General features: G+C 67.9%; 57 protein-coding genes and 2 tRNA genes (1 of these 59 running past the window's edge). 22 read left to right on the top strand and 37 right to left on the bottom strand.

Features of this window, described 5'->3' with window-relative positions:
* The 11 genes from ACXN5S_RS17865 to ACXN5S_RS17815 all read right to left on the bottom strand — a co-directional run.
* Window positions 1-235: hypothetical protein (locus ACXN5S_RS17865; RefSeq protein WP_458606830.1), on the bottom strand; the 235-nt coding region annotated here is incomplete at its 3' end.
* Window positions 213-1415, bottom strand: a complete 1203-nt coding sequence (locus ACXN5S_RS17860) for a phage portal protein (RefSeq protein WP_458606829.1) — start codon at window positions 1413-1415, stop codon at window positions 213-215. The genes ACXN5S_RS17865 and ACXN5S_RS17860, both read right to left, overlap by 23 nt.
* Window positions 1416-1491: 76 nt before the next feature.
* The gene (locus ACXN5S_RS17855; RefSeq protein WP_458606828.1) at window positions 1492-3231 is read right to left on the bottom strand and encodes a terminase large subunit; all 1740 of its coding nucleotides are present in this window, start codon (window positions 3229-3231) and stop codon (window positions 1492-1494) included.
* Window positions 3231-3740, bottom strand: a complete 510-nt coding sequence (locus tag ACXN5S_RS17850) for a hypothetical protein (RefSeq protein ID WP_458606827.1) — start codon at window positions 3738-3740, stop codon at window positions 3231-3233. The genes ACXN5S_RS17855 and ACXN5S_RS17850 overlap by 1 nt, the downstream gene beginning before the upstream one ends.
* A gap of 82 nt (window positions 3741-3822) precedes the next feature.
* Window positions 3823-4161, bottom strand: a complete 339-nt coding sequence (locus ACXN5S_RS17845) for an HNH endonuclease (RefSeq protein WP_458606826.1) — start codon at window positions 4159-4161, stop codon at window positions 3823-3825.
* Window positions 4162-4308: 147 nt separating this feature from the next.
* Window positions 4309-4842 carry a transcription termination/antitermination NusG family protein gene (locus ACXN5S_RS17840; protein WP_458606825.1) on the bottom strand — a complete coding sequence of 178 codons (534 nt, stop codon included), beginning with the start codon at window positions 4840-4842 and terminating at the stop codon, window positions 4309-4311.
* A complete protein-coding gene (locus tag ACXN5S_RS17835) occupies window positions 4839-5417 on the bottom strand; it encodes a hypothetical protein (RefSeq protein WP_458606824.1) in 579 nt (192 codons plus the stop codon). Before ACXN5S_RS17835 ends, ACXN5S_RS17840 begins: the two co-directional genes overlap by 4 nt.
* Before the next feature lie 14 nt (window positions 5418-5431).
* Complete coding sequence (locus ACXN5S_RS17830) at window positions 5432-6151, bottom strand: helix-turn-helix domain-containing protein (RefSeq protein WP_458606823.1); 720 nt, start codon at window positions 6149-6151, stop codon at window positions 5432-5434.
* Window positions 6148-6510 carry a hypothetical protein gene (locus tag ACXN5S_RS17825; RefSeq protein ID WP_458606822.1) on the bottom strand — a complete coding sequence of 121 codons (363 nt, stop codon included), beginning with the start codon at window positions 6508-6510 and terminating at the stop codon, window positions 6148-6150. The genes ACXN5S_RS17830 and ACXN5S_RS17825 overlap by 4 nt, the downstream gene beginning before the upstream one ends.
* Window positions 6510-6830, bottom strand: a complete 321-nt coding sequence (locus tag ACXN5S_RS17820; protein ID WP_458606821.1) for a hypothetical protein — start codon at window positions 6828-6830, stop codon at window positions 6510-6512. Before ACXN5S_RS17820 ends, ACXN5S_RS17825 begins: the two co-directional genes overlap by 1 nt.
* Window positions 6827-7285: a hypothetical protein gene (locus ACXN5S_RS17815; RefSeq protein WP_458606820.1), complete on the bottom strand. Its 459-nt coding sequence runs from the start codon at window positions 7283-7285 to the stop codon at window positions 6827-6829. The genes ACXN5S_RS17820 and ACXN5S_RS17815 overlap by 4 nt, the downstream gene beginning before the upstream one ends.
* 98 nt (window positions 7286-7383) lie before the next feature.
* Between ACXN5S_RS17815 and ACXN5S_RS17810 the strand changes: the two genes are divergently transcribed.
* The 11 genes from ACXN5S_RS17810 (at window position 7384) to ACXN5S_RS17760 (ending at window position 12152) form a co-directional block, all read left to right on the top strand.
* Complete coding sequence (locus tag ACXN5S_RS17810; RefSeq protein WP_458606819.1) at window positions 7384-7641, top strand: hypothetical protein; 258 nt, start codon at window positions 7384-7386, stop codon at window positions 7639-7641.
* A gap of 498 nt (window positions 7642-8139) precedes the next feature.
* The gene (locus ACXN5S_RS17805) at window positions 8140-8478 is read left to right on the top strand and encodes a helix-turn-helix domain-containing protein (RefSeq protein WP_458606818.1); all 339 of its coding nucleotides are present in this window, start codon (window positions 8140-8142) and stop codon (window positions 8476-8478) included.
* 214 nt (window positions 8479-8692) lie between these two features.
* On the top strand, window positions 8693-8941 hold the full coding sequence (locus ACXN5S_RS17800; protein WP_458606817.1) for a hypothetical protein: 249 nt from the start codon (window positions 8693-8695) through the stop codon (window positions 8939-8941).
* Window positions 8938-9114: a hypothetical protein gene (locus ACXN5S_RS17795; protein ID WP_458606816.1), complete on the top strand. Its 177-nt coding sequence runs from the start codon at window positions 8938-8940 to the stop codon at window positions 9112-9114. The genes ACXN5S_RS17800 and ACXN5S_RS17795 overlap by 4 nt, the downstream gene beginning before the upstream one ends.
* Window positions 9111-9446, top strand: coding sequence for a hypothetical protein (locus tag ACXN5S_RS17790; protein ID WP_458606815.1), 336 nt, complete (start codon window positions 9111-9113; stop codon window positions 9444-9446). The genes ACXN5S_RS17795 and ACXN5S_RS17790 overlap by 4 nt, the downstream gene beginning before the upstream one ends.
* Window positions 9443-9778 carry a DUF6378 domain-containing protein gene (locus ACXN5S_RS17785; protein WP_458606814.1) on the top strand — a complete coding sequence of 112 codons (336 nt, stop codon included), beginning with the start codon at window positions 9443-9445 and terminating at the stop codon, window positions 9776-9778. Before ACXN5S_RS17790 ends, ACXN5S_RS17785 begins: the two co-directional genes overlap by 4 nt.
* Window positions 9779-9833: 55 nt before the next feature.
* Window positions 9834-10106 (top strand): DUF2312 domain-containing protein, encoded by a 273-nt coding sequence (locus ACXN5S_RS17780; RefSeq protein ID WP_458606838.1) that lies wholly within the window; start codon window positions 9834-9836, stop codon window positions 10104-10106.
* Between the two features lie 96 nt (window positions 10107-10202).
* Window positions 10203-10421: a hypothetical protein gene (locus tag ACXN5S_RS17775; protein WP_458606813.1), complete on the top strand. Its 219-nt coding sequence runs from the start codon at window positions 10203-10205 to the stop codon at window positions 10419-10421.
* Entirely contained in the window at window positions 10421-10873 is a 453-nt protein-coding gene (locus tag ACXN5S_RS17770) for a hypothetical protein (protein ID WP_458606812.1), read from the top strand. The genes ACXN5S_RS17775 and ACXN5S_RS17770 overlap by 1 nt, the downstream gene beginning before the upstream one ends.
* Window positions 10870-11139: a helix-turn-helix domain-containing protein gene (locus ACXN5S_RS17765; RefSeq protein ID WP_458606811.1), complete on the top strand. Its 270-nt coding sequence runs from the start codon at window positions 10870-10872 to the stop codon at window positions 11137-11139. The genes ACXN5S_RS17770 and ACXN5S_RS17765 overlap by 4 nt, the downstream gene beginning before the upstream one ends.
* On the top strand, window positions 11109-12152 hold the full coding sequence (locus ACXN5S_RS17760) for a tyrosine-type recombinase/integrase (RefSeq protein ID WP_458606810.1): 1044 nt from the start codon (window positions 11109-11111) through the stop codon (window positions 12150-12152). The genes ACXN5S_RS17765 and ACXN5S_RS17760 overlap by 31 nt, the downstream gene beginning before the upstream one ends.
* A 65-nt stretch (window positions 12153-12217) precedes the next feature.
* Here ACXN5S_RS17760 and ACXN5S_RS17755 read toward each other — a convergent pair.
* The 4 genes from ACXN5S_RS17755 to ACXN5S_RS17740 all read right to left on the bottom strand — a co-directional run bounded on the left by ACXN5S_RS17755 (window position 12218) and on the right by ACXN5S_RS17740 (window position 14759).
* Window positions 12218-12294 (bottom strand) — tRNA-Arg (locus ACXN5S_RS17755).
* Between the two features lie 55 nt (window positions 12295-12349).
* Window positions 12350-12520: a hypothetical protein gene (locus ACXN5S_RS17750; RefSeq protein ID WP_458606809.1), complete on the bottom strand. Its 171-nt coding sequence runs from the start codon at window positions 12518-12520 to the stop codon at window positions 12350-12352.
* A gap of 229 nt (window positions 12521-12749) precedes the next feature.
* Window positions 12750-13061, bottom strand: coding sequence for an ETC complex I subunit (locus ACXN5S_RS17745; RefSeq protein ID WP_458606808.1), 312 nt, complete (start codon window positions 13059-13061; stop codon window positions 12750-12752).
* 78 nt (window positions 13062-13139) lie between these two features.
* Window positions 13140-14759, bottom strand: a complete 1620-nt coding sequence (locus ACXN5S_RS17740) for a SulP family inorganic anion transporter (RefSeq protein ID WP_458606807.1) — start codon at window positions 14757-14759, stop codon at window positions 13140-13142.
* A 365-nt stretch (window positions 14760-15124) separates the two neighbouring features.
* Here ACXN5S_RS17740 and ACXN5S_RS17735 point away from each other — a divergent pair, with 365 nt between their 5' ends.
* The 3 genes from ACXN5S_RS17735 to ACXN5S_RS17725 all read left to right on the top strand — a co-directional run bounded on the left by ACXN5S_RS17735 (window position 15125) and on the right by ACXN5S_RS17725 (window position 18443).
* Window positions 15125-15820 carry a CPBP family glutamic-type intramembrane protease gene (locus ACXN5S_RS17735; protein ID WP_458606806.1) on the top strand — a complete coding sequence of 232 codons (696 nt, stop codon included), beginning with the start codon at window positions 15125-15127 and terminating at the stop codon, window positions 15818-15820.
* Between the two features lie 105 nt (window positions 15821-15925).
* Window positions 15926-18112: an excinuclease ABC subunit UvrB gene (uvrB, locus tag ACXN5S_RS17730; RefSeq protein ID WP_458606805.1), complete on the top strand. Its 2187-nt coding sequence runs from the start codon at window positions 15926-15928 to the stop codon at window positions 18110-18112.
* Window positions 18113-18185: 73 nt separating this feature from the next.
* A complete protein-coding gene (locus ACXN5S_RS17725; RefSeq protein ID WP_458606804.1) occupies window positions 18186-18443 on the top strand; it encodes a hypothetical protein in 258 nt (85 codons plus the stop codon).
* A gap of 106 nt (window positions 18444-18549) precedes the next feature.
* Here the strand turns inward: ACXN5S_RS17725 and ACXN5S_RS17720 are convergent, their stop codons facing one another.
* The gene (locus tag ACXN5S_RS17720) at window positions 18550-18837 is read right to left on the bottom strand and encodes a GlsB/YeaQ/YmgE family stress response membrane protein (protein ID WP_458606803.1); all 288 of its coding nucleotides are present in this window, start codon (window positions 18835-18837) and stop codon (window positions 18550-18552) included.
* 89 nt (window positions 18838-18926) lie between these two features.
* On the opposite strand from ACXN5S_RS17720, the gene ACXN5S_RS17715 reads away from it, so the two are divergent.
* From ACXN5S_RS17715 to ACXN5S_RS17705, 3 genes are all read left to right on the top strand, one after another.
* Complete coding sequence (locus ACXN5S_RS17715) at window positions 18927-19415, top strand: YdcF family protein (RefSeq protein ID WP_458606802.1); 489 nt, start codon at window positions 18927-18929, stop codon at window positions 19413-19415.
* Between the two features lie 463 nt (window positions 19416-19878).
* Window positions 19879-20862 carry a hypothetical protein gene (locus ACXN5S_RS17710; RefSeq protein WP_458606801.1) on the top strand — a complete coding sequence of 328 codons (984 nt, stop codon included), beginning with the start codon at window positions 19879-19881 and terminating at the stop codon, window positions 20860-20862.
* Between the two features lie 123 nt (window positions 20863-20985).
* Window positions 20986-21061, top strand: a tRNA-Ala gene (locus ACXN5S_RS17705).
* Between the two features lie 55 nt (window positions 21062-21116).
* Here the strand turns inward: ACXN5S_RS17705 and ACXN5S_RS17700 are convergent.
* Entirely contained in the window at window positions 21117-21821 is a 705-nt protein-coding gene (locus ACXN5S_RS17700; protein ID WP_458606800.1) for a Crp/Fnr family transcriptional regulator, read from the bottom strand.
* Between the two features lie 357 nt (window positions 21822-22178).
* Between ACXN5S_RS17700 and ACXN5S_RS17695 the strand changes: the two genes are divergently transcribed.
* On the top strand, window positions 22179-23627 hold the full coding sequence (locus ACXN5S_RS17695; RefSeq protein WP_458606799.1) for a sensor domain-containing diguanylate cyclase: 1449 nt from the start codon (window positions 22179-22181) through the stop codon (window positions 23625-23627).
* Between the two features lie 201 nt (window positions 23628-23828).
* Here ACXN5S_RS17695 and ACXN5S_RS17690 read toward each other — a convergent pair whose 3' ends face one another.
* From ACXN5S_RS17690 to putA, 3 genes are all read right to left on the bottom strand, one after another.
* Complete coding sequence (locus ACXN5S_RS17690; RefSeq protein ID WP_458606798.1) at window positions 23829-25295, bottom strand: tannase/feruloyl esterase family alpha/beta hydrolase; 1467 nt, start codon at window positions 25293-25295, stop codon at window positions 23829-23831.
* A 187-nt stretch (window positions 25296-25482) separates the two neighbouring features.
* Complete coding sequence (locus ACXN5S_RS17685; RefSeq protein WP_458606797.1) at window positions 25483-25938, bottom strand: N-acetyltransferase family protein; 456 nt, start codon at window positions 25936-25938, stop codon at window positions 25483-25485.
* The gene (putA, locus tag ACXN5S_RS17680) at window positions 25935-29366 is read right to left on the bottom strand and encodes a bifunctional proline dehydrogenase/L-glutamate gamma-semialdehyde dehydrogenase PutA (protein ID WP_458606837.1); all 3432 of its coding nucleotides are present in this window, start codon (window positions 29364-29366) and stop codon (window positions 25935-25937) included. Before putA ends, ACXN5S_RS17685 begins: the two co-directional genes overlap by 4 nt.
* 363 nt (window positions 29367-29729) lie before the next feature.
* Between putA and ACXN5S_RS17675 the strand changes: the two genes are divergently transcribed.
* The gene (locus ACXN5S_RS17675; protein WP_458606796.1) at window positions 29730-29897 is read left to right on the top strand and encodes a hypothetical protein; all 168 of its coding nucleotides are present in this window, start codon (window positions 29730-29732) and stop codon (window positions 29895-29897) included.
* Window positions 29898-30072: 175 nt separating this feature from the next.
* Here the strand turns inward: ACXN5S_RS17675 and ureG are convergent, their stop codons facing one another.
* The 14 genes from ureG to ACXN5S_RS17605 form a co-directional block, all read right to left on the bottom strand.
* A complete protein-coding gene (gene ureG / locus ACXN5S_RS17670) occupies window positions 30073-30684 on the bottom strand; it encodes an urease accessory protein UreG (RefSeq protein WP_458606795.1) in 612 nt (203 codons plus the stop codon).
* Between the two features lie 88 nt (window positions 30685-30772).
* On the bottom strand, window positions 30773-31426 hold the full coding sequence (locus ACXN5S_RS17665) for an urease accessory protein UreF (RefSeq protein WP_458606794.1): 654 nt from the start codon (window positions 31424-31426) through the stop codon (window positions 30773-30775).
* Complete coding sequence (locus ACXN5S_RS17660) at window positions 31398-31934, bottom strand: urease accessory protein UreE (protein WP_458606793.1); 537 nt, start codon at window positions 31932-31934, stop codon at window positions 31398-31400. The genes ACXN5S_RS17665 and ACXN5S_RS17660 overlap by 29 nt, the downstream gene beginning before the upstream one ends.
* 79 nt (window positions 31935-32013) lie before the next feature.
* Window positions 32014-32628 carry a hypothetical protein gene (locus tag ACXN5S_RS17655; protein ID WP_458606792.1) on the bottom strand — a complete coding sequence of 205 codons (615 nt, stop codon included), beginning with the start codon at window positions 32626-32628 and terminating at the stop codon, window positions 32014-32016.
* Window positions 32629-32678: 50 nt separating this feature from the next.
* Complete coding sequence (gene ureC / locus ACXN5S_RS17650) at window positions 32679-34439, bottom strand: urease subunit alpha (RefSeq protein ID WP_458606791.1); 1761 nt, start codon at window positions 34437-34439, stop codon at window positions 32679-32681.
* Window positions 34440-34490: 51 nt separating this feature from the next.
* Window positions 34491-34862, bottom strand: a complete 372-nt coding sequence (locus ACXN5S_RS17645) for a lysozyme inhibitor LprI family protein (RefSeq protein ID WP_458606790.1) — start codon at window positions 34860-34862, stop codon at window positions 34491-34493.
* Complete coding sequence (locus ACXN5S_RS17640; RefSeq protein ID WP_458606789.1) at window positions 34859-35164, bottom strand: urease subunit beta; 306 nt, start codon at window positions 35162-35164, stop codon at window positions 34859-34861. Before ACXN5S_RS17640 ends, ACXN5S_RS17645 begins: the two co-directional genes overlap by 4 nt.
* Before the next feature lies 1 nt (window position 35165).
* Entirely contained in the window at window positions 35166-35708 is a 543-nt protein-coding gene (locus tag ACXN5S_RS17635) for an HD domain-containing protein (RefSeq protein ID WP_458606788.1), read from the bottom strand.
* Window positions 35705-36007, bottom strand: coding sequence for an urease subunit gamma (locus ACXN5S_RS17630; protein ID WP_458606787.1), 303 nt, complete (start codon window positions 36005-36007; stop codon window positions 35705-35707). Before ACXN5S_RS17630 ends, ACXN5S_RS17635 begins: the two co-directional genes overlap by 4 nt.
* Window positions 36008-36010: 3 nt before the next feature.
* Window positions 36011-36781 carry an urease accessory protein UreD gene (locus ACXN5S_RS17625; RefSeq protein ID WP_458606786.1) on the bottom strand — a complete coding sequence of 257 codons (771 nt, stop codon included), beginning with the start codon at window positions 36779-36781 and terminating at the stop codon, window positions 36011-36013.
* Between the two features lie 214 nt (window positions 36782-36995).
* Window positions 36996-37127, bottom strand: a complete 132-nt coding sequence (locus ACXN5S_RS17620) for a hypothetical protein (protein ID WP_458606785.1) — start codon at window positions 37125-37127, stop codon at window positions 36996-36998.
* Window positions 37128-37370: 243 nt separating this feature from the next.
* Entirely contained in the window at window positions 37371-39656 is a 2286-nt protein-coding gene (locus ACXN5S_RS17615) for a glycosyl hydrolase family 28-related protein (protein WP_458606784.1), read from the bottom strand.
* Between the two features lie 232 nt (window positions 39657-39888).
* A complete protein-coding gene (locus ACXN5S_RS17610) occupies window positions 39889-40386 on the bottom strand; it encodes a gluconokinase (protein ID WP_458606783.1) in 498 nt (165 codons plus the stop codon).
* On the bottom strand, window positions 40386-41135 hold the full coding sequence (locus ACXN5S_RS17605) for a glucose 1-dehydrogenase (RefSeq protein WP_458606782.1): 750 nt from the start codon (window positions 41133-41135) through the stop codon (window positions 40386-40388). The genes ACXN5S_RS17610 and ACXN5S_RS17605 overlap by 1 nt, the downstream gene beginning before the upstream one ends.
* A 165-nt stretch (window positions 41136-41300) precedes the next feature.
* On the opposite strand from ACXN5S_RS17605, the gene gndA reads away from it, so the two are divergent.
* Window positions 41301-42743 carry an NADP-dependent phosphogluconate dehydrogenase gene (gndA, locus tag ACXN5S_RS17600; protein ID WP_458606781.1) on the top strand — a complete coding sequence of 481 codons (1443 nt, stop codon included), beginning with the start codon at window positions 41301-41303 and terminating at the stop codon, window positions 42741-42743.
* A gap of 163 nt (window positions 42744-42906) precedes the next feature.
* On the opposite strand, the gene ACXN5S_RS17595 is transcribed toward gndA, so the two are convergent.
* The 3 genes from ACXN5S_RS17595 to ACXN5S_RS17585 all read right to left on the bottom strand — a co-directional run bounded on the left by ACXN5S_RS17595 (window position 42907) and on the right by ACXN5S_RS17585 (window position 45971).
* Complete coding sequence (locus tag ACXN5S_RS17595) at window positions 42907-44139, bottom strand: lytic murein transglycosylase (RefSeq protein WP_458606780.1); 1233 nt, start codon at window positions 44137-44139, stop codon at window positions 42907-42909.
* Window positions 44140-44316: 177 nt separating this feature from the next.
* A complete protein-coding gene (locus tag ACXN5S_RS17590) occupies window positions 44317-44979 on the bottom strand; it encodes an OmpA family protein (protein ID WP_458606779.1) in 663 nt (220 codons plus the stop codon).
* Between the two features lie 68 nt (window positions 44980-45047).
* Window positions 45048-45971, bottom strand: a complete 924-nt coding sequence (locus ACXN5S_RS17585; RefSeq protein WP_458606778.1) for a methylated-DNA--[protein]-cysteine S-methyltransferase — start codon at window positions 45969-45971, stop codon at window positions 45048-45050.
* Window positions 45972-46234: 263 nt separating this feature from the next.
* Between ACXN5S_RS17585 and nth the strand changes: the two genes are divergently transcribed.
* Complete coding sequence (gene nth, locus ACXN5S_RS17580) at window positions 46235-46879, top strand: endonuclease III (protein WP_458606777.1); 645 nt, start codon at window positions 46235-46237, stop codon at window positions 46877-46879.
* Window positions 46876-47549 carry the 5' portion of an adenosine kinase gene (locus ACXN5S_RS17575; RefSeq protein WP_458606776.1) on the top strand. 310 nt of this gene lie beyond the right edge of the window, so the window shows 674 of its 984 coding nt (coding positions 1-674); it begins with the start codon at window positions 46876-46878; its stop codon lies beyond the right edge, outside the window. Before nth ends, ACXN5S_RS17575 begins: the two co-directional genes overlap by 4 nt.

Genomic DNA, 47549 nt, shown 5'->3' with positions numbered 1-47549 from the left:
TAATGTCGCGCTTGCCGATGGACCGCAGTGCGGCACTGATCCGGCGCTCCGTGTTGTCGGTCGCGGTCATCGGGTCCAGACCGATCTGACCGTAGATCGAGATCTCCGCGTCATCGCCCTGGGCGGCTGCGACGACGGTCGGATCGAACGCATCCACCGTGTCCTCTGGGGCCTCGAACACCAGCGCCTCGGATTTCTGGAACGCCTTGATCTCAGGCAGCTTGCGGAGGCTCATCGTCATTTCCTTTCGGAAGGGTGGCCGCGCTGAGGCGGGGCGGCAGGTTGTCGCTATGCGGCAGATCCAGCCAGCCGCGCACCTCGTCGACCTCGAGGAAGGGTTGATGTCCGCCGGCCCCAAGACCCTTGGCAAAGAAATCGGCCTGGTCCTTCATCGAGCCGCGCAGAAGCGCCCCGGCGTTGAACTTGGCCTCGTAGAGGTCCTGCTCTTCCTCGGTCAGCAGGTCGCGCTCGATGGCCTGCTGCCAGGCCTCGAACCAGGGCGAGAGGCCGTAGCGTACGAAGAACTGGCCGAGCACATCGATGCCCGAGCCCCAGGAGGTGTCATCGACGGCCAGCAGCGGACGCGGCACGCCGAAGGGGCGGGCGATCTCTTCGATCTGCAGCTTGCGCTGCGCGGTCGCCTCGCTGTCCCGGCCGGACATGCCGCCCCCGTCGAGCTCCATCCCCTCCTCGAGGATCTTGGTGCGGTGGGCGTTGGACGCCCCCTCGTGCTCCGCCATGCTGTCGCGGAGCCGTTCGAAGGCTTCGGGCGAGAGCTTGCCCGGGTGCCGGAGCACCTGCCCCGCAATCACCCCCTGCCGGAAGAGCCGCGCCGAGGCCCGCTCGGCTTGCAGCGCCAGCCCGATCGCTTCGGCCGCCTGGCGCACGAGCGACAGGCCGGTGATGCCATCCTCGCTCATGCCGTAGCGCAGGTGGAAGATCTCCGAGCTGGTATAGATGGCTTCCGGGTGGCCATCCCGACGCACGCGGTACTCGAGGCTCCAGTCGGCCCGCTGCTTGACCGTCACGCGGGCATTGGCGATCGGCACCAACTGGATCACGCGGCGCCCGCTCATCACCTTCAGCGCGAAGGCGTCGCCGTCGATGAGGGCGCGCTGCTGCATGAGCGAGCGGAACTCGAAGGCAGTCTGCCAGGCATTGGGCCGGCGGTGCAGGAGGCGGAAGAGCGGATGGTCCGACGCCTTCTCGGCATCCGCCTTCCGATGCAGGTGAAGCGGCAGCATGCCGACCGCAAAACTGATCAGCGAGACGCAGCGCAGGACGGTGGTATTGCGCAGCGCCGTCTTCGCGTTGACCGAGGCCCCGGATTGGGTCTGGGTCCCTGCCCCGCCGCGGATGAACTCCAGCAGCCGCGGATCGTCGAGGCCGAGGAACTCGGCCCCCTCGCCGGCCATGGCACGCGGGCCGGCACCGGGCGCTGCGGCTGTTGGAGCGGGCGCAGACTTGAAGAGACCTAGGAAGCCCACGTCGTCAGACCACCAGGATGCCACGGGAGTCGTAGACGGACGGACCCTTCCCCACCGGATTGCGGGCCATGAGCTGGAAGGCGTTGAAGCCCGCAACGAGCGGGTCGATCTTGGCCTTGCCGGCCGCTTCCTTGGTCACCACGACGGCCGACCCCCTTTGCTCTGTCTTGGCATTGCCGAGAACCCAGTCCATCAGAGGCTGCCCGTAATGCCGGACCTTCCTGGCCTTCAGGGCCCGCTCCATTCCCCAGATCGCAGGCGAGAGCCGGTAGCCCTGCCCGATCGCCACCATCTGGCCGTCAGCAATGCCGAGCGCGTCGAGCTCATCGACGATGGCCGAGACGCCCGCCGGGTCGAGCCCGATCGCCGCCTTCTCGGGCAGGAGGTCCGCATCCAGCAGCCGGCCAACGATCTCGGCGATCTCCTCGATGTCGCCGGCGGGATTGTCCGGCCCGAGGAGGACGAGATCGCCGTCCTTCTCGAAGTCGAGCAGCCGGGCGGAGATCTCCTTGCGGCGCTCGAACACATCGGACTGTGCCCAGGCCCGGAACCACGCGATCCATTCGCTGGTCTCGCGATCCCGCCCGAAGACGGAGAGGCCGAGGAGGTCATCGAGACCGCCGCCATCGATGCCGACCACGGCCACCTCGACGCGGGCGATGAGCGCTTCGAGGGCGGCGAGCCCACAGGGAGCGTCTTCCTCGCGGCTGCGGCCCGTGCCGCAGAAGCTCGCGCCGGCCCAGTACTCGGCCCCGATCCAGCTGTCGCCCTTCAGGCCGACGCCCACCTCGACATTAAAATGCTGCGAGGCGAGCAGCGCCAGCGCAGCGGGGCCGTCTTCGGTCGCGGCGCGGAGCTGATCGGCCAGGAAGGTCCCATCGACCGAGACGCCGAGGTTGGGGTTCACGAGCCCCCAGGTCTCAGGATTGCGCCACTCCTCGGCGAGGTCGGGCGGCAGCTCGTAGAGCACCGGCAGGATCGGCAGCTCGATCTTGCCGTCGCGCACCGCCCGGGCTCGCGTCAGCTCGGCCTTGAAGACCCCCGCCGGCGGCTCCTTCGACTGCGTCGTGATCTGCATCAGGAAGCCATCGGGCCGCGAGGCCAGGGCGCCCCGGATCTCGATGAACACATCCGCCGCCTTCGACTTCTTGGCGAACTCATGCGTCTCGTCGATCAGCGTGTAGGTCGCCTTGCCGCCGGTGATAGCGTCGGTGTCCGCCGCCTTGATGGCGATCTCGGCTCGGCTCACCAGGTGGGTGATCGTCCGCATGTGCTCGCGGACGTGGAACAGCTTCTCCAGTTCGGCATCGGCCCGGATGATGCCCCAGGCCTGCTTGAAGGCAATTTTGGCGATCGTCATCGTCGGCGCGATCAGGAGGAGCTCCGCCTCGGGCCGCTCGTTGAGGATGGCCGCGGTGACAATAATTGCCGCCGCCATGGCGCTCTTGGCGTTCTTCTTTGGCACGAGCAAAAAAATCTCGCGCAGCATGCGCCGCTTGGTCTCGCGGTCGTAGGAGCCGAAGATGGCCCGCACCAGATCGAAGACCCAAGGCTCGCAAGCTTCCCCGTTGGTCGGCATGCCCGGCACGTCGGGGATGCGCAGCCGCTTGAAGATGCGCACGGCCCTCTCGGCCTCGGCCTCGAAGAGCGGCAGCGCCGGCATCGGCGTGCGCCGGTCCCGGATCATGTCTTGCCAGGCCGGGACGGCGGTACCCCAGGCGGCGGAGCGGACAGGCGCGCCCATCAGTGCGGCTTCGCCTGGGGCCCGAGATGCCCGAGGAGATCGTCGCCCCAGGCATCGCCGCCGGCGGACTTGGCCTCTGCCAGGCGCGCCGCCTTTTTGCCCGGCGCCACCGGCGCTTCCTCTTCGTCCTCGGCCCGGCGCTCGGCGATGTTGCGGTCGGCGGCGAGGCGGGCGTCGCGGTCGAGCATGTCGCGCAGCTGGCGCATGTGCGAGGCGCTGCCCTCTTCGATCGCGGCCCGCGCCGTCGTCGCGAAGATCGCCAGCTCCATCCGGTCGCGGGCCGTGTCGCGATCTTTCAGGGTGGCTCTAAAATACCGCTTCAGCGAGGCGTCGGAGATCCCGACGGATTTCGCGATGCGGGCGTTGCTCCAGCCGCGCACACAAGCAGCTTCGACCATGTCGCGGTCCTCCGAGGTCAGCTCCAGAGCCGGCCGCCCACGCTTGCCGTGGCGCTCCCTGACGGGATTGCCGAAGAGGTCGGTCTCGCGATCGTCCGAAAACTTCGTCATGGTGTGAAAAAAATTCTCCGCGTGGGGGAATGGTGCCGGTCTAGGCCGGATGGCCTCCCGGACTTTTGGGCCCCCCTCCCCCTCAGCGGCGGGCGGCGGCCTCTTCCCTCTGCTTTGCCCCGTCGTGGCAGGTCGTGCAGAGGCATTGCAGGTTGTCCTCATCCCAGAACAGCGCCTCATCGCCGCGATGCGGAATGACGTGGTCGGCGACGAGGAGCGAGGTGTCCGCCTCCAGCCTGTGGCACCGGCGGCAGGTGAAGAGATCGCGGGTCAGCACTTTCCAGCGAAGGCGCTGCCAGCGGCCCGTCTTGTAGAGGTGGCGCAGCGGGTTCGACCGCCGCTCCTCGACATCTCTCGGCAGAAAGCCCAGGCGCGCCGGCGCGCGGCGCAGATCGGGCTTGAGCGTCTTGAGCCGACCCATCAGGTCAGCGCGCGGTTCGGAATGTCAGGACATAGCTTACGCACTGGCGCTGCCGAGACCCGATCGGGGGAAGGCAGGCTGCGGACCGACCGGAGATATCCTGGTGCGATCTCTGCTCCTAGTGCTTTCATAGGTCGAAGCATCCAGTCAAGCCCTCACGCGCCGGGCATTCAGCGGATCAATGCGAACCTCGTGCACCCGTCCCAGCAAAGGGACCTCGGCCATCAACTGCGGGAGACCGTCCTCTGCTCGCTCGACGAGCCTACGATAGGTGGCAAACGTGCCAGCGAACGCGCCGCCGATTACCTCGACCACATCGCCAGCCACGTACTCTTCCACCCGCTCGCCAGCCTGGATCGCCTCCAGGCGCGCTGCGAAGTCGCGTTCGATCCCGGCGAGAGTGGGCGCGATCCCTTTCACCCAAGCTGACCGAGGCACCATCAGAAGTGTCTGGGCCACGTGCCGATGTTCGGTCACCACACCCCATTGCTCATCGGCGAGGTCCGGGAAGAACAGGTAGTTGGGCCAGAGCGGCGTGATAACCGGATCTGGCCACCGACGCTTCCCCTGGCGGATGGGCACCACCTGAAGCGCCAGTCTCACGGCGATCCCGGCCTCGCGAAGGTCGTCGGCAACCTCTTGCTCCCGGCCGGTCCGCGCATATCCGATCCATGCAGTCACGCCGCAGTCCCCTTCTCTCTCGCCAGCTCGTCGATCAGGGCTTCCGCCCAGGCGCGTTGCGCCTTGTAGGCGCGGGCCCATGCGACGTCGTCATCTGTCAGCGACCAGCCGCCCGCCTTGCGCTCTTCGATCAGGGCGAGGCGCCGGCCATTCTCCTGCGCCCGCTCCAGGATCAGCTGCCGATCGCCCGGCTTGTAGGGCGGAACCCGCTTGCGCTCGAAGAACTGCGCCGTCTCGACGAGCGTGCCCGCCGCCCGGGCGCGCGGCCCCTCGACCGAGGCGAACCAGCTGCGCAGTGCCGGTAGCTCGGCCAGCGGCCTAGGGCGGACGATTTGCGCCAGGCCCCGGAAGGTGGCCATCGAGGGCCAGATGTCGCGCTTGGCCCCATCCCCATGCACTTCGACCATGCGGCGCAGCGTCTTCAGATCGTCATCGCTCAGATAGGCCAGGTCGTCGGCCAGCCCGTCGAGCAGGCGGCCATGCGCCTCGGCATCCTCGCCGCGCTTCGTCCGGAAGCCGAGCGGCGCGTAGAGCAGACGCCGCACCCGGTCGCGGTTGGTCTCGGTCTCAGCCATGTCTTGCCCCTTTCTCAGCTTTTCGACGGCAGACGCGGGACGACACCGAGCCGCTCGAGCGCGGTGCGCTCGACGAGCTTCAGGGCCAGCATCCGATCGACGATCGTGTTGGTGAGGGCACTGACGGGAACGTACCGTTCCGCGGTGATCTGCTCGGCCCAGAAGCGGGCGCTGCCGTCGGCGTCGCCCTTATGGTTAGAATATGGTTTATCCTTATAGGGGGGTGTGGGGGGAAAAGCAGAACTGCCCCCTTTTCCCGGCAAAACTGCCCCCTTTTCGGACTCGCCAAAACGGGGCACCTCTGCCCCCTTTTCGCGTCCAGAAAACCCGGCAGAGCTGCCCCCTTTTATAGGCCGATTTAAGGGGGCAACTTTGCCCCCTTTTCCACTCCTCGGAAGCTCAACGATCCGCGCCCGGGAGAGGAAGTCGATACTGCCGAGATTGCCGCGCCCAGCCCCACTTCGACGGGTCCAGACGATCCATCCGGCCGCCTCCAGGTCTCCAAGGGATCGCTTCACGGAATCTGGCGACCGCCCCATGAGCTTGGCGATTGCGGCGGGCCCCGCGAAACACTCCCCAGTCCGGTGGTTTGCGAAGTCGAGCGCGAGCACCTGCGCCACCCGCGCAGCCCGGTCGGAGAGCTCAGAGTCGAGCCTCACCGCCTCCATCCACTGGAAACGCCGCGAGGGCCATTCCTCAGGCGTGATGGCGCGCAGAGCCGCGTCGCCGGTCATGCGGTCCTCCGATCCTGCGGTTCCTGCAGCACATCGAGGAGGGCCGCAGCCGCGCCGGGACAGGCGAGTTGCACCTTGAGCCGTCCGGCCAGCGCCTTGCCGTCGAGGCCGGCCAGCGAGGCGACCAGGTGGAAATCGCGGCTCCCGATCCAGGACGGGCTGACCCGGTCGATTCCGAGCGCGTGGGCCCGGGTGGTCATCTTTCGCCCAGCGGCGCGGTAGGCCACCGCGGCAATGCAGGCGCGCAAGACTGCGATCCAGAGCCGGCGGCAGGCTTCGGGATCCAGATCCGCCGCCGGAATGACAGGGTGGTCCGACTCGGGATCGGATTGAGCGTGGGGAAGGACGGAGGCCGTCATCAATGATACCTCGCACCCCGAGGAACAAGCTCGGCCAGCGCCGCCCGCACCTGCTCCGGTGAGGCGAGCAGATTCCGCAGGCGCGCCATCAGCGCCGGGCCGTCCAGCCCGGCCAAAGATGCAACCATGTGGAAGTCGCGCGAGCCGAGCCACCCCGAAGCTCCTACATGGCCGTCACCCAGCTCGCAGCGAAACGCGTCGGCGATGCCCGCGCGCAGGACCTCCAGCCAGAGCGCGCGAAGAGGATCGCGGCGTTCGGGTGCCGCGCCGGCCACCTGGAGCGCCGTCTCGCGAAGAACCACGTTGCGCCCATGGATCATTCGCCCGCCTCCACCATCGCCACCGCGCGGCTGGCGCAATCGATCAGGGTGCGCAGGCGCGCTGCGGTCGCCGCGCGCTCGGCTGGCGTCAGCGTGGCCCCGCCGGGGCCCTTCGGGTTGATGGCATCGATCAATGCCGCGGTAGCGCCGCCGCCCTGCATCGCGAGATCTCCAATCAGCTGCGGCAGCGAGACCTCCCGCCGGTGCTTGAACGGCGGCGGATCGTCCAGGCGGCCAGCCGCCAGACGCGTGAAGGGGTATTCGCCGAGCGCGTCCTCAACGACGATCAGCGCATCGACCGACACCGCGATCTGGCCCGACGCCATGCGGCTGATGGTCGAGGTCGTGGTGGTGTGCCCGCTGGCCTGGCAGACAGCCGCGGCGGCTTCTGCGCCGCCGAGGCGGCTGACGAGTTCGCGAAAGATGGCCGCGTGGGCCAATGGAACCGAAACCATCGTTAGACCCTTATTTGACGTAAGGGCAGCCTCTCGCAATAGCATTGCTCCCGAAGGCTGACCTCTGTGGTGCGTGTGTCCGGTTGAGGGGGAAGGGTTTGCCCGGAAGCAGTGCAACTTTCGCGATCTACCAGATCCTCTGCGGGCATTGCCGCGGGCACCTGGTTCATCGAGGCGGTGCAGACGACATCGTCGGCTGCGATCGCTGCGAAAACTGGGCCCCGAAGAGCGAGGCGATCGTTATTGCCCGGGCGTACATCAACGACGAGTTGGCCCGGCAGCTGGCCGTTCATCGCGGCGAGCAACCGCCGCCGCGCACGGTTCACCGGTTCCGATTTGCGTATGAGGCCGAGTGAGGGCCGGACAAGGCGAGGCCAGGGCTCTCCGGCCCGGTGCCCCGCCCCCTGCCCGCGCGCCCGCCCGTCCGCCAGGGCCGGCGCGATCTCACCCGCAAGCGGTTTTCCTTCGCTGGCGCCGCCGCGAGTGGCAGAAGATAAATATGTGCGGATATTTTCGGTCATCCCGTCACCGCGTCATCGATGACGAAGCGATTGCCTTTCGGTCATCAGGCTGCCGGCTGACCGGCGCAGGATTTGATGCGAGCCAGGTGGAGAGACGCTGCGCTACATCGAGTGTGCAGCTCCCTCCGTTACAGAGAGTCTTGTGTAGCCTGTTGTTGCCAACTGCCAAGCGACACAGCGTGGCAGGCGCCAGTCCGCGAGAGGCTGCTTCTAGTTCTATGAGGATTTTGAGGTCGGCGGATGTCATGCACCACAATTAGGGATATTTATCCCTACCGGTCAAGGGACATTTGTCGCCTAACGGATCGAGGTAAGGCGGGATATTTTTCCCGCATGGCAACCTTTCGCGAAGCCTTGCTGCGCATCTCTGAGGAGTCCGGTATCTCGCTCAGGCGGATCGCCGAAGGGGCCGGTGTGTCATACGAACAGCTGAAAAAAGTAAAGCAAGGAAAAAGCTCATCGACCAACGTCGACGATGCAGTGAGGATCGCCGCCTTCCTTGGACTCACTGTCGAGCAGATGATAGAAGGCGAATTACCGTCAGACCGTATCGACTTAGTTCGAGCTCTATCTCAGCTAGAGCCAGAAGAGCGTCAGACGATAGAAAAACTTGTAGAAGCGCGTCTCGACGCAATGCGTCGCGCTCAGAAGCAATCTGATCCAAACGTTTGACGATCTCCGACTCTCCCACGCGCGCCTCCTCCCTAGAACATAACATGAACAAATCGAGCGGCAACTCATCCTAACTTGAGTCAACGTGCAGCCGGTGATCGTCGCCTCGAATCGAGCCCGACCGCGCTGATGGGTATAAATATCCCCAATATCTCTTGACAGGGGATATTTGTCCCTTATTTCTGCAGTCCATCGGCCACTCGATGGAGCCCACATGCCTTCACCCGCCGCCCGCCCTCGCAACCGCCACCACTGGAGCCGCGCGCTGTTCTGCCGGCACCAGATGGTCTGGCGCCGCGACACCCTCGCGAAGATCGCTGACTGCCCGCGCTGCGGCGCGTCCTACTACGGGTCTGGAGGCTGGTTTCATCCGCGGATGCCGGGCTGGGCGCCCATGACGCTGGCGACGGCGCCCGCGGTCGCCGTACTACTCTGCACGATCCTGCTGGCGGTGCTGGCATGACCCGCTCCGCTCCGCCCCGCGCCGTCATCGATGCGCGCGCCGTTCTGGCGGCGCCCGATCAGTACCGCCCCTCCCTTGTCGCTCTGGCGCGGCTGGTCACCGCCACCTGGTACGGCACCCGCCGGCGCCAGCTGCGCCCGAAGCTGCGTGTCATCCAAGGGGGACGGGTATGACCGGCGCCCTGCCCTACGACCCCAACGAGGGGTTCACCGCCTCTGAGCGCGTCCAGCTCCGCGAGATGCGCCTCACAGCAGCGGATGCCCTGCGAGACGGCATCGGCACAGCCGAGCGGGTCCTGCTCTCCGAGATGAGCCTGCTGCGTGACCTTGCCGCCGCGCGCGGGCTCCACCTTGCGCCGCCCATGCTCGCGCCGGTTCAGGGCGGCTGGCAGATCATCGACCTTCTCGCCATCGGCGCTCAGGGCGACAGCATCTCGGGCGCCATCGACGATTGGTGCGCGCGGGTGGATCGCCTCTACGGCGAAGCCCAGGCGGGGGCAGCATGACCCAGCCTCGCACCATCATCCTGGCCGAGGCCAACCGCGCGGTGACCGTGGATCGCGCTGCCACGCACGGCTCGGCCGAGCGGAGCTTTGGCCAGCTTGCCGCGCTCTGGTCTGCTCTCACCGGCGCCGCCATCACCCCGGCCCAGGTGGCGCTCATGCTGGCGCAGCTGAAGATCGTGCGCGCCTGGAACAACCCCGGCCATGGCGACAACTGGGTCGACCTGGCCGGCTATGCCGGCCTCGGCGGTGAAGTCGCCGGAGCGCCGGTCGAGCGGGCACCCCGGCAGCACAGCGGACCGCCTGAGAGCCTCTGCATGCCCAGCAGCGAATAAGCCCCGATCCCCTTCTCTCATCCCTTCCGAGGAGCCTTCCATGCCTGACGGCCAGATGAAATCCGACCCCGACTTCGACGCGGCCCAGAAGCCGGTCATCAGCGCCACCGGCGCCGAGCTGCGCGCCTTCATCGAACGCTACGAGCGGCTCGATGCCGAAAAGAAGGACGTCGTCGACGCCCAGAAAGAGGTGATGGCCGAGGCCAAGGGCCGCGGTTTCAACACCAAGGTCATCCGCAAGATCATCGCCCGCCGCAAACGCGACGCCGATGACATCGCCGAAGAGGAATCCGTCATGGAGCTATACCTCTCCTCGCTCGGCATGTGACCTTTCCCAGTTGCGGCGATGCCTGGGGCTCCTCCACCCCGCCGCCCACCACTCACGCGTCCGGCGCGGGCATCCGCCGGCAGAGGAGTTCTCCCCATGGCTGACCTGCCCGCCTTCGCCCGCTTCTGGATGATCGCCCGCCAGCCCCGCCGCCAGGGCGACAAGACCGAGCCCCGGCAGCGCTACAGCTCGCGTGCAGATGCGCTCGCCGCCGCTACGCGCCTGGCCGAGCAGAATGACGCGCCCTTCGTCCTTCTTGAGGCAATCGAGGTCATCCGGCCCGGCGCCGCCACCACCACGGGAGAGCTCTTCTGATGCACGAGATCTTCGACACGCTAAACCGGCTCTCCGACGAGCTCGACCGGATGCCGGTAAAGGACATGCCCGAACGCCTGGTCACCGAGATCCTTGAACAGGGCGGCCACTTTCCCCGTGCCGACTTCAAGGCGCTGGAGACGGGAGAGGTGCGGGCAATGGCGCAGTTCCACATTCATGAGCTCACCGCAACCGCGCCCACGCCCATGCAGGCTGCCGATCTATGGCGCTGCGTCGCCCGCACCGCGATCGGCGGCTACGAGGCGCCGGCAGATCCCGGAGACCTCGTGCGCCTGCGCGCTCAGCTACGCTGGCTGGCGGTGACGCCGGTAGTGGCGCTGCCGATGGCCGCCCGCTGGGACTGGGCCAATCTCGTCATCGCCATCAGCAACGATGCGGCAAACCGGCTCACCGCCGGGCGCGTCCTGGCGGGCGCGGGAGTGGCAGCATGAAGCGTATCGATCCGAACAAATTACCGTTGAAGGCGATGCCTGACATCCGCGCCATCACGCCCCGGCTTCTGCCCTCGCCGCTCGCGGCGGCATATCTGGGAGTCTCGGAGAGCACACTGCGGACGCTTTCCATCCCGCGCAAGGAACTTGGCGCAAAGCGCCTCTACGAACGCGCCGACCTTGACGCCTACGCGGATGCCCTCCCCTATGAACACGGCGGCGAAGGATCGAACACATGCGACGGAGCCTTCGGGAAAGCTTCATGATGCCCCGCGTCCACCGGGTGCGGAAAGGCGGCAAGGTCTTCAAGTACCACCGCGTCAGCCGCGCGCCGCTGCCGAACGACATCCCTGAGGACCACCCCGATTTTGTGGCCGCATGGCAGGCCGAGGAAGGCAAACGGCCGCCGGTGACGGCGCGAGCGAAGCCCGGCACTGTTCACGCCGGCTGTACCGCCTACCTCGCCAGCCGTGACTACCTGTCCCTCTCCGATGTCTACCGCCCGGTGATCCGGCGCCACGTCGACGCCATCGCGCGGCAGGGAGAAGGGGCGATGCTCCGAGATCTCCAGCAGCGCCATGTCGAGGACGACCTCGCGGCGCTGCCACCGGCGGTCGCCGCGAGTCGGCGGAAGGCCTGGCGGAAGCTGGGCCCGTTCTGGAAGCGGAAGGGCTTCGTTATCACCGACCCGACCGACGGCGTGAAGGGCCCCGTCCGCCGGCAGACGGAGGGCCACAAGGAATGGGTGCCCGCCGACCTGGCGCGCTTCCGGGAGACATGGGCCATCGGCACACCGCAGCGCCTTGCCTGCGAGCTCCTGCAATGGACCGGGGCCCGCTGTGTAGATCTCGTGCGCCTCGGCCCCGGCATGGTCACGCCCGAGGGCCTCTTGCGCTTTCACCAGCGCAAGACCGGCGGCGAGGTGAACATACCCTGGACCGCGCCGGCCTTCGGGCTGGAGGCACAGCGAAGGGACCTCTTTGCCTGCTTGAGCGGCAACGACATGGTCTATCTTACCAAGCAGGGCGGTGGCGCCCGCTCACATAAAGCCGTCTCCGGCTGGTTTGCCGAAGCCGCTCGCGACGCCGGCCTGGAGCGCCTCACGGCACATGGACTGCGGAAGTACCGGATGAACCAACTCGCCGAGTACGGCGTGCCGCTGCTGGCGATGCAGACATGGGTGGGGCACGTCACGCTGGAGGAAGTGGAACGCTACACGCGGCGCGCTTCTAGGCGAAATGTGTTCGCTCTGAAGGGCGGGATGGGGGCTGCGCTGTAAACCAGATCGGCTTGTTTACAAAACCGCCCCATAACTGTTTGATTTTTCTAGCGCTGACGCCGGACTGGCGGTCCCGGAAGGACTCGAACCCTCAGCCTGCCGATTAGAAGTCGGCTGCTCTATCCAGTTGAGCTACGGGACCGCACGGGCGCCGGGATAAACCGGCGCCGCGTGCCATGCCAGCCCCTACGGGCGGTTTACTCGTTGACGGCGGGGTCAACGACCACGGCGTCGTCATCGACGACCACCGCGCCTTCCGGCTCCATCCCGAAGATGCCCGAGAAGGCACCGTTGAAGAGGCCGAAATAGACATCAGCCGCAATCAGAATAGCGACAATGATGATGATGATGGCGATCCAGCGTACCATGTGTCCTGCTCCTTCCACCCCGTTCAAGCGGGGATATTATGTGGCGCCATCCAGAGCAGGTGCGGCGCGGCCCGGCAAGCCCGGTTTCAGCGATCTCACAGCGGACGTGGCCGATTCGCGCCACCTTTGCCGCAAAATCACGGGTGCCGACGATTAGGATTGGCTAAGGGAGCGGAATTGCTCGTCCAAAACCCGGAGCCACGCCCAAGAACGCGTGCCTCCCCCGGCCTCAATGCGTCCAGGGGCCGCGGCGGCTGGTGGCGAAATTCTCGCCGTAGCCGCCGGCGCGGATGTTGGCGGCGCGGCGCTGGGGCTCGGTGACCTGCACGTCGATGCCGTGGCGCTCGGCATAGGCGAGCGCCTCGTCCTTGGTGTCGAAGCGCAGCTTCACCTGGGCGTTCATGTCAGAGGACGAGGTCCAACCCATCAGGGGGTCGACGGAGCGGGCCGTGGCGGGCACGAAATCCAGCACCCAGCCTTTGGTCTTGGCATTGCCCGATTGCATGGCATTGCGGGCGGGCTGGTAGATACGGGCGCGCATGGGCGGGGCTCCTCTCGCAGGCGTCAGCCGCTTATGCCAAGCGGGGCGCGGGCGGGCAAGAGCGCGCCCACCCCGCCATTAATGCCCGGCGCCGAATGCCCCCACGCGCACGCCGTATTGCACGGCCACGCCGTAATCGGGGTCGTCGTCGGAGCTGACCATCAGCTGGTCGGCCCGGTCGAGCAGGCGGCGGCAGTCGGGCGAGAGGTGCTTGAGCTCCAGCTTCTTGCCCAGCGCCTCATAGCGATGCGCCATGCTGTCGATTGCCTCCAGCGCAGAATGATCGGCCACGCGGCTGCCGGCGAAATCCACCACGACGAGCTCCGGGTCGGTCTCGGGCGTGAAGAGCTCGGCGAAGCCCTGGGCAGAGCCGAAGAACAGCGGCCCCTGGATGCGGTAGACGCGCACACCCTCGTAATCGACCTTCTCGGCGCGGATCCGCACCGCGTTCTCCCAGGCGTAGGCGAGGGCAGAGACGATGACGCCGACGATCACGGCGGTGGCGAGGTCGGTGAAGACGGTCACGACCGTGACCAGCACGATAACGGCCGCATCGGTGCGCGGCACCTTGCCTAGGATGCGGAAGCTGCGCCAGGCGAAGGTGCCGATAACCACCATGAACATCACGCCCACCAGCGCCGCCAGCGGGATCAGCTCGATCAGCGGCGCGGCAAAGAGGATGAACAGCAGCAGGCACACCGCGGCAAAGACGCCGGAGATACGGGTGCGGCCGCCGGAATTCACGTTGATCATCGACTGGCCGATCATCGCGCAGCCCCCCATGCCACCGAAGAAGCCGGTCACCGTGTTGGCCATGCCCTGCGCCACACATTCGCGGCTCGCCCCGCCACGCTGGCCGGTGATGTCGCCGACCAGGTTCAGCGTCAGCAGGCTCTCGATCAGCCCGACAGAGGCGAGCAGGAAGGCGTAGGGCAGCACGATGCCTAGGGTCTCAAGCGTCATCGGCACCGTCGGGATGTGGAAGGTGGGCAGGCCGCCGGCGATGGAGGCCATGTCGCCCACCCGCGGCACGTCCAGCCCGAAGCCGATGACGATCAGCGCCGTCACACCGATGCCGGCGAGCGGCGCGGGGATGACCTTCGTCAGCTTCGGCACGCCCCAGATGATCGCCATGGTCAGCGCGGTCAGCAGCAGCATCAGGATCATCGGCCAGCCCGACAGCCATTCGCCGCCGCTCACGCCATGTGCGCCCGCCTCACCGCTGCCCGGCACGCGGAACTGGCTGAGCTGGGCGAGGAAGATGACGATGGCGAGGCCGTTGACGAAGCCCAGCATCACCGGGTTTGGCACCAGCCGCATGAACTTGCCGAGCTTGAAAACTCCGGCCGCGATCTGGATCAGGCCGGTCAGCACCACCGCGGCAAAGAGGTATTCCACCCCGTGCTCGCGAACGAGGCTGACCATAACCACCGCCATGGCGCCGGTCGCGCCAGAGATCATGCCGGGCCGGCCGCCGAAAAGCGCGGTGATCAGGCCCACGAAAAAGGCGGCATAGAGCCCCACCAGCGGGTGGACATCGGCGACGAAGGCAAAGGCCACCGCCTCGGGCACCAGCGCCAAGGCCACCGTGAAGCCCGACAGCAGCTCGGTGCGCAGCTGCGAGGCATCGAGCGGCCCCGTCGGCGCGATCGACTGGCGGAGCGGTTTGGCAAAATCGGCGAGGCTGGCGCGGGCCAAAGGCTGCATCCTTGCATGAAAGAGTAATGTCAGGGGTCAGAGGACGCCCTAAAGAAGCCTGCCCCAAGGGGCCAGTGCACTGGGCGCATAGCAGATATGCATTTTGTGGGACACTCGGCCGCGGGGCACCTAGACGCGTCTCGTGCGGAAGGCGCTGGGACGCGCAGGGAGGCGAGACGCTTGCTCCAAATGCGTGAAGCTGCGGACGCTGTTGGAGAGGTCCGGCGGGGTCATCGCCTCCGGCTCCTTCAGATCGCCGGCGTGTGATCGCCGCCGCGATTTTCCCCGCCCATCAACGCCGCTGCGCGGTTGCCGCCATCCACCCGCCCCGCCATCCTCGCACCGACCGGTCGGGAGGGACGCGCATGGAGATGCCCAAAGGACGGCGCATCGCGCTCTATGTGGCGACGCTCGTTCTGGGCTACGCCGCCTTCATCGCCCCGAACCTGCTCTTCGGCATCACCGGGATCAACGGCGGCCTCTCCGGCCCGAACCTCGCCCTGATCGGCCTGATCCAGCTCGCTCTGATCGCCGCCCTTCTCTCGGTCTCCCTCCGCCTCTCCGGCCGCCGCTTCATCGACATCGGCTGGCGCTTCGATTACGCGGCCCACGACATCGCTCTCGGCCTTGCTATTGGCTCGCTCTGGACGGCCGTGCAGGTGCTCTGGCTCATCCCGGCCACCGGCGGCACCGCCCGGCCGGATGTAGAGGAGATTGTCGCCCACACCGCCACACCCCTGGCGCTCGCCAGCTACATCGCGCTCGGCGTGATCGGCGGCGGCGTGGCCGAGGAGCTGTTCAACCGCGGCTACACCATCGGCACCCTCGCCGGGTTCTTCCGCAACCGCCGCACCGGGCTGGCCATTGCGGCGGCGTTTTCCATCCTGCTCTTCTGCGCCGGCCACCTGCCGACCGATCTGGTCGAATGGGTGGACATCCTGATCCCCACCCTCGCCTATACCGCGCTCTACCTGGCCACCGGGCGCCTGCTGCCCGGCATCGCGGCCCATGCCACCTACAATGCCGCCATTCTGATCGCGCTCTCCCGACTATACGGCTGACACCCCTTGACCCGTCCGCTGCTGCCACCATCTGTCAGCAGGCTGCCTTGCAACAGAACAAAAGACGACCGACACTCGCGGGATGCCCGCCGAGGGAGATGCCCGATGCATAACAACAACCCCGAAGACATGCCGATGCTCCAGCGCCCGCCGGCCCAGCGCGACAAGCTGGAAGGCGGCAAGCGCTTCGTCATGCATACGGAGTTCAGCCCGGCCGGCGACCAGCCGACCGCAATCAAGGAGCTTGCCTCCGGCATCGACAGCGGCGAGCGCGATCAGGTGCTGCTCGGCGCCACCGGCACCGGCAAGACCTACACGATGGCCAAGGTCATCGAGGAAACGCAGCGCCCCGCCATCATCCTTGCCCCGAACAAGACGCTGGCGGCGCAGCTTTACGGCGAGTTCAAGGGTTTCTTTCCCGAGAACGCCGTCGAGTATTTCGTCTCGTACTACGATTACTACCAGCCCGAGGCCTACGTGCCCCGGTCTGACACGTATATCGAGAAGGAGAGCCAGATTAACGAGCAGATCGACCGGATGCGCCACTCGGCCACCCGCGCCCTGCTCGAACGCGACGACGTCATCATCGTCGCCTCCGTCTCCTGCATCTACGGCATCGGCTCGGTCGAAACCTACTCCGCCATGACGGTCGATCTGCACAAGGGCCGCTCCTACGACCAGCGCGAGCTGCTGGCCGATCTCGTCGCCCAGCAATACCGCCGCAATGATGCCGGCTTCGCCCGCGGCTCGTTTCGGGTGCGCGGCGACACGATCGAGGTCTGGCCCGCCCACCTTGAAGACCGCGCCTGGCGTCTGAGCTTCTTCGGCGAAGAGCTGGAGAGCATCACGGAATTCGACACGCTCACCGGCCAGAAGGCCGACACCTTCGACCGGGTGCGCATCTACGCCAACAGCCACTATGTGACCCCCCGCCCCACGCTGAAACAGGCGCAGGACGGTATCCGCAAAGAGCTGCGCATGCGGCTCGACCAGCTCGTCAATGAGGGCAAGCTGCTGGAGGCGCAGCGGCTGGAGCAGCGCACCAACTTCGATCTGGAGATGATGGAGGCGACCGGCGCCTGCAACGGCATCGAGAACTACTCGCGCTATCTTACCGGCCGCGCCCCGGGCGAGCCGCCGCCGACTCTGTTCGAATTCATCCCCGATAACGCCATCGTCTTCGCCGACGAGAGCCACGTTTCGGTTCCGCAGATCGGGGCCATGTATAAGGGCGACTACCGGCGCAAGTTCACGCTGGCCGAGCACGGCTTCCGCCTGCCCTCCTGTATGGACAACCGCCCCCTCAAGTTCGAGGAATGGGACGCGATGCGCCCGCAATCGGTCTTCGTCTCCGCCACGCCCGCCGCGTGGGAGCTCGATCAGGCCGGCGGCGTCTTCGCCGAACAGGTCATCCGCCCCACGGGCCTCATCGACCCGCAGGTCGAGATCCGCCCGGTACAGATGCAGGTCGACGATCTGCTCGACGAGGTGCGCAAGGTTTCTGCCCGCGGCTACCGCACGCTCTGCACCGTGCTGACCAAGCGCATGGCCGAGGATCTGACGGAATACATGCATGAGCAGGGCATCAAGGTGCGCTACATGCACAGCGACATCGACACGATCGAGCGCATCGAGATCCTGCGCGACCTGCGGCTCGGCGCCTTCGACGTGCTGATCGGCATCAACCTGCTGCGCGAGGGGCTCGATATCCCCGAATGCGGGCTGGTGGCGATCCTCGACGCCGACAAGGAGGGGTTCCTCCGCTCCGAGACCTCGCTGATCCAGACCATCGGCCGCGCCGCGCGGAACGCCGAGGGCCGCGTCATCATGTATGCCGACCGCATCACCGGCTCGATGGAGCGCGCCATGCGCGAGACCGACCGGCGCCGCGAGAAGCAGCTCGCCTATAACGAAGAGCACGGCATCACGCCCGCCACGGTGAAGAAGAACGTCGATGACATTCTTGCCGGGCTCTACAAGGGCGATGTCGACATGAACCGGGTGACCGCCAAGGTCGACAAGCCGCTGCACGGCGGCAACCTCGAAGCCGTGCTGGACGGGCTGCGCGCCGACATGCGCAAGGCGGCGGAGAACCTGGAGTTCGAAGAAGCCGCCCGCCTGCGCGACGAGGTGAAACGGCTGGAGACGGTCGATCTGGTGATCTCCGACGACCCGCTGGCCCGGCAATCCGCCGTGGAGAGCGCGGTCGAGGAAGGCCGCAAGAGCTCCGGCCGGAGTACGGCGGGGCGGCCTGGTCAGCGAGGCGGGGTGAAGCGGCGGAAGGGGCGGTAGCCCGCAGCCGCCATCATTTTGCCTGACGCAGCGTTAATGATTATTAACGAATCATTAACGCGAGGATGGCGAGATGAGAGCATGGCGTTTGGGCGTCCTGGGCATGGTGGCCCTCTCAGGGGCGATGTTCGTGCCCGCCCTGCCCCGGGCGCAAAGCCAGTGCGACCCAAACTACACCGGCGCCTGTGTGCCCATCGCCTCTGACGTCGATTGCGCTGGCGGCAACGGCAACGGCCCCGCCTACGTGCAGGGGCCCGTGCGCGTGGTGGGGCGCGACATCTACAAGCTGGATGCAGACGGCGACGGCATCGCCTGCGAACCGCACCGCTAAGGTCTTTTCCGTCAGAGACGACCCCGGCAAACGTAGAACGGCGCCCAGTCTCCTGAGCGCCGTGCAAATATTTATGGAAAGGTGGCGACAGCTCCGCCGCGCCCGCCTACCGCGTGTCGCGCCCGCTGCCCTTCAGCGCCCGCACGATCGCCAGCACGATCACCGCGCCTACGATGCCCGCCAGCAGCACGATGATCAGCCCGCCGGCGGCCAGTGCCGTCACGCCCAGCGCCGCCAGCAGGAACGGCGTCGCCAGGGCGGCGATGATGCCCACGACCACATAAAGGGCCTTGTCGCGACCCGCGACCATGCCGGCCAACAGGCCCGCAATGGCGCCGATGATCGCCAGTACGACCAGTGCGAAAATGCCTATGCCTTGAATTAGCTCTTCCATCTCACTCTCCCTGATGTTCTTCGGCTCAACCCCGCTGTAGCCTTTGGGTTCCCTCTTGTCGCCTGCCACGTGGCGCCCACTTGTCCCTCATGCGTGTCGCTCTCATCCTCGGCTCGGCCAACTGGCCCGACGGCCCCTCGCCCAATCTCGTCCGCCGCGCCCGGCAGGGCGCACGGCTGTGGCACGAGGGGCGCGTGGAGGCGCTGGTCGGCACCGGCGGCATCGGCGAGGGGCGCGAGAGCGAGGGGGAGGCCATCGCGCGCATCCTGCGCGGCGAGGGGGTGCCTGACAGCGCCATCCGCCAGGAAAACAAGGCCCGCAACACGATGGAGAACGTCCGTCTGTCGCTGCCCCTGCTTCGCGAGCTGGGCGCCAGCGAGGTGCTTGTCGTGAGCGACGCCGTGCATTGCCCGCGCGCCGTGATGGTGGCCCGCGCCCATGGCCTTCCCGCCCGCGCAGCGCCAGTGCCGCTACGGGGCGGCAGCCTGCGGGCGCAGAGCTGGCTCGCCCTGCGGGAATGCGGGGCGATCCCGCTTTATTGGTGGCGCCTGAAGCGGCAGAGCGCGGAGCGGCTCTGAGGGCTGCGCGAGCGCCGGGCCACTCCTTCACCCAGCGTCACAGAACATTGACAGACTCATCCGGCCGCTCCTACGCTTCGTAAGGAGAAAAACTTTTCGTTAGGCGAAAAACGAGGGTTCGCGAGGAGGCGCGCCCGTCAGCGCTGATCTGACGAAGAGTCATCGCCCGGCGTCTCCCTGAGGAGGCTTGGAGACGCCGGGCGGAGGGCCGCAGGAGGGCGGCCCGCCCGGGAGGAGGATGGCGGCGGCCGACAAGGCCGCCGCCAGCGGCCTCGGTCGCCTCCCGGACTGGGCAATACGGGAGGACCATCAATTGACCGATCAAACACTTAGGCGGTCAGCGACGCTTGGCGTTCTCTTTCAGCCTGACGGCTGAAGGCGCCCTGCTCCGCGAAGGGATGGCCTCCCAGGCCTGCCCTGTTCCCGGCGCAGCAGCGCCACCCCAAGACGACCGGACCAAGATATGATCAGACCAATTCTCGCACTCACCACGGGCGCCATCGCCTTGTCCGCCAGCGCAGCCCTCGCCCTCGATGCCGATTACTGGCGCGGTGGCTGGCGCACTGAGCTCGGCTCGGACATGCCGCATATCTACGAGTTCGTCATTCGCGGCAGCGATGTGTCCGGCATCTACTGCGCCGACTGCAACGACATGACGACGATGGGCCTTATCGATGGCACCTGGGACGAAGAGGCGGGGATCGACTTCACCGTCACCTTCCCCAATGCCGATGGCACCGTCGCCTCGATCAGCGAACAGCATGCCATGCTGCAGAACGGCCAGATCCAGATCACCGGCGAGGCAGAGCGCACGCTCATCAAGGATCCGCGCGGCCCCAATGTGGGCGGCATGCCGATCCACATCCTGCCGCCGGGGCGCGAGCCGCTCTCCCCGACGCCGAACAACACCGGCGTCGCCTCAGAGCGGAACGCCTATTGGCAGCCCGCACCCTTCGCCGATGAGGTGACGCCGGACGACCTTGTCGGCATGTGGGTCGCGCTCTTCCCCTCGAACCCGGGGATGAACAAGCAACTGTTCTACTTCATGCGGCTGGGTGACGAGGTTCGCGGTGTCGTCTGCGGGCGCTGCGACAACCCCTGGACCATCGGCATCCTGGAGGACGTCGTGCTCGACGGCGGCAATATCTGGTTCAACATCAACCACCAGGATTTCGGCAACCGGCCGGTGCCGTTCGACCGGCAGATCGGCGGGCATCTGACGGCGAATGAGATGGTCTGGCAGGTCCAGCCCGAGGCCATCGACCCGGCCAACCCGCCGGAGGCACCGGTGCTGGAGGTGCCGCAATTCTTCATCGGGCCGATCTCGGCAGAGGCCACGGGTGGCGGCTTCACCACCGAGGGCGTCGACATCTGGGGCCCGGGCACCGGCGAATCGCTGGAGCCGCCGGAGGGCGTGATGCCGCTGACCTTCGACTGGCCGGAGTAGCGATCGACAGGGCCGCCCGCATGGCGGGGCGGCCCGCCGCGAGGGGGCAGCAAGGGCAGCCGGAGGGGAGCCATCACTCTGCCTTGACAGCCCCCTCCAAACGCCTCTATGTGGCGCCGGCTTGGGGTCGTAGCTCAGTTGGGAGAGCGCGTCGTTCGCAATGACGAGGTCAGGGGTTCGATCCCCCTCGACTCCACCAAATCCTCCGATCTGAACATGTTCGCCGCTCGCAAAGCCGGCGCCGAACGCGACCGTCAGATCCCGTAGAGGTAGTCGCTCTTGAATTCGCCTGTCCGGTAGAGGCCCTCACGGTCGGTGATGGCCAGGCGGCCGTCGCGCAGCGTGCAGATGCCGGCCTCACGCAGCTCTCGCAGCACGCGGTTGGCGTGCACGGGCGACATCCCGCAGGCGTCGGAGAGGTCAGGCTGGGTGAGCGGCAGGCTGAACTCGGTATCCTGCGAGCTGCCGGCGCGGCGCATCCGGTAATCCATCTCGGCGAGGAAATTCGCCATCCCCGCCAGGGCACGCAGCCGGCCAAGCCGGAAGCCCCAGTGGCGGTGGATCGCGGCGTCGATCAGCGTCAGCCGCCAGAGCGCCATCGTCATCTCGAAATCGCCCCGCAGCGCCTCGCGCAGCACGTCATGATCGAACACGGCGATGCGCACGTCCGTCAGGCTTTCGACGTCGTGGTCGAGATGGCCGAGCGGCAAAGCGTGCAGATCGACGAAATCGTAGGCCACCTGGATCGCCACCATCTGGCGGCGGCCCTGACGGTCGCTCACGTAGCGGCCCATCAGGCCGTCGAGCAGCAGCAGGCTCGCATTCAGCGGCTTGCCGGCGGGCGACATGAGCTGCCGCGCCCCGACATTCCGGGTTTCTGTGCACAGGCCGCGCAAACGCTCACGGATCGACTGATCCAGAAGGCCGAGCATCCCCCGATCGAGTGTGTCTTGAAGCATAGGCGTGTAGTTCTCATCTTCGTGAGAATGGGAGGCAAGGTTAACATTTATTAACGTGGCCACCTCGGGCTGGGCGGGCGGCAATAGACCGGCCGCGGGGGCGAACTATCTTGGCAAAAAGGTTACAATCTTATTTACATGGGCGTTCGGCGTTGGGTGGGGGGCTGGATCAACGATGGCGCGGCGCTATGCTCGGCGTGAATAATCGAGACAAGACCCGTACTTGTGCGCTTGGCCGCGTCCCGTTAACTTTTTTTGCGATGGTCATGTCACATGAAGCACCACCGTACCGGCCCGCGAGCCCTTCACAGGCGAGATCCTATGGCCAAACAGCGCGTTAAAGAATCTTCGGTTTCGATGCTTGAGGGAGATGTCTTCGACCTGGCCCCCGTCGCCATGTGGCTTGAAGACTTTTCCGGTGTCCTTGATCTATTCGAAGATTGGCGACAGGCCGGAATCACCGACATTCGTGCCTACCTGACAGAGGATCTTGAGCGGGTGCAGGCCTGCTCGTCCCGGATCAAGGTGCTGCGCGTCAACGAAAGCACGCTCAGCCTTTTCGGTGCGGCCGATCAGGAAGAGCTGGTTTCCAACACCTCGGTCATCTTCCGCGACGAGATGATCAAGACGCATATCGATGAGCTGGCAGAGCTCTGGCGTGGCCAGTCTCGCTTTTCGAGCACCACCACGAATTACACGATCGACGGGCGCAAACTCGACATCAAGCTGCGCGCCGCCGCCCTGCCCGGCCACGAAAAGCGGATGGACCGGGTTCTCCTCACCACCGAAGACATCACCGACGCGGCCAATGCCCGCCGCCATTCCCGCCAGAAAGAGCTGGAAGCGACCGGCATGTTCGAGCACAGCCCCGTTTCGCTGTGGATCGAAGATTTCAGCCGCATCCGCCATCTGCTGGAGGGGCTGCGCCAGCGCGGCATTTCTGACCTGCGCGTCTTCCTCGATGTGCATCCCGAGTTCGTACGCCAGTGCATGGCCGAGATCCGGGTGCTCGACATCAACCAGGCCACGCTCACCATGTTCGGCGCGCCCGACAAGGCGACGCTGCTGCAAAGCCAGCACCTCATCTTCCGCGGCGATTTCGAGAACCACTTCCGCGAGCAGCTCATCGAGCTGTGGCAGGGCAACCTCTTCCACAGCCGCGAGGTGGTGAACTACGCGCTCGACGGGGCCGAGCGCTTCGTCATCATGCAATTCTCCGTCCTGCCCGGCCATCAGGACAGCTGGAGCCGCGTGCAGGTGGCCCTCACCGACATCACCGCCCGCAAGAAGGCCGAGGCCTATCTGGAATACCTCGGCAAGCACGACGTGCTCACCGGCCTGCGCAACCGTGCCTACCATATCGAGGCGGTCAACCGGCTGGAGCGCATGAACGTGCGCCCCGCCTCGGTGCTGATCGTCGACCTGAACGGGCTGAAAGCCATCAACGACACGATGGGCCACGACACCGGCGACGGCCTGCTGCGCCGCCTGGGCGAGGTTCTGAGCGAGGCCGCGGGTGACGAGGGCAGCGCGGCACGGATAGGCGGCGACGAATTCGCGGTGATTCTGCCGAATGTCGGCCGCACCTCGGCGCTGACGACGATGGACACGATCCAGCGGCTCGTCAGCCTCAACAACCAGTATTACTCGCACCAGCCGAAGCTGCACATCGCGGTCGGCCTCGCCACCGTGCGCGAAGGCGAGACGCTCGACTCGGCGATCCGCCGGGCCGACGAGCGCATGTATACGCAGAAGCGCGAGTATTACGCCGAAGAGATGAAGCGCTCGGACAAGAGCGTCGCCTGAGGCGGCCCTTGCCGGGCGAGCTGATAGCCCCTCGACTTCGTTTTCCGCCATCGTGCCTGCCGGGGCCGCGGGACAATGCATGTGCTTGTCCCGCGGCGCCCGAGGGCTCGGGCCACCCCATGCAACCCGAACGATTTATTCCTGACTGATTCGATCAGGCTAGACAAGCCCGGCGCCTGAGTAAGGGCGCCGGGCCCGCCCTTACTCAGGCATGACGCAGGCGAAGTTGGACGCGTCACTCTGGTCCCCCTCGCCCGAATAGGCCGCGACCTGAGGGAAGGGGCAGAGGATGCGGGTGTGGTCGGCCGCTCCATCGGTGAGGTGTGCCGCCGGAATGGCCTCTGGCGCCGTGCCCTCCGTGACCCAGGCGTCGATTTCGCTGAGCATGTCGAAGCTCGTCGGCCCGGGCCCGCCGCCGCAATGGCCCATGCCCGGCACCATGAACAGGCGGGCGCTGTCTTCGGCGCCGGCGCTCTGCTCCTGGATGTCGCCGAAAAACTCCAGGGAGTTGTAGGGCGAGATGCCAGGATCGGCCCAGCCGTGATACATGATCAGCCTGCCGCCGCCGGCGAAAAACTCCGACAGGTCAGCGCTCTCTGCCCCGATATCACCGGCAATCGCCGCCGCATTGGCGATCTCTGCCTCGGGGTCGAAGCCCTCGTAGCTCCAGCCCTCATCGCCATGCACAAAAATGCGGTAGAAGTCGCTCGCCACGATCAAAGGCGCCTCGCCCCGCAACGCGAACCACAGCCCTTCCGAGCCCGGCGCATAGCCGTGGAACAGCGGCGTGCCATCGGCGGCCATCGGGCCGTTGTAGAGCGCGTTGGCTGTTGCCAGCTCCTCCCCGGACAGGGCGGCGGCCTCGGGGTCGGGCGCGCAGCTCAGCGGGTCTTCGACGACGCCATCGGCGACGCCGTCGTTCATGTCGCAGGCGTCGAGGGTGGATTGTGCCAGAGACGCATAATCCTCATCGGTCAGGACGGATTGCCCGCCCTCCATGCCGACGAGCCCGGTGTAGACCTGCTGGGCATGCAGCCGCGCGCCGTTCACGGCCGCGGCGCCGGCGATGATGCCGTCAAAATCCTCCGGGTAGCGCGCCGCCGCCGTGAGCGCCTGACGGCCACCGGTGGAGCAGCCGCTGAAGTAACTCTCCTCCAGCCCCGCCTCGTAATAGCCGGCGATGATCTCCTTGCCGGCCTCCGCCGTCTCGTGCACCGCGCGATAGGCGAAATCGAGGAAGGCCGGCTCATCGAGCGCAAAGCTCGCATCAGCCCCGCCCTCGTGGCCGGTGTCGGTGGTGGCGACCGCGTAGCCCGCGCTGAGCGGGCCGGTCATAGCGCTAAGCGACAGCGAACCGGCGAAGCCGCCGTTGCCGACGGTGACGAAGCGGCCGTTCCAGGCCTCCGCTGCAGGCAGCCAAATCTCCATGCCGATAACCGAGCCCTCCTCGCTCGCCAGCTCGGCGGAGACGCGGCAAAGGGCGGGGGCGTCCGCGATGGCGACGGGTCCGTCGCGGCCCGGGATCTCCAGCGCCCCGGCCTCCACCGCGGTCGCGGCGGTGATGCTGCCCGAGCCCAGCGCCATGCCCTCCAGCCCGGCGCAATCCTGCGCCACAGCGGGCGCCGCGGCGAGGCCAAGGGCCACGCCGGCGATCAGATGATGTCTCATATGTCTCCTCCTCATGGCACCGCCCTCCCTCCCGAGGGGGTGCTGAGGCGAGCCTAGCCAGAAGCTCCCGGCCTGTCGCCAGATTTCGAAAGGGACTTCGGCTGGCGAAAAGTCCGGCGGGAGCGCGGGATGGAAAGCTGCGTGGGGCGCTGCCCCACACCCCGGAGTATTTCGAAGAAAGCGAGGATCAGAGGGGCAGTTTGAAGCCGAGGTGCGTCTGCTCGAAGCCGAGTTGCGTATAGAAGCGGTGGGCGTCCTTACGGTCGTTGTGAGAGGTGAGCTCGACATGTGCGCAGCCGCGGGCGCGGCATTCCTCGATGGCCCAGGCGATCATCTGGCGGCCGTGGCCCTGGCCGCGGAGCGGGGCGGCGACGCGGACCGCCTCGATCTTGCCGCGCCAGGCGCCCTGGCGGGAGAGGCCGGGCAGGAAGGTGAGCTGCATGGTGCCGACGAGCGCGCCATCCTGCTCCACCACCACCAGGAACTGGTTGGGATCGGCGCGGATCGCTTCGAAAGCGGCGGCATAGCCGGCGGGCAGCGGGGGCCCGAGATCTTCGCGCTCGGCCCCCAGTATATCATCGGCCAGGAGGGCGACGAGCCCAGGCACGTCGCCCTCCACGGCCCGGCGGAAGGTGAGACTCACGCCGATTCCGCCAGCAGGGCGGCGTTGCCGCCGGCCGCCGTGGTGTCGATGGAGACATGCCGTTCGACCCGGCAGCGAGACCCCATCTCCGGCCCCGTCATCAGCGGCAGCAACGCGCCCTGCCGGCTGGCCAGCGCCTGGCGCGCGGCCCGCTGGGCCGCCTCGTCACCCCAGAGCGCCGCGCCGTCGAAGCCGGTGAGGCGGGCCAGCGCCTCGGGCGCGAGGCGCGCGTCGATACCGCCGGCGCCGGGGCAGATGATCAGGGGGGCGGCAGCGTTTTCCTGCACGATGCGGGCCTGCTCTTTGGCGGCGGCGGCGGCGGGGCCGAGGCAGAGGATCACGCCGCGCCCGACCTCGCGCAGGCGGTTCGACTCTCCCGTGGGCCCGGGCATCATCTGCGCCGAGATCTGGCGCCCGCCCTTGCCGCGCTGGCCGTCGATGGCGGCCTGCACCGCAGCCTCGTCGGCGGCTGGGCCGCCGCTTTCCGCCGCGATGGGTGCCGAGGGAGCGAGGAAGCGCGGCAGGTAATCCGGCCCGCCGGCCTTGGGCCCGGTGCCAGACAGGCCCTCGCCGCCGAAGGGCTGCGAACCGACGATGGCGCCGATCTGGTTGCGGTTGATGTAGATGTTGCCCGCCGTCACCCCGGCGACGGCGATCTCGACCCGGTCGTCGATGCGGCTGTGCATGCCGAAGGTCAGCCCGTAGGCCCGATCGTTGACGGCGGCGATCACCTTCGGCAGGTCGCGGGCGCGGTAGGTGGCGACATGCAGCACCGGCCCGAAGATCTCGCGCTCGACCGAGGCGATGCCATCGACGCGGATCACGGCCGGCCCGATGAAATGGCCCTGCTCGGGCACCGCCAGCTCCTTGAGCACCCGGCCCTCCTTGCGCGCCTCGGCGATATGGGCGGCGATGCCCTCATGCGCCTTGGCGTCGATCACGGGGCCGATGTCCGTCGCATCGTCCCAGGGATCGCCCAGCACCAGCTCGTCCATCGCGCCGTAGAGCATGCCGAGCATCCGGTCGGCGACGTCCTGCTGCACGTAGAGCATCCGCAGGGCCGAGCAGCGCTGCCCGGCAGAGCGGAAGGCCGAGGCCACGATGTCGCGCACCGCCTGCTCGGGCAGCGCGGTGGAATCGACGATCATCGCGTTGATGCCGCCGGTCTCGGCGATCAGCGGGGCGGCGGGCGAGAGATGCTCGGCCATGCTGCGGTTGATCGTCTGCGCCGTGGTGGTGGAGCCGGTGAAGCACACACCGTCGATGCGCGGATCGCTGGTGAGCACGCCGCCAACCTCGCCGCCGGGGCCGGGCACGAGCTGAAGCGCGCTCTCGGGCACACCGGCCTTGTGAAGCAGCCCCACCGCGAGACGGGCGATGAGCGGCGTCGTCTCGGCCGGCTTGGCGAGCACGCCGTTGCCGGCGGCGAGCGCCGCGGCAACCTGGCCGGTGAAAATGGCGAGCGGGAAGTTCCAGGGGCTGATGCAGGTGAAGAGACCGGCGGGCTTGCCATCGAGCCCCGCGATTCCGGCGGCGTAGTAGCGCAGGAAATCGACCGCTTCGCGCAGTTCGGCCACCGCGTCGGGCAGGCATTTGCCGGCCTCGCGGGCGAGCAGCGCGAAGATCTGCGGCGCCTCTGCCTCGTAGAGATAGGAGGCGCGGGTCAGCACCTCGGCCCGCTCTTCCGGCGAGGCACTCCATGGGGCGGCGCAGGAGATGGCGGCACGAGCGCCCTCGGCATCCGCCTCTTCGATTTGGCCGAAGCTGTCAGCCGGGTCGTAGGGGTTTTCCACCTTCGTGCCGGCGCCGCCCCAATCGGCGGTGCGCCAGGGGGCGCGGGCCTCGTCCAGCTCTTCCAGCACGGTCAGGTCGCGCAGATCGAAGCCCTTGGAATTGCGCCGCTCGCCAAAGAGCTCGGCCGGCAGCTGTACATTGCTGCGCGCGCCCTCCAGCGCGGCGAAGGGATCGGCGGCGACCTCTTCCGCCGCGATCTCATCGTTGACGATCTGGTTGACGAAGCTGGAGTTGGCGCCGTTCTCCAGCAGCCGACGCACCAGATAGGCCAGCAGGTCGCGGTGTGGGCCGACGGGGGCGTAGATGCGGCAGCGGGCGCCGGCCTCGCTGCGCATGATGTCGTGAAGCGCCTCGCCCATTCCGTGCAGACGCTGGAACTCCCAGCCGTCGGTGCTGCCGGCCATCTCGAGCACTGCCGCCATGGTATGGGCGTTATGGGTGGCGAATTGCGGATAAAGCCGGGGGCGCGCCGCCAGCAGCCGCTGCGCACAGCACATGTAGGAGACATCCGTCGCCGACTTGCGGGTGTAGACGGGGAAGTCTTCCAGCCCCTCGACCTGCGCCTTCTTGATCTCGCCGTCCCAATAGGCGCCCTTCACGAGGCGCACCATCATGCGGCGACCGTGATGCTCGGCCAAAGCGTCGAGCCAGTCGATCACCGGCAGGGCGCGCTTGCCATAGGCCTGCACAACCACGCCGAAGCCGTCCCAGCCCTCAAGCCCCGGATCGGCCAGGACCGCTTCGATCACGTCGAGCGAGAGGTCGAGCCGGTCGGCCTCCTCCGCATCTATATTGAGGCCCATGTTTGCGGCGGCGGCGGCGCGGGCCAGCTCGCGCACGACGGGCACCAGCTCATCCATCACGCGCTCGCGCTGCGCCACTTCGTAGCGGGGGTGCAGGGCCGAGAGCTTGATGGAGATGCCGGGGTTGGAGGCGATGTCGTTGGCGCGCGCCTCGGACGAGAGCCGTGCGATGGCATCGCTGTAGGCCGTCTTGAAATGGGCGGCGTCGCGGGCCGTCATCGCGGCCTCGCCGAGCATGTCGTAGCTGTAGGTGAAGCCCTTGGCGGCCCGCTTGCGGCCCCGTTCCAGCGCCTCGCCGATGTCGCGGCCCAGCACGAATTGCGCGCCGAGCTCGCGCATCGCCTGGCCGACGGCGACGCGGATCACCGGCTCGCCGAGCCGGCGGACAGCACCGCGCAGCACCTCGGCCATGCCCTGCCCCTCGCGCAGCACCTGCCCAGTCAGCATCAGTGCCCAGGTGGAGGCGTTGACCAGCGACGAGGAGGAATGCCCCAGATGCCGGCCCCAGGCGGAGGGGGCGATCTTGTCTTCGATGAGCGCGTCGATGGTCTGCGTATCGGGCACGCGCAGCAGCGCCTCGGCCAGGCACATCAGCGCGATGCCCTCGTCGGTGGACAGGCCGTATTCGGCGAGGAACACCTCCATCAGCCCCGGCCGGCCCGAGCTGCGCACCTTGCGCACCAGCGCCGCGCCGCGCTCGACCGCCCGGGCCTTCACCGCCTCCTCGGGGCCGTGCGCCGCCGTCAGGGCCGCAAGCAGCGGCGCCTCCTCGGCCAGGTGGCGGTCGCGGATGGCCTGGCGCAGCAGGGCAAGCTTCGAGGCAGGGTCCATGACGGTGGACAGATCGGACATGGGGAGGCTCGTCTATTCGAGGGCCGGGCGCACGCCAAGGCAGAGGGCCGGGGCGCGCTGGCCGGAACAGGGCGTGATGCTATCTGAACGAGACCTGCGCGCAATGCCTGCCGCGATTCGCTCAAATCGGGGGCAGCGCCTGTGGGTATCCTGTGGATAACAATGCCGCCCTACCGCGAGCGCTTGCTGGCACGGGCGAAATTGAGCCGGCGGGCGAAGGTGCAGCGCGGTCATCCGGGACTCGGGCGGGCTGCGCGCGTTAATATCGCCCCAGGCAATCCGGGGGGACGACCTATGCCGAGCACAGACGTGCAACCGCCGCGCCCAGCATCCGCCGCGGCCATGATCGGGAATCTGGCCGAAGACGAAATCGGCCCCTTCCTCAAGCGCCAGATCGCGAAGCAGGCCCTGACGCCGCTGATGCGCGAGCTGAACGCCGACATGCTCTCGCGTCAGCCGGCGCGGCGCGCGGCGGCGGAAGCGGCGCTGGAGCGGATCGGCTTTCTTTAAGGCCCGCTGCCGCTAGATCAGCGGCACGAACGGCACACCGCAGGCGCTGAGCGCGGCGAGGGCTGTGAGCGCGAGGGCAAGGCGTAGGCGGGTCATCGGCAGCTCTCCGGTGGCTGGGGTCCGGCGATCATCGCCGATGCGCCGCGGCCTGTCGACCGGCGCCGCCAGGGGCGCGCTAAAGCCCGCCCAGGTCCTCGACCAGCCCAACGATCTCGTCCACGCCGTCGCCCTGCCGCAGCGACGCGAAGACGTAGGGGCGCCCGCCACGCATCGCCTCGGTATCGGCCTGCATCCGCTCCAGCGACACGCCGACATAGGGCGCGAGGTCTGTCTTGTTCACAACGAGGATGTCGGAGCGCGTCAGCGCCGGCCCGCCCTTGCGCGGGATGTCCTCCCCCGCCGCTGTGTCGATAACGTAGATCGTCAGGTCCGCCAGTTCAGGCGAGAAGGTGGCCGACAGGTTGTCGCCGCCCGATTCGATGATGACGAGGTCGAGGGCGGGGAACTTCTCCCGCAACTGCGACACGGCGGCGAGGTTGATCGAGGCATCCTCGCGGATCGCGGTATGCGGGCAGCCGCCCGTCTCGACCCCCACCACCCGCTCGGCGGGCAGGATCTGCTGGCGCATCAGCGCCTCGGCATCCTCGCGGGTGTAGATGTCATTGGTGATGACGGCGAGGTCGAAGCGCTCCTTCAGCGCCTTGGCAAGCGCGGCGGTGAGCGTGGTCTTCCCGGCGCCGACGGGGCCGCCGATGCCAAGCTTGAGGGGGCCGTTGGGGGAAGGCATCAATGTCTCCTAGGTCTAGGCGCCGGGCACCGGAAATCGCGCGATTTCCGGAACGAATTCCGCGCGGAATTCGTGGCGCGCGGCGGTGTCACGAGCGGAACATCCGCGGCTCCAGCACCTCGTGGCGCAGGCTGGCGATATCGGCGGCGAAGGCGGCGGTGCCGAGGTCGTCCAGCTCCGCATCAGTGGTCTCGTCTGCCACCCGCGCGCAGAGAGGGGCGAGGCGTTCCACGATGCCGGCGCCGGCGGTCTGGCCGAGCGGCATGATGCGCAGCGCCGCCTGCACCATGTTGCTGGCCTGCGATTGCAGGAACAGCGCGCAGGCGGGCGTGGCGGGCAGGCCGGCGAGCCGGGCGGCGCGGCCCACAGCCAGCGGATAGGGCATGTCGGGCAGCTCCATCCCCCGCGCCGCGCGGGTGGTGGCGGCGAAGGCGGCGCCCTGCTGCAAGGTCTCGGCAAGGCGTTCGGCGCTGATCGCCATGGCCGCCGCGCGCTCGGCGAGGGCGGGGAGCGCCTCGGCCTCGGCCCGGTGGGCGAGGTGCAGGAAGATGGCATCGTTGCGCGGTGCGCCATGGGCGAGAAGGCCGGCGAGCCAGTCTTCCAGCCCTTCCCTGTCCAGCCCCTCGGCCACGGCGCTTTCCAGCCCGGCGGAGAAGTTGAAGCCCCCGGTGGGATAGCTCGGCGACAGCCAGCGCGCGAGGGTGAGCAGGCCTTCAGCCTGCATGGGTGTGGTCGTGCTCATGGTCGTGACCGTGGGCATGCCCGTGCCCGTGGTCCTGCCCATGCCCGTCTCCCGGCCCATGGTCGTGTCCCATCACCTGCCCCGCGCCATAGGCGCCGCCTTCGGGCGTGAAGGGGCCGCGGGCCTCATCCATCTCGGCGCCCAGCCCTTCCAGCATCGCCCAGAGCACTTTGTCGTGGCGCAAGATCAGCCGGTCCGCCTCGATCTGGCAGGGGGTGTGGCGGTTGCCGATGTGCCAGGCGAGGCGGGCGACGTTTTGCCCCCGCGCCACCATCAACGCCTCGTCAGCGGCCTCGATCAGCACGAGGCTGCCATCCTCCAGTTCCAGCGCATCGCCGGCGGCCAACCCCACAGTCTGCGGCAGGTCCACCAGCAGCCGCGCGCCGCCGACCGTCTCCACCCGCTTGCGGCGGATCAGCCGGTCTTCATAGGCGAGGCTCAGGCGATCCACCGGGGCGATGGCCAGCGGCGGGGCAAGGTGGCGGCGGGCGGGGGGGAGCTCTGTCATGATGGCGGCGAGGATGCCGCCCCCTGCCCCCGCCCGCAAGCGGCTGCGACCGGCACGCGGCGCGCCGTCACGCGGCTGCCTATTTGTTCATCGGCCAGTCGCCCGGGCGGATCGGGGCGATGGAGACAGCGGAATAGGCGGAAAAGCCGGACGTTTCGTCATTCATCGTAACGAGCCAGCCGAAGCCCAGCTCTGGCAGATACTTGATCGTTTCGATGTAGTTGTCGTCCGTATCGAAGGCCGTCATCACCTCTATCGAAGCGAACCGGCACTCGCCAACGCTCAGGCTCTCCACGGGGCCGAAGACCGAGCTCTGGGCCGTCTCTACGGGCGGTTCCGACCCGGTGGTGACGAGCGCGGCCGTATCCCACCGCTGGCTCGGCGCCGGCACGGGCATCTCGGCGGCGGGCATGCCGAAATCGTAGGACATGGCGCTCTCGGCATCGGGGCGGCCGCCGTCGAAGGCGACATAGCTCAGCACATGCAGGCCATGCGCCAGCTCCATCCGGTAGATCGCCTCGCGGCCTTCCACGCCGACGAGCTCGACAATGTCGTCTCCCGCGGAGCGGACGATCTCGACGAGCCCGTCGCTGTATTCAACGCGGATGCCGGTCTGCATGTCGGCCGGCACGGGGCACTCGGCAAAGGCCGGGCCGGCCGCGAGGGCGGTGATCAAGACGAGGGGGCGCCACATATTCCATTCCTTCTCAACCTGGGCCCCAGCCTCGCAGGGGCGCTGGCCGGTCAGAAAAGGAAGTATCGTTGCGCCATGGCGAGCTCTTCCGCCGGCTCGCAGGTGAGCAGCTCACCGTCGGCGCGCACCTCGTAGGTCTCGGGGTTCACCTCGACCTTGGGCAGCAGGTCGTTGAGCTTGAGGTCGCGCTTGCCGATGCCGCGCGTGTTCTTCACCGGCACCAGCGCCTTCCGCCCGCCGATCCTCTCTTCCAGCCCCGCCTCAACGGCGGCGGCGGAGGTGAATACGACGGAGGTGTTCGTTCGGTTCAGCCCGAAGGCGCCGAACATGGGCCGCGTGTAGACAGGCTGCGGCGTCGGGATCGAGGCATTGGGGTCGCCCATTTGCGCCGCGGCGATGGAGCCGCCGATCAGCACCATCTCGGGCTTCACGCCGAAGAAGGCCGGGTTCCACAGCACCAGATCCGCGCGCTTGCCGACCTCGACGCTGCCCGTCTCATGCGCGATGCCATGCGCGATGGCGGGGTTGATCGTGTACTTGGCCACGTAGCGGCGGGCGCGGATATTGTCATTCGCGCCCTGCTCTTCTGCCAGCCGGCCGCGCTGCTTCTTCATCTTGTCCGCCGTCTGCCACGTGCGGATGATGACCTCGCCGACCCGCCCCATCGCCTGAGAGTCACTCGCGATGATGCTGAAGGCGCCCATGTCGTGCAGGATATCTTCGGCCGCGATGGTCTCGCGCCGGATGCGGGATTCCGCGAAGGCCACGTCCTCCGGGATCGACTTGTCGAGGTGGTGGCAGACCATGAGCATGTCGAGATGCTCCTCGATCGTGTTCACCGTGAAGGGCCGCGTGGGGTTGGTGGAGGAGGGCAGCACGTGCTCCTCGCCGCAGATCTTGATAATGTCGGGCGCATGGCCGCCGCCCGCGCCCTCGGTGTGGAAGGCGTGAATCGTCCGGCCCTTCATCGCGGCCACGGTGTTCTCCACGAACCCGCTCTCGTTGAGCGTGTCGGTGTGGATCATCACCTGCACGTCCATCTCGTCGGCGACGCCGAGGCAGCAATCGATGGCCGCCGGGGTGGTGCCCCAATCCTCGTGCAGCTTCAGCGCCGCAGCGCCGCCCTCGACCTGCTCGATCAGCGCGCCGGGCAGCGAGGCATTGCCCTTGCCGGAGAAGAGCAGGTTCATCGGGAAGGCCTCGGCCGCGCCGATCATCTGCGCGATATGCCAGGGCCCCGGGGTAACGGTGGTGGCCAGCGTGCCATGCGCGGGGCCGGTGCCGCCGCCGATCATCGTGGTCAGGCCCGAGGCGAGGGCATCGTCGATCTGCTGGGGGCAGATGAAGTGGATGTGGCTGTCGATGCCCCCCGCCGTCAGGATGCGCCCCTCGCCAGCGATCGCCTCTGTCCCCGGGCCGACGATGATGTCGACGCCGGGCTGCGTGTCGGGGTTGCCGGCCTTGCCGATGGCGACAATGCGGCCGTCCTTCAGCCCCACGTCGGCCTTCACGATGCCCGTCCAGTCGAGGATGAGCGCATTGGTGATGACGGTATCGACCGCCCCCTGCGCCCGCGTCGCCTGGCTCTGGCCCATCCCGTCGCGAATGACCTTGCCGCCGCCGAACTTGACCTCCTCGCCATAGCCCAGCGCGTTCTGCCCGGAGCCGCCAGAGATCGCGGCCCCCACCCGCTCGACGATCAGGTCACGCTCGACCTCTATGATGAGATCGGTATCGGCGAGGCGCAGCTTGTCGCCCACGGTGGGGCCGAACATGGCGGCGTAATCGGCGCGGGAGATGGTGGCGGGCATGGGCTCTCTCTCAGTCTTGCGGCGCGTCAGGGGGTCGGATGAGGGCGGATATCAGGGGGTGAGGAACTGGCGCAGGTCTATCGTGCGCGCCGCGGTCAGGCGCGTGTAGCAAAGGCTCTCGATCATGGGCGCCATGGAGCCGCCCTCGTATTGGGCCACCTCCGCAGCACAGGCGGCGTCGCGATAGTCGATCCACAGGCGCTGCGCCTCGAGGAGCGCGGCATAGACCGGGCCCTTGAGATCCAGCCGGGCGCGGATCTCGCCCCAGGTGTCGTTGAGCACCGCATCCGTCTCGCGGTACTCGACCAGGGCGCAATGGTTCATGTCAGCTTGCGTGACGCCTCCGGCGCTGCAATCGACCTGCGCCGCCGCTGGCAGGGCAGAGGCGGCGAGCAGCGCGCCGGCGAGATAGAGTGCCTTCATAGCGCCCCCATGACCTTCTGGTTGAACCCGTAAACGCGCCTGTCGCCCGACAGCGGGATCAGCCGCACCTCGCGCCGCTGGCCGGGCTCGAAGCGCACGGCGGTGCCGGCGGCGATGTCGAGCCGGTGGCCGCGGGCGGCCTCGCGGTCGAAGCTCAGCGCCGGGTTCACCTCGGCGAAATGGTAATGGCTGCCGATCTGCACAGGCCGGTCGCCGGTATTGGCGACCTCCAGCGTGATGGCCTTGGCATCGGCGTTCAGCGTCAGCTCGCCGTCCGCGGGGAACAGCTCTCCGGGGATCATGTCACAGCCCTCCTGTCTTCTGCATGGCTTCCGCCGCGGCGGCGTCGAAGGCGATTTCGAGCTCGGGCGAGGCGCCGCGGCAGGCATCTGCCACGCCCTCGGCGCCCTCAAGATATTCCGCCGCTTCTTGCGGCGGCCAGGCCTCCGGCAGGCGGATGATATCACGGAGGTTCGACGTCTGGTCGGCCAGCTTGATGCGTTTCACGCCGTCCGGCTCGCCCGGCAGATGCGCCGCCTGCCACGCCTTGCGCTCGGCGCGGGGCAAACCTGACCATGCGGGATCGTCGGTGCAGCCCTCGACCAGCCGCGCCACCCCGGCGCCATAGCGCTCCGACAGCTCGGCGAGCGTCGTCTCGCTGTCTTCGACCACATCGTGCAGAACGGCGGCGACCACCTCGTCGGCGCTGCCGCTAGCCTCGGCCACCAGCGCGGCGACCTCCAGCACATGGTTGACGTATGGCACATCGCCGCCCCGGCGCCGCTGCCCGGCATGGGCGCGGGCCGCCTCATGCGCGGCGGCGGCGAAGCGGGCGAGATCGCTCACCGGATCGGCTCGTGCACGGTGACGAGCTTGGTGCCGTCAGGGAAGGTCGCCTCGACCTGCACGTCGTGGATCATCTCGGGCACGCCGTCCATGCATTGCGCGCGGGTGATCACCTGCGCGCCGGCCTCCATCATGTCGGCGACCGAGCGCCCGTCGCGGGCGCCCTCGACCACGGCATCGGTGATCAGCGCGATGGCCTCGGGGTAGTTGAGCTTCACGCCGCGGGCGAGCCGCTTGCGGGCAACCTCCGCCGCCATGGCGATCAGAAGCTTGTCCTTTTCCCGGGGGGTCAGCTGCATGGGCTACAATCTCCAGACTTTCGGCAGGGCAGTGCCTGCCAGGATCGCGAGCGCCGGCTCCAGCCGGCGGCGCAGGCGGAAGCCATCCTCCGCCAGAATGCGGGCGAAGAGAAGCCCCTCGCGCACGAGGCTCGCCCCGCCCCGGGGGCCGAGCGCCTCGCGGAGGGGGGTGAGCTTGGCATCAGCGGTCGGGGAGACGAGCAGGAGCGATGCCATCGCCCCGGCCCCCTGCCCCAGCGCGGCGCCTTTGAGCTGGGCGGCCGCATCAGGTCCGAAGCGCAGTGCGTCGGCAAAGACGAGGCGGCCGTCGCGGCGGATCTCCCAGGTGTCGCGGAAGCGGGCGGTCTGCAAAGACTCGCCCATCTCGCGCCGCCCGAAGATCACCGGCTCGGCGATCAGCGCCTCGGCATCGCCGGCCATGCTCAGCTCCAGCCTTCGAGAGAGACTGGCGCCCTCGAAGAGGATGGTTTCCTGCGGCAGCCAATGGAGCCGTGCGCCCGCCCGCAGCGTGAGCGCCGTCTCGGCCGTCGCCACACCGCTCGACGCCCGGTAGGCGCGCTCGGCGGCCTGCGTGGTGAGCGTCAGCGCGGCGCCGGGGCCGGCCTCCGCCGCCACACGCATCTGGTCGCCGCCCGTGAGCCCGCCGGAGGTGTTGAGCAGCACCGCCTCCATCATGCCCGGGCCGGGCCGCGGGAAGAGGAGCTTCAGCGCACCCTCCTGCCGCAGATCCTTGATGCCCGTCGCCCCGCGCCTCGCCTCGACGCGCAGCAGCACGCGGCCGCGCGCGCGCGGCTGGGCTGGGGGCTCTTTGGCAGCCAGAGGAGGGGCGGCGATCTGCATTGAGGGCATCCTCTCGTGCCGGCCCGGGAAAAGCCAGCGCGGGGCGGGCGGCGGCGGGGCGGCATTGGCCAAGCGCCTAAAAACCGGGCAACGAAAAGGGCGCCCCGGAAGGCGCCCTTGCTGGCCTGCTGAGCTCTGAAAGGCGGGCCTACTTGCCCTTCTTCTCGCCCAGCGACAGCGGTTTGTTGGCGCCGGAATTGGCGGTGGCCAGAACCTTCGGCTTTTCCTGCTTGGGCTTCTTCGCTTCGCGGTTTCCGTGCGTTTTGTTGCCTTTAGACATGACGACCTCGCATGTAGCAAACCCTCTCCGGCGACATGCCGGAGGGGACGTTCTCAGGAAAATCAGGGTTGCCTGAAGGCGCCAGGGCGATGACTTCGATGAGTCGGGCGGCGGCCACATCGGGCGCGCCGCAATGTCCCTAAGGTAAACCTGTGCAGGCCATCTCGCAAGCGTCATGCGCGACGCCGCGCGCGCGAACGGGCGCCCCGAAGAGCGCCCGTCTGCCGGCCCGCAGCAGCCAGCTTAGTTCGGGTTGTCCATCCGCACCGAAGCGCGCAGCTCGCCCCGCACGGGCTGCGAAAACACGGCGCGGATCTGCTGCTTCGCGCCGCCGTATTCCACATCGAGTCGGGGAAAGTCGAACACCGGGTTGCCGCCGGAATCCTCGATCTTGCCGACGGGGCAGATCGCCTCCACCGTCCGCGCCCGGCCGCCGAAGGGCAGGCCCGGAGCCGTGTCGATCACCCAGGCGTTCGACAGGCTGCCCTGATCGTGGACGACCGAGAGCGGGTTGCGCGCCTCTGCGTCGATGGCGTGGAAGACGTTGCCATAGAAGGTGACGTTCCGCATCCGCCCGAAGTCGAGATCGGCGAAGGTGGTATCCACTTCCTCTACCCGCTCGCACGAGCCGGAGACGATGCGGAAGATGTTCGACACCACCGCCAGCCCATGAACGAAATGCCCCGGACCGTAAGGCTTGATGCGGATGAAGCGGAACCACGGCGCCACCGACGAGGCGGTGAAATTGTTGCCGGTGATCGTCAGCCCGCCGAAGCTGTACTGGTTCGAGAAGGCCGGAGAGGCATCGTGCTCGTTCGTCCATTCGATGATGTTGTTGTCGATGTAATTGCCGGTAATCACCGAACGGATGTTCGGCACCGTCAGCACCAGCCCGCCGACGCGCACGCCATTGGCGGCATCGTCACCGAGGAACCAGTGGTTGCCGACGATGGTCGACCCCGTGCCCGCCAGGATCGCGAATTGCTTGAAGCGCGTGCAGCGGTTGTCTCGGATCTTCACGTCATTGGCGTTGGCGTTGAAGCAGATCGTGGTGCGCTGCTCGACGGGCAGGTCCTGCTCCTTCGAGATGAACTGGCAGCGGTCTATCATCATGCCCTGACAGGCCCGGCCGATCGAGGTGAGGCCCCGGCTCTTCGGTTGGTTGAAGAAGCAATCCTTCACATGGAAGATGATGCCCTGCCGCGCCAGCATGATGGCGCTGGCCTGCCCGTTGCAGAGGAAGTCGATCTCCGAGAGGATGAACTGGCTGAGCTCGTCGTAGCCGGAGAAATCCAGCATGTACTGGAAGCGGCGGAACTCGTAGCTCTGCGTTCCTTCCGCGTCATAGAGCGGCTGGCTCAGCTCCAGCCGGTTCTGGCTGGCGTTGACGCTGGTGACGTAAACCTCGCGCCCCACGCCATTGCCCGACACGAGGCTGCCCACCGGGATCGAGGCGACGTTCGCCACATTGGTCAGCTGCGTCGGGTTCGAGGCGGAGTAGGTGCCCTGCGCATTCACCACCGTATCGTTCCAGTTGCCGGCGCCCGCAGGCTCGAACTGGCCGTTGCGGATCACCCGGCGCGTCTTGAAGCTGGTCTTCGACGGCTCGAGGCTTTGCATGTCGAGCGGACCGGTCAGCGCGATGCGGCGGCCGCACAGATCGAGGCTCTCGTGATCGGAGAAGTTGATGAGCGCCTGATAGGCCTTCTTGAAGGCCAGCTCTTCATCGCCGAAGGCATCGAGATAGGTCTCGTAATCGAAATTGCGCTGCAGGATGAAATGCGGCCCGATCGCCTGCACCACCGTCCCCTCGAAGCGCACCTGGCTCTGGAAGGTGACGTCGCCATTCAGCTTGTAGGTACCTGCGGAAACAAGCACCTCGCGGCCCTGCGCCGCCGCATCCGCCGCCTCGAAAGCGGCGGTGTCGTCGGTCACCCCGTCGCCCTTGGCCCCGTAGTCGCGCACATCCACCAGCCCGAGCAGATCGCGCAGGAAGTAGCTGGTGACGTCCTCGATCTCGATATCGTCGACGCGCACCACGCCGCCGTTCGGCCCCGTCAGGTCGATGCCGATATGGCCGTAGATCGCACCGGTCCACACCATGTCGACGCCGTTGCGGTCGCCTGTGCCGATGATGGCGGTGACGGTCACGACCTCGCCATAGGTGGTGAGCTGCGTCGATGGCCCCACCTCCACCAGCCCGCCCACATGCGCGCCTCCTGACCCACCGGCCCAGCCGGCGATGCGCACCGCCGGCAGCGCGCCCGACATCGCCTTCACCCGCGCCGTGACCTGCAGGTAGCAGCCCGGCAGGATAGTGGTCTCACCCATGTAGCGAACCCTTTGGGTGCTGCTGGTCTTGTTCACCTCCAGACAGCCGGCGAAATCCTGATCCGCCGGCACGAAGGCCCCGCCACCGGTGGCATAGGTGGCCGAGCCGGGCGTGCCGTCGCCGCGAGACCAGACCTCAAGCCCTCCGGCAAAGGGCGGCGGCATCAGCACCAGCCCGTCGGTGATCGCCTTGTTCATCGGACATCCTTTCGCAACCGAGCGCCCCCGGCCGCATCGCCGGAGCTTCAGTGCGGAGGACTAGGTGCACGCGGTGAAGGAGGCCCGATGGCATCGGGCGGGAGGATCTGGGCGGCGCAACGGGGGGCGGAGCGAGGGGGTGAGCCTCGAAGCGGCATCGCCCGGCGCGATCAGCCCGGGATGCGGAAGAGAATGAAAGTCAGAACGGACCCAGGCACGGCAAGGCCGCCTTCTAAACCCCAAGCCGCTCCAGCGCGTCCGCCAGCAGTTGCTCCGGCGTGCGCGAGATATCGAGGCGTATTGCCTCTTCCGGCCCCGGCGGCTCCAGTGTGGCGAACTGGCTCGTCAGAAGTTCGGGCGGCATGAAATGGTTCTCCCGCGCTGCCATCCGACGAGCCACCAGCTCGAACGAGCCGTCGAGCCACAGGAATGTCAGCTTCCCCGCCCCATCCCGCAGCCGGTCGCGATGCGCGCGCCGCAGCGCCGAACACGAGGCGACCGCCGGTCCCTCGCCCGCCACCAGCGCCGCTGCCACCGCGTCGAGCCACAGCCAGCGGTCGTCATCCGTCAGGGGGATGCCAGCCGCCATCTTGGCCCGGTTCGCCTCGGAATGCAGGACATCGCCCTCGATGTACCGCGCGCCCAGCGCCTCGGCCAAGTCGGCGGCCGCCGTCGTCTTACCCGAGCCGGAGACTCCCATCACCACGATCCGGAGCGGCGCTGCTTCCATCACACACTCGCCGTCAGGCCGCCGTCGACGAACAGCGTGACGCCGTTCACGTAGGAGGCCGCGTCGGAGGCGAGAAAAACGCAGGCCCCCGCCAGCTCGTCCACCTGGCCCCAGCGGCCCTGCGGCACCCGGCCCTCAAGCCAGCCGTGGAACGCAGGGTCGGCGCGCAGTGCACTGTTCATCTCGGTTTCGAAATATCCGGGCGCGATGGCGTTGCAGTTCAGCCCCCGGCGCCCCCAATCGGCCGCCATGCCCTTGGTGAGGTTGGCGACGGCCCCCTTCGTCGCCGTGTAGGGCGCGATGGTCGGCCGGGCTAGCATGGCGTTCACCGACGCGATGTTGATGATCTTGCCGCGCCCCCGCGCCAGCATATGCGTCGCCACCGCCTGGCTGACATGGAAGACGCCGGAGACGTTGATCTCCATCAGCCGGGCGAATTCCTCTGGCGGGAAGTCGTCCAGCGGCGCCCGGTGCTGGATGCCGGCGTTGTTGACGAGGATGTCGATGGCGCCGACCTCGTCCTCGAACAGGGTCACCGCCGCCTGCACCGCGGCGCGGTCGGCCACGTCGAAGGGCAGCACCCTCGCGCCCGGCAGGCCCTCGGCCGCCTCGCGAAGCGCCGCCTCGTTCCGGCCGTTCAGCACCACTTCGGCGCCTGCCGCCGCCAGCCCTTTCGCCAGCGCCAGCCCTATGCCGCGGCCGCCGCCGGTGACCAGCGCGCGCCGTCCCGTCAGGTCAAACAGGTCCATATCTCCTCCCCTTCGCCCTCAGCCGACAGCCGGGGCGCTTCGCTGTCAAGCGCCTCGCGCGCCCCTCGGCCAGGGCCCGCCGGCGCTGCGACAGCCCACGTCAGGCCCCAATACCGTTGCCTCGCGGCCCCCAACGCGCCATCTAGAGGCAAAAGGAGGCCCGCCATGGACCATAAAGCACATATCGGCCTCGTCGGCCTCGGGACGATGGGCGCGGCCCTCTCCCTCAACATCGCCGAGAAAGGCTTCGACATCGCGGTCTGGAACCGCAAGTCCGACCGCCCGCATGAATTCCGCAAGCAGGCCGGCGCGCTGGCCGAGCGGATCATCCCCTCCAACACGCTCGAAGAGCTCGTCGCCAACATTGCCGAGCCCAGGGCGATCATCCTGATGATCCCGGCGGGCGAGCCGGTCGACGACATGATCGGCAAGCTGCGCCCGCTCATGGGCCCCGACGACCTCATCATCGACGCCGGCAACGCCAATTTCCACGATACCAACCGGCGGATCGAGGAAAGCGGCGGCCCCTTCCTCGGCATCGGCGTCTCCGGCGGCGAAGAGGGCGCGCGCCACGGGCCGGCCATCATGGGCGGCGGCAAGAAAGAGTATTGGGACCGTGTGGCCCCTATCCTCGAAGCGATCTCGGCCAAATACGAGGGCGAGCCCTGCGCCGCCTGGATGGGCGAGGCCGGAGCGGGCCATTTCGTGAAGGCCGTGCACAACGGCATCGAATATGCCGACATGCAGATGATCGCCGAGATCTACGGCATCCTGCGCGACGGGCACGGGCTGAGCGCCGGCGGGATCGCCCCGATCTTCGAGGGCTGGAACGAGGGCGTGCTGCAAAGCTACCTCATCGAGATCTCCGGCAAGGTCGCCGGCACCACCGATGCCGCCACCGGCGAGCCGCTGCTCGACGTCATCGTCGACGCGGCGGGCCAGAAGGGCACCGGTCGCTGGACGGTGATCGAGGCGCAGCATCTCGCCGCCCCCGTCCCCGCCATCGAGGCCGCGGTCGTGGCGCGCAACCTCTCCGCGCGCCGCGAAGAGCGGGCCACGGGCGAGAGCCTCTTCGGCGCCGCGCCCAAGCCCCTGCCCAAAGGCACGCTCGAGGCGGACACGCTGGAGCAGGCGCTGATCTGCGGCAAGATCATGTGCTACGCGCAGGGCTTCACCATGATCGCCGCCGCCGCCGACCAGTTCGGCTGGACGCTCGACCTGCCCGCCATCGCCCGCGTCTGGCGCGAGGGCTGCATCATCCGCTCGGCGATGCTCAACGATATGGCCTCCGCACTCGCCGAAGACCCCCAGCGCAACCTGATGTTCGCGCCCTTCTTCGCGGCCCATGTGAAGACCAGCCAGCTTGGCCTCCGCGAAACCGTCTCGGGCGCCGCCGCCCATGGTCTCTCCGTGCCGGCCCTCTCTTCGGGCCTTGCCTATTTCGACCAGATGCGCACAGCGCGCGGCACAGCAAACATGATCCAGGGCCAGCGTGACTTCTTCGGCCTGCACGGCTTCGCCCGGCTCGACGATGGCTCCACCGGCCAGCACGGCCCCTGGGCCGACCACGCCGCCAACCCGGCAGACGACGCCGGCAAACAAAGCTAAAGCCCTCCCGGGCGGCGCCCCGCCGCGCCGCCCGCAAGCCGCGCTCCTTTGGACCCCAGCCGAGCGCGGCCTGCTCCACCTCCTGTCTTTGCTCTCAAAAATCCTCGGGGGGCTGCCGCAGGCAGCGGGGGCAGACAGCCCCCTCCCCGGCCCGCAGCTCGCGCTAGCCCCGCCGCAGCGCCGCCAGCACCGCCGGCGTCGCCCGCCCATCCGCGAGCAGGCCCTGCCGCTCCTGCCAGCCGCGAACGGCCCGCTCCGTATCGCCGCCAGCAAATCCGTCCACGCCGCCCGTATCGAAGCCGGCGCGGGTCAGCCGCTCCTGCAGCTCGCGGATCTCTGCCGGGCTGAGCACCTCGTCAGCGCCGGGAAAGTCGCGCGACAGCGGCCCGGCCCCCGCCAGCCGGTCAGAGAGATGCCCCACGGCCAGCGCGTAGATGTCAGCATTGTTGTAGCGCTTGATGACGTCGAAGTTGCGGAAGACCAGAAAGGCTGGTCCCGCGGCGCCGTCGGGCAGGAAGAGCCGCCCCTCCGGCAGGCCGCCCAGGCTGCCGCCCTGCGCGCGCGTCACGCCCAGCGCGCCCCACTCAGCCGCACTGCGCCCGCCAGTCGGGCCGGTGTAGCCGGCGGGCAACCGCACCTCTACACCCCAGGGCTCGCCGGTGCGCCAGCCATTCCGCGCGAGGTAATTGGCTGTGGAGGCCAGCGCGTCGGTCGGATCGTCGCTCCAGATGTCACGCCGCCCGTCGCCGGTGCCGTCCACCGCGAGCGACAGGTAGGAGGAGGGGATGAACTGCGTATGCCCCATCGCCCCAGCCCAGGAGCCGAGCATCCGATCCGGGCTCACCTCGCCGGCGGCGACGATGCGCAGGGCGTCGATGAGCTGCCCCTCGAAGAAGGCGCCGCGACGGCCATCGAAGGCCAGCGTCGCCAGCGCCGAGACGACCGGAAAGTCGCCGCGGCGGGTGCCATAGGCACTCTCCATCCCCCAGATGGCGGCGACGACCTCTTTCGGCACGCCGTAGCGCGCCTCCAGCCCGTCCATCGCCGCGCCGCGCCGCGCGAGCTCGGCCCGGCCGTTGGCGACGCGCTCGGCGCTGACGATCCGGGCGAAATAGGCGGCATAGCTGAGGTTGCTCTCGGCCTGGTTGCGGTCCTTCTCGATCACCTCGGGGATGAAGCCAGCCCCTGCGATGGCCGGGCGGGCCACGCCTTCGGGGATGCCCGCGGCGACAGCGCGCGGCAGGAACGACATGGCCCAGGCGTCGAAGGCGGCATTGGGAATGGTCTCGATGTCGTCACTCCCTCCGGCTGCCTCATAGGCCGCAAAGCGCTGCGATCCGCCACAGGCGGCGAGCAGGACGATGGCCGCCAGCGCGGCGGGAAACAAGACACGCATTAAAGTCACTCCAGTCGGAGGTCACGAGGTAGTCTGCGCGCGCTCCTCGCCCAGCGGCCCGGCGGCATTTCGCCTGCCGGCGCCCCGGGGTGCGGGGGCCATCACACAAACGGGGCGCTGCCTGTCGCAGCGCCCCGCCCGTTCCGGCGCGATATCGCGCCATCTTTCGCTTGAAGATCAGCCGTTCGGCGTGATGACCACTTCGACGCGGCGGTTGCGGGCCTTGCCGGCGGCGTCGAGGTTCGACGCGATGGGCGCAGCTTCGCCGCGGCCGATGGTGGAGATCCGGCCCGGCGCGACGCCGGCGGAGATCAGCACCGAGGCGACCGACTGGGCGCGGCGCTCCGACAGGTCCTGGTTGTAGGCGGCGGCACCGTCGCTGTCGGTATGGCCGATCACCTGAACGCGGCTGTTCGGGTAGTTGTTCAGGCTCTGCGCCAGGGCGCGCAGGTCGCTCTGCAGCTGGCCGGTCAGCGTGGCGCTGTCGACGGGGAAGAGGATGTCGTTCGGCATGGTCACGGTCAGGCTGGTGCCGTTGTTGACGATGCCGACGTTGCTGCCGAGCTGGTTGCGCAGTTCGGCTTCCTGCCGGTCGAGGATCGTGCCGGCCACACCGCCGACCGTGGCGCCGGCAGCAGCGCCGATCACGGCGTTGCGGGCGCGCTCGCGGCTGTCGTCACCGGTGAGCAGGCCACCGACCGCGCCGATCCCGGCGCCGATCAGGGCGCCCTGGTTGGCGTTCTGGGTGCCCTGGCCCGGCACGGGCTCGCAAGCGGCAAGGCCGATGGCGAGCGCACCGCCGGAGAGGGTGAGGATGGCTTTGTTCAGATAGCTTTGCATATTGATGTCCGTCTGCATGGGCGGCGCGGGGTCGCGCCCTTGCCCCCTTATCGGGCAGGATAACGCTGTTATCCAATATCGGTTTCCATGTCCCGCGGGTTTTCGCCTAGCAGCCGCTCCTGCGGCGCCATGCCACCCTCTTTCGCGTCTGCCCGCGCCGCCTCCCAGGCCAGCAGGGCGCGCTTGACCGGCAGGCCCCAATGGTAGCCACCGAGGCCGCCGGATTTGCGCAAGGCCCGATGGCAGGGGATGAGGAACGAGATCGGGTTGCGCCCGACCGCATTGCCCACGGCGCGTACGGCGCGCGGGCTGCCGATGCTGCTGGCGATCTCCGAATAGGTGGTCACGTGGCCCGAGGGCACCCGCATCAGCGCCTCCCAGACCTTGATCTGGAAGGGCGCGCCGATGAGGAACAGCGGCACCTCGCCCTCCGCCCGGCCGAAGGCGGCCTCGGCCCAGGGCGCCAGCCGCTCCGGCGCTTCGATGAAGGTCGCCGCCGGCCAGCGGGCGGTGAGATCGGCCATCGCCGCGGCCTCGCCCGATTCGGCGGAGAAGGCGATACCGCAGAGGCCGCGCTCGGTGCCCATCACCAGCGCCGGGCCGAAGGGGCTGTCGAACCAGCCCCAGTGGATCACCAGCCCCGCGCCACCTCTGGCGAAATCGCCGGGGCTCATCGCCTCCCACCGCAGGAAGAGATCATGCAGCCGCCCGGTGCCCGAAAGCCCGGCGCCATCGGCGGCGCCCAGCGTGGTGAAGCGCTCCGCCAGCAGCGCCTTTGCATGGCCGAGGGCGAGATATTGCTGGAAGCGCTTGGGGCTTACCCCGGCCCAGGCGGTGAACAGCCGCTGGAAATGCGCGGGCGACATATGCATGCGCCGCGACAGCTCCTCCAGCGACAGGGGCGCGCCGCCGGCCGCGTCGATCTCGGCAATGGCACGGGCCATAACGTGGTAATGGTAGCTGTCGTCTTCGAAGCGGGTTGGGGCGGACATGCGGCGCTCTCCTTCTGCGCCGAGAATACGCCGGAGCCGGTGCCTGCGGCGACCCGGAAGTTGCGGGAACGGCGGTGCGGGAGGCGAGAGGGCGGAGGGGGGCTGTCTGCCCCCCGCTGCCGTTGGCAGCCCCCCCGAGGATTTTATTGGAGCAAAGACAGGGAGGAGTGTGGCGGGCCGCGCTCGGCAGAGGATTGGGGTGGCGGCCTGTGGCGGGCGCTGGATCGTCTTGTGCCGGGCGGCGGGCGCGGCAATAAACCCCCATGCCCCGTTTGCTCGATTACGAAGAAATCAAGGAGTGCTTTCGCCGCTGGCAGGAGGCCGAGGCCGCGCCGGTGAGCGAGCTCGCCTACGTGAACCCCTATACGCTGGTCGTGGCGGTGGCGCTGTCGGCGCAGGCGACCGACGCCGGCGTGAACCGGGCGACCAGGGCGCTGTTCGAGACGGTTCAGACGCCGGAGGCGATGCTGGAGCTCGGCGAGGAGCGCCTGATCGAGCATATCAAGACCATCGGGCTCTTTCGTAACAAGGCCAAGAACGTTATCGCCCTCAGCCGCATCCTCGTGGAGGAGCACGACGGCGAGGTGCCGGCCAGCCGGGCGGCGCTGATGGCGCTGCCGGGGGTGGGGCGGAAGACGGCGAATGTCGTTCTTAACGTGGCCTTCGGCTTTCCGGCGCAGGCTGTCGATACGCATATCTTCCGCGTCGCCAACCGCACGGGCCTCGCGCCTGGCAAGGACGTGCTCGCCGTCGAGCGCGCCATCGAAGACAGGGTGCCGGTGCAATACCAGCACCACGCCCATCACTGGCTCATCCTGCACGGGCGGTACATCTGTGTCGCGCGCAAGCCGCGCTGCCCCGACTGCCTGATCCGTGACATCTGCACCTTCGAGGAGAAGACCCAATGACCCATTACCAGGCTGTCGGCATCGGCAATGCCGTCGTCGACGTGCTGTCGGAATGCGACAACAATTTCCTCGCCAACATGGACATCGAGAAGGGCATCATGCAGCTCGTCGAGCGCGAGCGGGGCGAGATGCTCTACGGCGCCATGAAAGAGCGGCGGCAGGCGCCCGGCGGCTCGGTGGGCAACACCATCGCGGGCTTGGGCAACCTCGGCCTCTCCACCGCCTTCATCGGGCGGGTGAAGGATGACGGGCTGGGGCGCTTCTATGCGCAGGCGCTGGAAAGCCAGGGCACGGCCTTCCCCAACCCGCCCATCGCGGGCGGTGCGCTGCCCACCTCGCGCTCGATGATCTTCGTGACACCCGACGGCGAGCGCTCGATGAACACCTATCTCGGCATCTCGTCGGAGATCTCACCCGCAGACGTGCCGGAGGATGTGGCCGGCCAATGCGATATCCTCTTCCTCGAGGGCTATCTCTATGACCGGCCTGAAGGCAAAGAGGCCTTCACCCAGGCCGCGCGGCTCTGCCGCCGCGGCGGCGGGCGCGCGGGGATCGCGCTCAGTGACCCGTTCTGCGTGGACCGGCATCGCGGCGACTTCCGCAAGCTGGTGACGGAGCTCGACTACGTCATCGGCAACCAGCACGAGTGGGAATCGCTTTACCAGACCGA

This window comes from Pseudoroseicyclus sp. H15 (assembly GCF_054353345.1).
The sequence above is the reverse complement of the archived record's forward strand: the minus strand, read 5'-3'. Positions and strand labels throughout refer to the sequence as shown.

Excerpts from the sequence above, each read along its gene's own strand:
- ACXN5S_RS17800 (WP_458606817.1), top strand. The coding sequence starts at position 8,693 with ATGCCTTCACCCGCCGCCCGCCCTCGCAACCGCCACCACTGGAGCCGC.
- ACXN5S_RS17655 (WP_458606792.1), bottom strand. The coding sequence starts at position 32,628 with ATGTGGCGCCCCCTCGTCTTGATCACCGCCCTCGCGGCCGGCCCGGCC.
- ACXN5S_RS17760 (WP_458606810.1), top strand. The coding sequence starts at position 11,109 with ATGCGACGGAGCCTTCGGGAAAGCTTCATGATGCCCCGCGTCCACCGG.
- ACXN5S_RS17605 (WP_458606782.1), bottom strand. The coding sequence starts at position 41,135 with ATGGACCTGTTTGACCTGACGGGACGGCGCGCGCTGGTCACCGGCGGC.
- ureG (WP_458606795.1), bottom strand. The coding sequence starts at position 30,684 with ATGCCTTCCCCCAACGGCCCCCTCAAGCTTGGCATCGGCGGCCCCGTC.
- ACXN5S_RS17595 (WP_458606780.1), bottom strand. The coding sequence starts at position 44,139 with ATGCGTGTCTTGTTTCCCGCCGCGCTGGCGGCCATCGTCCTGCTCGCC.
- ACXN5S_RS17690 (WP_458606798.1), bottom strand. The coding sequence starts at position 25,295 with ATGAGACATCATCTGATCGCCGGCGTGGCCCTTGGCCTCGCCGCGGCG.
- ACXN5S_RS17640 (WP_458606789.1), bottom strand. The coding sequence starts at position 35,164 with ATGATCCCCGGAGAGCTGTTCCCCGCGGACGGCGAGCTGACGCTGAAC.
- ACXN5S_RS17715 (WP_458606802.1), top strand. The coding sequence starts at position 18,927 with ATGCGTGTCGCTCTCATCCTCGGCTCGGCCAACTGGCCCGACGGCCCC.
- ACXN5S_RS17645 (WP_458606790.1), bottom strand. The coding sequence starts at position 34,862 with ATGAAGGCACTCTATCTCGCCGGCGCGCTGCTCGCCGCCTCTGCCCTG.
- ACXN5S_RS17665 (WP_458606794.1), bottom strand. The coding sequence starts at position 31,426 with ATGAGCACGACCACACCCATGCAGGCTGAAGGCCTGCTCACCCTCGCG.
- ACXN5S_RS17725 (WP_458606804.1), top strand. The coding sequence starts at position 18,186 with ATGAGAGCATGGCGTTTGGGCGTCCTGGGCATGGTGGCCCTCTCAGGG.
- ACXN5S_RS17815 (WP_458606820.1), bottom strand. The coding sequence starts at position 7,285 with ATGGTTTCGGTTCCATTGGCCCACGCGGCCATCTTTCGCGAACTCGTC.
- ACXN5S_RS17845 (WP_458606826.1), bottom strand. The coding sequence starts at position 4,161 with ATGGGTCGGCTCAAGACGCTCAAGCCCGATCTGCGCCGCGCGCCGGCG.
- ACXN5S_RS17765 (WP_458606811.1), top strand. The coding sequence starts at position 10,870 with ATGAAGCGTATCGATCCGAACAAATTACCGTTGAAGGCGATGCCTGAC.
- ACXN5S_RS17835 (WP_458606824.1), bottom strand. The coding sequence starts at position 5,417 with ATGGCTGAGACCGAGACCAACCGCGACCGGGTGCGGCGTCTGCTCTAC.
- ACXN5S_RS17790 (WP_458606815.1), top strand. The coding sequence starts at position 9,111 with ATGACCGGCGCCCTGCCCTACGACCCCAACGAGGGGTTCACCGCCTCT.
- ACXN5S_RS17745 (WP_458606808.1), bottom strand. The coding sequence starts at position 13,061 with ATGCGCGCCCGTATCTACCAGCCCGCCCGCAATGCCATGCAATCGGGC.
- ACXN5S_RS17700 (WP_458606800.1), bottom strand. The coding sequence starts at position 21,821 with ATGCTTCAAGACACACTCGATCGGGGGATGCTCGGCCTTCTGGATCAG.
- ACXN5S_RS17860 (WP_458606829.1), bottom strand. The coding sequence starts at position 1,415 with ATGGCCGGCGAGGGGGCCGAGTTCCTCGGCCTCGACGATCCGCGGCTG.
- ACXN5S_RS17660 (WP_458606793.1), bottom strand. The coding sequence starts at position 31,934 with ATGACAGAGCTCCCCCCCGCCCGCCGCCACCTTGCCCCGCCGCTGGCC.
- ACXN5S_RS17780 (WP_458606838.1), top strand. The coding sequence starts at position 9,834 with ATGAAATCCGACCCCGACTTCGACGCGGCCCAGAAGCCGGTCATCAGC.
- ACXN5S_RS17585 (WP_458606778.1), bottom strand. The coding sequence starts at position 45,971 with ATGTCCGCCCCAACCCGCTTCGAAGACGACAGCTACCATTACCACGTT.
- ACXN5S_RS17855 (WP_458606828.1), bottom strand. The coding sequence starts at position 3,231 with ATGGGCGCGCCTGTCCGCTCCGCCGCCTGGGGTACCGCCGTCCCGGCC.
- ACXN5S_RS17820 (WP_458606821.1), bottom strand. The coding sequence starts at position 6,830 with ATGATCCATGGGCGCAACGTGGTTCTTCGCGAGACGGCGCTCCAGGTG.
- putA (WP_458606837.1), bottom strand. The coding sequence starts at position 29,366 with ATGGACCCTGCCTCGAAGCTTGCCCTGCTGCGCCAGGCCATCCGCGAC.
- ACXN5S_RS17710 (WP_458606801.1), top strand. The coding sequence starts at position 19,879 with ATGATCAGACCAATTCTCGCACTCACCACGGGCGCCATCGCCTTGTCC.
- ureC (WP_458606791.1), bottom strand. The coding sequence starts at position 34,439 with ATGCCCGCCACCATCTCCCGCGCCGATTACGCCGCCATGTTCGGCCCC.
- gndA (WP_458606781.1), top strand. The coding sequence starts at position 41,301 with ATGGACCATAAAGCACATATCGGCCTCGTCGGCCTCGGGACGATGGGC.
- ACXN5S_RS17720 (WP_458606803.1), bottom strand. The coding sequence starts at position 18,837 with ATGGAAGAGCTAATTCAAGGCATAGGCATTTTCGCACTGGTCGTACTG.
- ACXN5S_RS17590 (WP_458606779.1), bottom strand. The coding sequence starts at position 44,979 with ATGCAAAGCTATCTGAACAAAGCCATCCTCACCCTCTCCGGCGGTGCG.
- ACXN5S_RS17850 (WP_458606827.1), bottom strand. The coding sequence starts at position 3,740 with ATGACGAAGTTTTCGGACGATCGCGAGACCGACCTCTTCGGCAATCCC.
- ACXN5S_RS17795 (WP_458606816.1), top strand. The coding sequence starts at position 8,938 with ATGACCCGCTCCGCTCCGCCCCGCGCCGTCATCGATGCGCGCGCCGTT.
- ACXN5S_RS17630 (WP_458606787.1), bottom strand. The coding sequence starts at position 36,007 with ATGCAGCTGACCCCCCGGGAAAAGGACAAGCTTCTGATCGCCATGGCG.
- ACXN5S_RS17620 (WP_458606785.1), bottom strand. The coding sequence starts at position 37,127 with ATGTCTAAAGGCAACAAAACGCACGGAAACCGCGAAGCGAAGAAGCCC.
- ACXN5S_RS17615 (WP_458606784.1), bottom strand. The coding sequence starts at position 39,656 with ATGAACAAGGCGATCACCGACGGGCTGGTGCTGATGCCGCCGCCCTTT.
- ACXN5S_RS17770 (WP_458606812.1), top strand. The coding sequence starts at position 10,421 with ATGCACGAGATCTTCGACACGCTAAACCGGCTCTCCGACGAGCTCGAC.
- ACXN5S_RS17735 (WP_458606806.1), top strand. The coding sequence starts at position 15,125 with ATGGAGATGCCCAAAGGACGGCGCATCGCGCTCTATGTGGCGACGCTC.
- ACXN5S_RS17750 (WP_458606809.1), bottom strand. The coding sequence starts at position 12,520 with ATGGTACGCTGGATCGCCATCATCATCATCATTGTCGCTATTCTGATT.
- ACXN5S_RS17805 (WP_458606818.1), top strand. The coding sequence starts at position 8,140 with ATGGCAACCTTTCGCGAAGCCTTGCTGCGCATCTCTGAGGAGTCCGGT.
- ACXN5S_RS17675 (WP_458606796.1), top strand. The coding sequence starts at position 29,730 with ATGATCGGGAATCTGGCCGAAGACGAAATCGGCCCCTTCCTCAAGCGC.
- ACXN5S_RS17830 (WP_458606823.1), bottom strand. The coding sequence starts at position 6,151 with ATGACCGGCGACGCGGCTCTGCGCGCCATCACGCCTGAGGAATGGCCC.
- ACXN5S_RS17825 (WP_458606822.1), bottom strand. The coding sequence starts at position 6,510 with ATGACGGCCTCCGTCCTTCCCCACGCTCAATCCGATCCCGAGTCGGAC.
- ACXN5S_RS17610 (WP_458606783.1), bottom strand. The coding sequence starts at position 40,386 with ATGGAAGCAGCGCCGCTCCGGATCGTGGTGATGGGAGTCTCCGGCTCG.
- nth (WP_458606777.1), top strand. The coding sequence starts at position 46,235 with ATGCCCCGTTTGCTCGATTACGAAGAAATCAAGGAGTGCTTTCGCCGC.
- ACXN5S_RS17695 (WP_458606799.1), top strand. The coding sequence starts at position 22,179 with ATGCTTGAGGGAGATGTCTTCGACCTGGCCCCCGTCGCCATGTGGCTT.
- uvrB (WP_458606805.1), top strand. The coding sequence starts at position 15,926 with ATGCATAACAACAACCCCGAAGACATGCCGATGCTCCAGCGCCCGCCG.
- ACXN5S_RS17775 (WP_458606813.1), top strand. The coding sequence starts at position 10,203 with ATGGCTGACCTGCCCGCCTTCGCCCGCTTCTGGATGATCGCCCGCCAG.
- ACXN5S_RS17785 (WP_458606814.1), top strand. The coding sequence starts at position 9,443 with ATGACCCAGCCTCGCACCATCATCCTGGCCGAGGCCAACCGCGCGGTG.